This is a genomic window from Pseudoalteromonas sp. OANN1 (assembly GCF_024124685.1).
Taxonomy (GTDB): domain Bacteria; phylum Pseudomonadota; class Gammaproteobacteria; order Enterobacterales; family Alteromonadaceae; genus Pseudoalteromonas; species Pseudoalteromonas piscicida.
Genome location: NZ_JAMXSE010000008.1, coordinates 115,343 through 173,013, shown reverse-complemented (window position 1 = coordinate 173,013; position 57,671 = coordinate 115,343). Strand labels below are relative to the sequence as shown.

Annotated in this window: 53 protein-coding genes (1 of these 53 cut by a window edge); 28 read left to right on the top strand and 25 right to left on the bottom strand. The window is 44.1% G+C overall.

Going from position 1 to position 57,671, the window contains the following annotated elements:
• The first annotated feature begins 6 nt into the window (after nt 1-6).
• The 3 genes from NH462_RS09555 (at nt 7) to NH462_RS09545 (ending at nt 1,267) form a co-directional block, all read left to right on the top strand.
• The gene (locus tag NH462_RS09555) at nt 7-645 is read left to right on the top strand and encodes a DUF4178 domain-containing protein (RefSeq protein WP_253105520.1); all 639 of its coding nucleotides are present in this window, start codon (nt 7-9) and stop codon (nt 643-645) included.
• Complete coding sequence (locus NH462_RS09550; RefSeq protein WP_010372000.1) at nt 642-968, top strand: hypothetical protein; 327 nt, start codon at nt 642-644, stop codon at nt 966-968. The genes NH462_RS09555 and NH462_RS09550 overlap by 4 nt, the downstream gene beginning before the upstream one ends.
• 68 nt (nt 969-1,036) lie before the next feature.
• The gene (locus NH462_RS09545) at nt 1,037-1,267 is read left to right on the top strand and encodes a hypothetical protein (RefSeq protein ID WP_010372003.1); all 231 of its coding nucleotides are present in this window, start codon (nt 1,037-1,039) and stop codon (nt 1,265-1,267) included.
• Between the two features lie 115 nt (nt 1,268-1,382).
• Here NH462_RS09545 and NH462_RS09540 read toward each other — a convergent pair whose 3' ends face one another.
• The 5 genes from NH462_RS09540 to NH462_RS09520 all read right to left on the bottom strand — a co-directional run bounded on the left by NH462_RS09540 (nt 1,383) and on the right by NH462_RS09520 (nt 8,335).
• Entirely contained in the window at nt 1,383-1,862 is a 480-nt protein-coding gene (locus NH462_RS09540; protein ID WP_010372006.1) for an FKBP-type peptidyl-prolyl cis-trans isomerase, read from the bottom strand.
• The gene (locus NH462_RS09535; RefSeq protein ID WP_010372009.1) at nt 1,849-4,278 is read right to left on the bottom strand and encodes an AAA family ATPase; all 2,430 of its coding nucleotides are present in this window, start codon (nt 4,276-4,278) and stop codon (nt 1,849-1,851) included. The genes NH462_RS09540 and NH462_RS09535 overlap by 14 nt, the downstream gene beginning before the upstream one ends.
• 71 nt (nt 4,279-4,349) lie before the next feature.
• On the bottom strand, nt 4,350-4,808 hold the full coding sequence (locus tag NH462_RS09530; protein WP_010372012.1) for a hypothetical protein: 459 nt from the start codon (nt 4,806-4,808) through the stop codon (nt 4,350-4,352).
• A 134-nt stretch (nt 4,809-4,942) separates the two neighbouring features.
• A complete protein-coding gene (locus NH462_RS09525; RefSeq protein WP_253105519.1) occupies nt 4,943-7,078 on the bottom strand; it encodes a TonB-dependent receptor in 2,136 nt (711 codons plus the stop codon).
• A gap of 180 nt (nt 7,079-7,258) precedes the next feature.
• Nucleotides 7,259-8,335: a PepSY-associated TM helix domain-containing protein gene (locus NH462_RS09520; protein ID WP_366033619.1), complete on the bottom strand. Its 1,077-nt coding sequence runs from the start codon at nt 8,333-8,335 to the stop codon at nt 7,259-7,261.
• Nucleotides 8,336-8,583: 248 nt separating this feature from the next.
• Here NH462_RS09520 and leuS point away from each other — a divergent pair, with 248 nt between their 5' ends.
• From leuS to NH462_RS09445, 15 genes are all read left to right on the top strand, one after another.
• The gene (leuS, locus tag NH462_RS09515; protein ID WP_253105517.1) at nt 8,584-11,172 is read left to right on the top strand and encodes a leucine--tRNA ligase; all 2,589 of its coding nucleotides are present in this window, start codon (nt 8,584-8,586) and stop codon (nt 11,170-11,172) included.
• Nucleotides 11,156-11,668 carry an LPS assembly lipoprotein LptE gene (gene lptE / locus NH462_RS09510; RefSeq protein ID WP_017216350.1) on the top strand — a complete coding sequence of 171 codons (513 nt, stop codon included), beginning with the start codon at nt 11,156-11,158 and terminating at the stop codon, nt 11,666-11,668. Before leuS ends, lptE begins: the two co-directional genes overlap by 17 nt.
• Nucleotides 11,668-12,711 (top strand): DNA polymerase III subunit delta, encoded by a 1,044-nt coding sequence (holA, locus tag NH462_RS09505; protein ID WP_253105516.1) that lies wholly within the window; start codon nt 11,668-11,670, stop codon nt 12,709-12,711. Before lptE ends, holA begins: the two co-directional genes overlap by 1 nt.
• The gene (gene nadD / locus NH462_RS09500) at nt 12,708-13,343 is read left to right on the top strand and encodes a nicotinate-nucleotide adenylyltransferase (RefSeq protein ID WP_253105515.1); all 636 of its coding nucleotides are present in this window, start codon (nt 12,708-12,710) and stop codon (nt 13,341-13,343) included. Before holA ends, nadD begins: the two co-directional genes overlap by 4 nt.
• A gap of 52 nt (nt 13,344-13,395) precedes the next feature.
• Nucleotides 13,396-13,713: a ribosome silencing factor gene (gene rsfS, locus NH462_RS09495; protein WP_010372036.1), complete on the top strand. Its 318-nt coding sequence runs from the start codon at nt 13,396-13,398 to the stop codon at nt 13,711-13,713.
• Nucleotide 13,714: 1 nt separating this feature from the next.
• Nucleotides 13,715-14,185: a 23S rRNA (pseudouridine(1915)-N(3))-methyltransferase RlmH gene (gene rlmH / locus NH462_RS09490; protein WP_010372039.1), complete on the top strand. Its 471-nt coding sequence runs from the start codon at nt 13,715-13,717 to the stop codon at nt 14,183-14,185.
• Between the two features lie 2 nt (nt 14,186-14,187).
• Nucleotides 14,188-16,056 carry a penicillin-binding protein 2 gene (mrdA, locus tag NH462_RS09485; protein ID WP_017216355.1) on the top strand — a complete coding sequence of 623 codons (1,869 nt, stop codon included), beginning with the start codon at nt 14,188-14,190 and terminating at the stop codon, nt 16,054-16,056.
• Entirely contained in the window at nt 16,053-17,159 is a 1,107-nt protein-coding gene (rodA, locus tag NH462_RS09480; protein ID WP_017216356.1) for a rod shape-determining protein RodA, read from the top strand. Before mrdA ends, rodA begins: the two co-directional genes overlap by 4 nt.
• The gene (locus tag NH462_RS09475) at nt 17,159-17,932 is read left to right on the top strand and encodes a septal ring lytic transglycosylase RlpA family protein (protein ID WP_253105514.1); all 774 of its coding nucleotides are present in this window, start codon (nt 17,159-17,161) and stop codon (nt 17,930-17,932) included. The genes rodA and NH462_RS09475 overlap by 1 nt, the downstream gene beginning before the upstream one ends.
• Nucleotides 17,933-17,973: 41 nt before the next feature.
• On the top strand, nt 17,974-19,137 hold the full coding sequence (locus NH462_RS09470; RefSeq protein ID WP_010372052.1) for a serine hydrolase: 1,164 nt from the start codon (nt 17,974-17,976) through the stop codon (nt 19,135-19,137).
• Between the two features lie 164 nt (nt 19,138-19,301).
• Entirely contained in the window at nt 19,302-19,580 is a 279-nt protein-coding gene (gene ybeD / locus NH462_RS09465; RefSeq protein ID WP_010372058.1) for a DUF493 family protein YbeD, read from the top strand.
• Between the two features lie 19 nt (nt 19,581-19,599).
• Complete coding sequence (gene lipB, locus NH462_RS09460) at nt 19,600-20,253, top strand: lipoyl(octanoyl) transferase LipB (protein ID WP_239357100.1); 654 nt, start codon at nt 19,600-19,602, stop codon at nt 20,251-20,253.
• Nucleotides 20,250-21,215, top strand: a complete 966-nt coding sequence (gene lipA / locus NH462_RS09455) for a lipoyl synthase (RefSeq protein ID WP_010372064.1) — start codon at nt 20,250-20,252, stop codon at nt 21,213-21,215. Before lipB ends, lipA begins: the two co-directional genes overlap by 4 nt.
• A 216-nt stretch (nt 21,216-21,431) precedes the next feature.
• Nucleotides 21,432-22,508: a tetratricopeptide repeat protein gene (locus NH462_RS09450; protein ID WP_010372068.1), complete on the top strand. Its 1,077-nt coding sequence runs from the start codon at nt 21,432-21,434 to the stop codon at nt 22,506-22,508.
• A 253-nt stretch (nt 22,509-22,761) separates the two neighbouring features.
• Nucleotides 22,762-23,964 (top strand): aromatic amino acid transport family protein, encoded by a 1,203-nt coding sequence (locus NH462_RS09445; protein ID WP_253105513.1) that lies wholly within the window; start codon nt 22,762-22,764, stop codon nt 23,962-23,964.
• A 60-nt stretch (nt 23,965-24,024) separates the two neighbouring features.
• On the opposite strand, the gene NH462_RS09440 is transcribed toward NH462_RS09445, so the two are convergent.
• The 3 genes from NH462_RS09440 to pomA all read right to left on the bottom strand — a co-directional run bounded on the left by NH462_RS09440 (nt 24,025) and on the right by pomA (nt 26,417).
• The gene (locus NH462_RS09440) at nt 24,025-24,546 is read right to left on the bottom strand and encodes a hypothetical protein (RefSeq protein ID WP_045964626.1); all 522 of its coding nucleotides are present in this window, start codon (nt 24,544-24,546) and stop codon (nt 24,025-24,027) included.
• 171 nt (nt 24,547-24,717) lie between these two features.
• Nucleotides 24,718-25,647, bottom strand: a complete 930-nt coding sequence (locus tag NH462_RS09435; RefSeq protein WP_017216362.1) for a flagellar motor protein MotB — start codon at nt 25,645-25,647, stop codon at nt 24,718-24,720.
• A gap of 2 nt (nt 25,648-25,649) precedes the next feature.
• On the bottom strand, nt 25,650-26,417 hold the full coding sequence (gene pomA / locus NH462_RS09430) for a flagellar motor protein PomA (RefSeq protein ID WP_010372079.1): 768 nt from the start codon (nt 26,415-26,417) through the stop codon (nt 25,650-25,652).
• 234 nt (nt 26,418-26,651) lie between these two features.
• Between pomA and xseB the strand changes: the two genes are divergently transcribed.
• The 3 genes from xseB to dxs all read left to right on the top strand — a co-directional run bounded on the left by xseB (nt 26,652) and on the right by dxs (nt 29,822).
• Entirely contained in the window at nt 26,652-26,891 is a 240-nt protein-coding gene (gene xseB, locus NH462_RS09425) for an exodeoxyribonuclease VII small subunit (RefSeq protein WP_010372081.1), read from the top strand.
• Complete coding sequence (gene ispA / locus NH462_RS09420; RefSeq protein ID WP_253105512.1) at nt 26,891-27,790, top strand: (2E,6E)-farnesyl diphosphate synthase; 900 nt, start codon at nt 26,891-26,893, stop codon at nt 27,788-27,790. Before xseB ends, ispA begins: the two co-directional genes overlap by 1 nt.
• Nucleotides 27,791-27,956: 166 nt before the next feature.
• The gene (gene dxs, locus NH462_RS09415; RefSeq protein WP_253105511.1) at nt 27,957-29,822 is read left to right on the top strand and encodes a 1-deoxy-D-xylulose-5-phosphate synthase; all 1,866 of its coding nucleotides are present in this window, start codon (nt 27,957-27,959) and stop codon (nt 29,820-29,822) included.
• A gap of 104 nt (nt 29,823-29,926) precedes the next feature.
• On the opposite strand, the gene NH462_RS09410 is transcribed toward dxs, so the two are convergent.
• From NH462_RS09410 to NH462_RS09345, 14 genes are all read right to left on the bottom strand, one after another.
• The gene (locus tag NH462_RS09410; RefSeq protein ID WP_253105509.1) at nt 29,927-33,007 is read right to left on the bottom strand and encodes a ligand-binding sensor domain-containing diguanylate cyclase; all 3,081 of its coding nucleotides are present in this window, start codon (nt 33,005-33,007) and stop codon (nt 29,927-29,929) included.
• A gap of 24 nt (nt 33,008-33,031) precedes the next feature.
• Nucleotides 33,032-33,514: a phosphatidylglycerophosphatase A gene (locus NH462_RS09405; RefSeq protein WP_253105507.1), complete on the bottom strand. Its 483-nt coding sequence runs from the start codon at nt 33,512-33,514 to the stop codon at nt 33,032-33,034.
• An 8-nt stretch (nt 33,515-33,522) separates the two neighbouring features.
• Nucleotides 33,523-34,485, bottom strand: a complete 963-nt coding sequence (gene thiL, locus NH462_RS09400; RefSeq protein WP_010372092.1) for a thiamine-phosphate kinase — start codon at nt 34,483-34,485, stop codon at nt 33,523-33,525.
• 43 nt (nt 34,486-34,528) lie between these two features.
• Nucleotides 34,529-34,939, bottom strand: a complete 411-nt coding sequence (nusB, locus tag NH462_RS09395) for a transcription antitermination factor NusB (protein ID WP_010372094.1) — start codon at nt 34,937-34,939, stop codon at nt 34,529-34,531.
• Between the two features lie 11 nt (nt 34,940-34,950).
• Nucleotides 34,951-35,415: a 6,7-dimethyl-8-ribityllumazine synthase gene (gene ribE / locus NH462_RS09390; RefSeq protein ID WP_010372096.1), complete on the bottom strand. Its 465-nt coding sequence runs from the start codon at nt 35,413-35,415 to the stop codon at nt 34,951-34,953.
• 116 nt (nt 35,416-35,531) lie between these two features.
• On the bottom strand, nt 35,532-36,644 hold the full coding sequence (gene ribBA / locus NH462_RS09385; protein ID WP_010372099.1) for a bifunctional 3,4-dihydroxy-2-butanone-4-phosphate synthase/GTP cyclohydrolase II: 1,113 nt from the start codon (nt 36,642-36,644) through the stop codon (nt 35,532-35,534).
• Nucleotides 36,645-36,672: 28 nt separating this feature from the next.
• Nucleotides 36,673-37,329, bottom strand: coding sequence for a riboflavin synthase (locus tag NH462_RS09380; RefSeq protein ID WP_010372102.1), 657 nt, complete (start codon nt 37,327-37,329; stop codon nt 36,673-36,675).
• 1 nt (nt 37,330) lies between these two features.
• Nucleotides 37,331-38,443 (bottom strand): bifunctional diaminohydroxyphosphoribosylaminopyrimidine deaminase/5-amino-6-(5-phosphoribosylamino)uracil reductase RibD, encoded by a 1,113-nt coding sequence (gene ribD / locus NH462_RS09375; RefSeq protein WP_253105505.1) that lies wholly within the window; start codon nt 38,441-38,443, stop codon nt 37,331-37,333.
• A complete protein-coding gene (gene nrdR, locus NH462_RS09370; RefSeq protein WP_010372109.1) occupies nt 38,440-38,889 on the bottom strand; it encodes a transcriptional regulator NrdR in 450 nt (149 codons plus the stop codon). The genes ribD and nrdR overlap by 4 nt, the downstream gene beginning before the upstream one ends.
• An 85-nt stretch (nt 38,890-38,974) precedes the next feature.
• Entirely contained in the window at nt 38,975-40,231 is a 1,257-nt protein-coding gene (gene glyA, locus NH462_RS09365) for a serine hydroxymethyltransferase (protein WP_010372111.1), read from the bottom strand.
• Between the two features lie 257 nt (nt 40,232-40,488).
• Nucleotides 40,489-41,772 carry a threonine synthase gene (gene thrC / locus NH462_RS09360; RefSeq protein WP_010372117.1) on the bottom strand — a complete coding sequence of 428 codons (1,284 nt, stop codon included), beginning with the start codon at nt 41,770-41,772 and terminating at the stop codon, nt 40,489-40,491.
• Nucleotides 41,772-42,710, bottom strand: coding sequence for a homoserine kinase (gene thrB / locus NH462_RS09355; RefSeq protein ID WP_010372120.1), 939 nt, complete (start codon nt 42,708-42,710; stop codon nt 41,772-41,774). Before thrB ends, thrC begins: the two co-directional genes overlap by 1 nt.
• Nucleotides 42,711-42,715: 5 nt before the next feature.
• The gene (gene thrA / locus NH462_RS09350; protein ID WP_253105551.1) at nt 42,716-45,130 is read right to left on the bottom strand and encodes a bifunctional aspartate kinase/homoserine dehydrogenase I; all 2,415 of its coding nucleotides are present in this window, start codon (nt 45,128-45,130) and stop codon (nt 42,716-42,718) included.
• A 240-nt stretch (nt 45,131-45,370) separates the two neighbouring features.
• A complete protein-coding gene (locus NH462_RS09345) occupies nt 45,371-45,736 on the bottom strand; it encodes a response regulator (protein WP_253105503.1) in 366 nt (121 codons plus the stop codon).
• 198 nt (nt 45,737-45,934) lie between these two features.
• On the opposite strand from NH462_RS09345, the gene NH462_RS09340 reads away from it, so the two are divergent.
• The 4 genes from NH462_RS09340 to NH462_RS09325 all read left to right on the top strand — a co-directional run bounded on the left by NH462_RS09340 (nt 45,935) and on the right by NH462_RS09325 (nt 50,005).
• Complete coding sequence (locus NH462_RS09340; RefSeq protein WP_010372128.1) at nt 45,935-47,695, top strand: HAMP domain-containing sensor histidine kinase; 1,761 nt, start codon at nt 45,935-45,937, stop codon at nt 47,693-47,695.
• A gap of 155 nt (nt 47,696-47,850) precedes the next feature.
• A complete protein-coding gene (gene rdgC / locus NH462_RS09335; RefSeq protein WP_253105501.1) occupies nt 47,851-48,765 on the top strand; it encodes a recombination-associated protein RdgC in 915 nt (304 codons plus the stop codon).
• A gap of 368 nt (nt 48,766-49,133) precedes the next feature.
• Nucleotides 49,134-49,436, top strand: a complete 303-nt coding sequence (locus NH462_RS09330) for an EamA family transporter (protein WP_253105499.1) — start codon at nt 49,134-49,136, stop codon at nt 49,434-49,436.
• 8 nt (nt 49,437-49,444) lie between these two features.
• Nucleotides 49,445-50,005, top strand: coding sequence for an EamA family transporter (locus NH462_RS09325; RefSeq protein ID WP_253105497.1), 561 nt, complete (start codon nt 49,445-49,447; stop codon nt 50,003-50,005).
• 76 nt (nt 50,006-50,081) lie between these two features.
• Here NH462_RS09325 and NH462_RS09320 read toward each other — a convergent pair whose 3' ends face one another.
• On the bottom strand, nt 50,082-50,921 hold the full coding sequence (locus NH462_RS09320) for an HDOD domain-containing protein (protein WP_010606124.1): 840 nt from the start codon (nt 50,919-50,921) through the stop codon (nt 50,082-50,084).
• 399 nt (nt 50,922-51,320) lie between these two features.
• Here NH462_RS09320 and NH462_RS09315 point away from each other — a divergent pair, with 399 nt between their 5' ends.
• Nucleotides 51,321-53,021, top strand: a complete 1,701-nt coding sequence (locus NH462_RS09315; protein ID WP_253105495.1) for a Zn-dependent hydrolase — start codon at nt 51,321-51,323, stop codon at nt 53,019-53,021.
• Between the two features lie 47 nt (nt 53,022-53,068).
• Here NH462_RS09315 and NH462_RS09310 read toward each other — a convergent pair whose 3' ends face one another.
• Both NH462_RS09310 and NH462_RS09305 read right to left on the bottom strand, forming a co-directional pair.
• Complete coding sequence (locus tag NH462_RS09310; protein WP_017216377.1) at nt 53,069-53,350, bottom strand: hypothetical protein; 282 nt, start codon at nt 53,348-53,350, stop codon at nt 53,069-53,071.
• A 136-nt stretch (nt 53,351-53,486) separates the two neighbouring features.
• A complete protein-coding gene (locus NH462_RS09305) occupies nt 53,487-53,879 on the bottom strand; it encodes an HIT domain-containing protein (protein ID WP_253105493.1) in 393 nt (130 codons plus the stop codon).
• A gap of 112 nt (nt 53,880-53,991) precedes the next feature.
• Between NH462_RS09305 and NH462_RS09300 the strand changes: the two genes are divergently transcribed.
• Nucleotides 53,992-56,223 carry a S9 family peptidase gene (locus NH462_RS09300; protein WP_211858347.1) on the top strand — a complete coding sequence of 744 codons (2,232 nt, stop codon included), beginning with the start codon at nt 53,992-53,994 and terminating at the stop codon, nt 56,221-56,223.
• A 376-nt stretch (nt 56,224-56,599) separates the two neighbouring features.
• Nucleotides 56,600-57,671, top strand: partial view of a methyl-accepting chemotaxis protein gene (locus NH462_RS09295; protein WP_253105492.1) — the 5' portion only. Its footprint extends 569 nt past the window's final position; the window shows 1,072 of its 1,641 coding nt (coding positions 1-1,072); it begins with the start codon at nt 56,600-56,602; its stop codon lies beyond the right edge, outside the window.

The following is a 57,671-nucleotide window of genomic DNA, read 5'->3' as shown; positions in this document are numbered from 1 at the left end:
TGCATTATGTTTGGCTTTTTTAAATCAAAAAAAACTCCTGAGCGACAACTTACTCATGCAAAAGATCTGAAAGTTGGGGACATGCTCACCATCATCGATTCGTTCGCTTACCCAAGCTGGCTCAAGGGACAAACCCTAAAAGTTGTTGGCGTACAAACTTACCAATTTGAGCGCAGCGCTGCATATGAATTTGTTCTCGAAAGTGATTCAGGTAACATTACTTTCTTGCAAATTGAACAAAGTGACGGTGAGGAATACGCGAATTTCTCTATCAAAATCCAAAGAGAAGATGTCGATGCTATTTTTACGCTTGATGAATTTGCGCGTATTTTCGATGAAGAAGCACTGACCCACATCAACACCCACACCACTCCAGAGATTTTCGAGCGATTTTTAGGCAAAAGCTATCAACAAAGTGAAGCGCCATACGTTTGCTATTTTTACGATAGTGATTATCGCGGTCGCACCTTGCCACGCTATCAAGATGAAAGTGGCGAAGTATGTGAAGTTATCGAGTTACTGAGTCCTGACGAAAAGTTCGCTATCAACATCGAGATCTGGGATGGGGGGGAAACTGACGTGTCACTAACTATGTGCCGCCCACTGAGCGATATTGTCGACTTATTTCCTGGAGCTAACTCGTGACCACAAGAGAAGACAAGTGGAAACGTCAAGAAGTCGCATTGAGGGCCACACAAATGGCCTTCGATTTAACCACGGAAGTACAAAAAAGTATTAAAAAACAGGCAATAGACGAAGAGCTAACGCCATCCGATATGATCAGAAAGATCCTTGATTTAGAAGTTAAATCGAAGAAAACTCGGCAACGCTTATCCTTCAATTTAACCGATGATGAAATCGCACTACTGGCAGAACGTTTTGGCGTTGCTCCCAACGACAAACGGGCTGTAAAGCAACAAGTCGCCAATATGCTACTCAGTCGCTACTCAGATAAAAGAAACAAGTGAGCAGTAATACTAGTCCATTAATTTTCCAACTATTTTAAATAGTTAAAGCTACAACCTAAGAGGGAACGATGACAGAAGCAGAGATTAAGAAAAGTATTGATAAACATAGTGTGAAACCACTTATTTTCGTAGTCATCATGATGTTACTAATAGCATTATTGAATAACTACTTATTGGAAGATGACCCATTATCTTCCAACCTATTAATTTTAGGAGCATTAGCTGCTGGCATACACATCTTCAAAAATGTCCTCTGTGACGTCCTTGTCACAAAATCAGCACAGGATGGCTCTAAATAACCTGAGCTTAAATAACATCATTTCTCTCTAGCAGTCCACCTTAACAATTGTAGCGACGGTTAATCACGCTTGGGCAAATAAAAATAGCTGCTAGAGCCTCATCGCTTTGAGATCATCACTCTACCGCGAGCAGCTCAACTTCAAACACTAACAACGAACCCGGTTCGATTTTACCTGCTGCGCGGTCACCATAGCCTAAGTCTGGACCAATCCAAAAGCGGTATTTATCCCCTTCGCTCATCAACTGCACACCTTCGGTCCAACCCGGGATCACTTGATTAAGTCCAAAGCTAATGGGTTGGTCACGCAGTACCGAGCTGTCGAATACGGAGCCATCAAGTAAAGTGCCATGATAATGCACTCTAACTTTGCTCGTTGCATTTGGCTGCTTGCCACCGTCAGTTTGAGTGATTATTTCGTACTGAAGACCTGAGTCAGTTTTATGTACCTCTGCGCGCTTTTCGTTTTCTTTCAAAAAGTCTGCCGCTTGAATTCGATTAAACTGCGCAAGCTGCTTTTGTTTCTGACCACCTCGAAAAAACACCACTGCAATCACCAGTGCAACGATAACGAGGATAATGTTAGTTGTCGTCATGGCTTTCTTCTCCTTTGTCGTCATCGCCGTTTACTACTTTTGCAATACGTTCAAGTTTCGCCATTGCAACTGCATTGATACTGTTTTCGGGATAGCCTTCATCACTTAGCGCCCCTGCTGGTCTATCCATTAACAAGCTAAGCGCTTCATCTACTGTGGCAACGGCGTAGACATGGAATAAGCCTTTTTCAACAGCCGCAATCACTTCATCATCTAAAACTAAGTTGACCTTGTTAGATTCAGGGACAATCACCCCTTGCTTACCTGTGAGGCCTCGCATTTTGCAGAGTTTAAAGAAGCCTTCGATTTTTTCGTTTACACCACCAATGGCTTGTACTTCACCGTGTTGGTTTATTGAGCCTGTGAGCGCTAAAGATTGATCTACGGGTAGTTGCGTCACCGCCGATAGCAGCGCACAAAGTTCTGCAAGTGATGCGCTATCACCGTCAATAAAACCATAATTTTGTTCAATGGCGATATTTGCGCTAAGTGTCAGGCTAAAGTCTTGCGCATACTTATTACCTAGGTAACCCGTAAGCAGCATCACGCCTTTTGAGTGAATTGACTTACCTAAATCTACCTCACGTTCAACGTCAATCACCCCGTCAGCACCCGCGTATACCGTAGAGGTAATACGCGCAGGCGTACCAAATGCGGTGTCACCAATATGCAGTACCGTCAGGCCATTTACCTTACCAATTGCGGTGCCTTCAGTTGCAATCAAAGTATGCCCTTCTTGAATATCGCTGAGCATGTTTTCACTCAACTGCCCAGTCCGATATTCTTTTCCAGCTATCGCTTCATCGATGTGATTAGCGGCTATTTGGTTTACGCCATCTTGCTTGGCATAAAAACTGGCTTCTGCCACCAGCTCCAAAACATCAGCAAAGCGCGCCGAAAGCTTACTGTGGTGCTCCGCTTGGCGATAGCTAAATTTAAGCATACGCGCCAGCGCCGCTGAGCTAAGCTCAATCTTCAAGGTATCATTACAGTATTCCATCACCTTAGTGATAAATTGATACTGCATTTTGTCCGAGCTTGGTAAATAGTAATCAAAATCGGCCAGCACTCTAAATAGTTCTGCAAACTCTTCATCGTACTCACCTATGGTGTAATATAGATCTCTCGAACCCAAAAGAATAATTTTGACATCCAATGGAATTAACTGCGGCTTTAAGGTAAAGCTGCTGCCCACCGAATTGTCTTGATACGGTAGGTCATTTTTAATTTGGTGGGTTTTTAACGACAGTTTAAGGCCATCCCACACTTGCGCGTTAGCCATGACCTTTTCAGCATCCATGATCAGATAACCGCCATTGGCGCGGTGCAATGCACCGGCTTGAATAGAGCGATAGCTGGTGATCAAATTACCTTGAGAGGTTGCATATTCCACCTTACCAAAAATATTACCAAAGGTCGGATTTGGCTCATACACCACAGGCGCAGGGTCGTCCTCTTTAAACTCAACCAGAATATTGGGCGCAAAAAAGTCCGTGAGCATTCCCTTTGAGTCAAAGTCATCTTTGTTTTCGTCGCTGTTGCTACTATCGTCGTCTAGCCAATCTAATACCGCATCGACAATTTCAACCTTCAGATCTTTAAGATAACGCAGCACGCCAATGTGTGCGGCATACTTATGCTCAAGTGCTTTTAATAGCGGTTTGGTCGCCACTTCGATGGTAGTTTTTTTAAGATTACGTAAGCGCTCAGAAGATTCACGCTTCCATCTTGGCAGCTCAATAAGCGATTCGATTAGGGCATCTTCTAATGTTTCTATTGCGGTTAAAAAGTGTGCCTGAACATGCTCGTCCAGAGCCGAAAACTCCGTATCACTGAGCTGCTTACCATCGACCACAGGAGCAAAGCCAACAGTCCCCGTATCTTCTATCAGTGCAACGCTCATATTCATAGCTTGCTGCTCAACAGCGGTGATCGCAGCATCGTATTTTTGTTCGAATTCTTTATCTAGCGACTTTTTCTTGCGTTGATAACCCGGATTGTCAAAAGCTGCAGGAAAAGTATCTAAGATCTCATCAATAAAGGCGTCAATATCGGCCTCAAGCTGCTTACTTTCACCCGCCTGCATAAATAGCGCGATAGGCTCGCGGTGGTCGTCGTAGTTGTTGACGTACAACCATTCTTTAGGCGTTGGCTTAGTTTTACTGTGTGCCTCAAGCTTGTCTTTTACCATGGTAAAACGACCCAGCGCCGCTTCTCCCATGACATACACATTATAACCAGGAAGCTCCATTCCCAAAGCAAAGTCTAGCGCGGTTTGAGCGCGCTGCTGGCCAATAAACGGTAGTGCTTCTGGATAAGGGTTTTGGATACAATTTTCTATGTGAGTCAACGAAACTGATGGCGCGAGCTGACTCGCAGGCAGTGCTTTTTCACACGACAATTTAGATTTGGTCATTCTAACTTCTTTGTATTATTCGCATACGTTAGTCTACTCAGCTTGGTGCTTCCAAGCTGAGCGCCCACACTTTAGGGCGCTAATGCTTTTCTAGTATATTCCCCATGCCCGCACTCGCTGCAAGCTGGGATCTTGATGGCATAATAAACATCTAATTTATAGCCACAATTCTTACACACTAATTGTCCCAAAGCTATCCATTCACCTTCTTTATAAATGCCTTGGTGTTCAAAATCTTTTAAAAGTGCGGACCACTCAAGTTGAGTTCTATCTTCTAATTGGGATATTTCGAATAAGATGTTGGCTTTGAGTTCACTCCAAGCCGCTTCATCGTAGAAGGTTTTGTTTTCGAGAAGATGTTCCAAGTCACGTTTTAGATAGTAACTATAATCATCATAGGTTTGTTTGGTGTAGTCTTTCAGTGCGCTCTGCGCTTCCCAGAATCGCTTAGATAAATCGTCAATTTCATGTTCTTTGACGTCTTTGAGCCAATCGGAAAATTGATCCAGCCATTTTTGATAATCCGCCATTGCTACACTCCTGTTTCGCCAATAGATTAAGTGTAGACCAGATATACCATTCATTGTATTAGGGTTTGCTGAACTTGGTGCTCAGCAAACCCATTTGACTTCAGATTATGAAGCCAAAAGTCATTGCTATTAGCTTAGAAACGATACTTCACGCCAACCGTTGCTGTTGTACCAAGGCCTTTAATATTGTAGCCACCGTACGTATAGGCTTGTGCGCGAGCTGGGAAGTAGTCTGAGTTAAATAGGTTCTCAATACCAACAAATGCTTGCCAACTTTGGTCGAATTGATATTGACCACTAAAGTTAACCACGTTGTAGCTGTCAATTGGACCTTGATCGCCAACATAGTTGCCTTTATCGTTCCGCTCAAAACGTTTACGGTCGCCCACATGTAACCAGCTTAACGTCATCGATAGCGCATCAACTGGCTGCCAGTTTAGGTTTGCCGTAAGCTTTGGTGGGCTAATTTGTCTAGAGCCAAGATAAGTATCGGCTTCGGTATCTTTACCCTCTACATAGCTATATGTCGCAATGAGTTTTAGCGAGTCGTTGATCTTGTAATCGACAAGTGCCTCATAGCCCCATATTTTTTGTGGTGCTCGAACAGGCTCATAAACTCCGGTTACTTCATTGAATTTATTCGTTGTGCCAAACTCAGACGTACTTCTATATGCCGCAAATTCAAATCGTAACGTCTCAAATTGAGAGTTAAAACCGATTTCGTAGTTATCAACAATCGATGCTTCTGTTTGAATTTGACCTATGTCTTCTACCGTTGCACTGCGCAGCAGACGGCCAATATCGGAGATATCAGAGCCCTGCGAGTAACTGGCGAATGGGCTGAACTTTTCATTCGCGTTATATTTAATACCCACATTGTAAGTTGTGGCATCATAGTCAATGGTGTCGCCTTTCACGTTAAGTGGCACAGAGCACTGATCCGCTGAACGGCAAAGTTTTAGTGTTTGGTAATCAGCTACCGCAAGATCAATGCTTTCTTGTCTCACTCCCGCTTTTAACACTAGGTCATCCGCAACAATCCACTTGGTCTGTAGGTAACCTGCGATGCTTTCCATGTCCATTTCTGGCACCCAAATACGACCATCGACAAGTGGCTGTGAGGTCACATCATTCAACGCATCGATACCATAAATGAAGGTAGCTTGGACATTGTCAAAATCAACCAAGGTATTAAATGTCGCACGCGCGCCCTTTTTTTCAGAGCGGATGATAGATTGACCGCCAGTGTATCCTTCATCAGGGTTTGCTAAGCTTGGAGAGAAGAAGAACACGTTCTCAATGTCTTGCATATACGCATCAAGCGTCATTTGTGTATTAGCAAAAACTTCTATATCGGTGTATTTCAAAGTAATGTTTTCATTACCTTCTGGCCCTTGAGGCTTACCTTGTTTTTGCTGAGCTGGTGGCACGTGAATAGCGTAAGATTTTTCACCTAAATTGATGTTACCAAACACATCACCTAGGTCAGTTTTTTGCTGAGAACTGTAGAAGTTGTAGCTAAATTGCAGTTGCTTGTCTTCATCAAAGTCATAGCCAAGCTTAGTAAAATAGTTTTCTGTCACAGTATCCGACAGACCATACTGTAAACCCAGAATATCACCTTCAGCATCACGCTGAACACCATTTTCTTCATAGCTTGCCGTGACTAAATAACTAAATTGGTCAACGCGGCCATTAACCGCGCCCGCAATTCGAGCACCGGCGCTCTCTGCAAGCTTTACTGCGCTAAAGCGGCTAGATAGGCTAATTTCACCTTCTGGTTTGCCATCGCTTTTGGCCTGCTTGGTGATGTAGTTAATGATCCCGCCTGAAGCACCATTGCCATAAATTGAGGTTGCCCCTTTGATCACTTCTATACGGGCGATGGCACTTGGATCGAGTGTTTTTACACCTAAAGAACCATTTCGTAGTGGTGTAGACTGAGGTACACCATCAATCATCACCAGTGGTGCACGTCCACGCAACGATTGCCCAGTATTACTTGAACTACCCGTATCCGGAGCAAGACCAGGAACAATTTGAGATAACAAACTTTGTAGTTCTGGATTTACTTTTAAATGATCTTCGATTTGTTTTTGATTAATAATCGTAATAGAGGCAGGCACTTCATCGATGCTTTCAAACACACGACTGCCCGAGACCACGATATGCTCCATATCTGCAGCTTGAAGATCTTTAACATTGGTATCGTCTGCAATGGCTGCTGCGCTAACAGCCAACGCTACCATACTGAGAGTAGTTTTTAACATGGTTATCCTTGCTGGATTTAGAATAATAATGATGTAAAAAGCGGCAATATAATATTGGCAAACCTCAGTAAAAACAAGGCAAATGTGAATAATTTGCATTACCCTTTACTGAAAAATTATCCTACTCTGCACCACTTTTTGCAATTATATCTACATAACAGTAACTTAGAGTGAAGTTAATTACCTCTTCCTGCGATGGCGTTGTAACCAAAAATACAGGCCGGATACCGTGAAAAAGGTCGGAGCTAAGGCAAGTATTAACCAGACAAATTGCACGATGGGTCCTGCAAAATCACCAATATGAAACTTGTACTTAAAGTTCCAAACTTGCGTAGCGACTCCCGCTTTTGACGCATCATATTGCGCTACAACCTCACTATTATAAGGGTTTACCCAAACCCAGCTATAGGCATGACTTTCGCCTGGATTTTGAACTCTGAAAGCGATGCTGTCGGACGCTTTGTCAGGCATATAAATACGGAACAGCTGACTGTCTGGGAAGGTGGTTTTTGCGCGTGTTGTAGCGCTATTTAAATCATAGGGTAAGCCGTGAAAATTAACCGCAATAGTGGGCGGTTTTGGTCTTGCTTCGACCTCATCAAAGCTTAACCACTCAACCACAGCCTTAGTTTGCGGCTGCCAGTTAAACGCCATACCACTGAAGGCAATGAGCAGGATAGGTAAAAGCAAATATACACCCAATACGGTGTGTAACTGATAAAGCAGGATCCTTAGTTTAGCCTTTGGTTTTATCACTAGCCGTTTCAAACGATTTTTAGGCTTTACCCAAAGATAAAAACCCAGCACTAGCTCAATAATAAGTACAAGTGCACAAATAGATACCCAATCTCTAAGCGGCTTTTTGTTGTCAGCATCTTCAAACAACAACCAACGATGTAGCGCCATCGTATAACCGTATAGCGTAGAGTAATACTCGTAGCGATGAAGGATCTTGCCACTGTAGGGGTTAACGCTGACATAATCACCGCTAGACAACTTCAGTTGCCACGCCAAATCCGGTTGCTGCTCAGGCATAAACAGTGAAACTTTTTCAGCGGTTGTAGATTCAACTGAGGTGACTATTTGCTCTACCCCAAGAGGCTTAGACTGCGGCTCAACTCGCCACAACTGAGGCTGGGTAAGGTATTGAATATCTTTGGCGTATATAAGCAGTGCCCCAGTTAAGCTTAAGCAAATAATAAATGCACCAACCACTAGCGCCATTACTAGGTGAGCACGGCGTAACCACAATTTTATCAAGGGAATTCTCAAACTTCTTTCGATATTTAGCAATAGTAAGTGATAATAACTCTTACTTGCAACAGCACAAAATTTACGCTTTTACCGCTGCTGGTCTTCGCGTAGTTTATCTCCACTTCAACACGCTCTTTCGTCCGCGACAATCGACTAAAATAATTCCACTCTAGGTGCTGTGATTGCTGGCCAATTTCGGGTATGCTATCGAGCAATTTTCTATTAATTTTGCCAGATGTTTGGAAACCTAGATGCAAGAGCAATATAACCCGCAAGATATCGAAGCCAAAGTACAGTCGTACTGGGAAGAAAACAATACCTTCAAAGTTGTCGAAGACGAAAGTAAAGAGAAGTACTACTGTCTCTCAATGTTCCCATATCCAAGTGGTCGCCTCCACATGGGTCACGTACGTAACTACACCATTGGTGATGTGGTTTCTCGTTTCCAACGCCTACAAGGCAAAAACGTTATGCAACCTATGGGTTGGGATGCGTTTGGTCTTCCAGCTGAAAACGCAGCAATTAAAAATAATACTGCACCGGCGAAATGGACCTACGAAAATATCGACTACATGCGCAACCAGCTTAAGTTACTTGGTTTTGGTTACGACTGGGATCGTGAAATCGCGACTTGTCACCCTGAATATTACAAGTGGGAACAGTGGTTCTTCACTAAGCTTTACGAAAAAGGCTTAGTATACAAAAAGATGTCAACGGTAAACTGGGATCCAGTTGACCAAACGGTACTGGCAAATGAACAGGTAATTGACGGCCGTGGTTGGCGCTCTGGTGCCATTGTCGAACAAAAAGAAATTCCACAATGGTTCATTAAGATCACTGATTATGCCCAAGAGTTACTGGATGACTTAGACAAGCTTGACCACTGGCCTGAGCAAGTTAAAACCATGCAGCGTAACTGGATTGGTCGCTCAGAAGGCGTTGAAATCGATTTTAAACGTGCCGACAACGACGAAAGTTTCACCGTATACACCACCCGCCCAGATACCTTTATGGGTGTGACTTATGTAGCGGTTGCGGCAGGCCACCCGATCGCTCAGGAAGCGGCGAAAAACAGCGATGCAATCTCTCGCTTTGTTGAAGAGTGCAAAAACACCAAAGTTGCCGAAGCGGATATGGCAACAATGGAGAAAAAAGGCATCGCAACTGGCTTTACAGCTATCCACCCACTCACAGGACAAGAAGTGCCAATTTGGGTGGCTAACTTTGTACTAATGGATTACGGCTCAGGTGCCGTGATGGCAGTACCGGGTCACGACCAACGTGACTATGAGTTTGCAACCGCTTATGGTCTTGAGATCAAACAAGTTATTCAACCTCTAGCCGGCGCAGAAGTAGAAGCTAATCTGGCTGAAGCGGCATTTACCGAAAAAGGTACGCTTATAAACTCTGGCGAGTTCGATGGCCTAGACTTTGAAGGCGCATTTAACGCCATCGCGACTAAACTAGAATCACTTGGCGTAGGTAAACGTAAAGTAAACTTCCGTCTTCGCGATTGGGGTGTAAGCCGCCAGCGTTACTGGGGTTCGCCAATCCCAATGTTAAACAAAGAAGATGGTTCTGAGCTTGCTGCACCTGAAGACATGCTCCCTGTTCGTCTACCTGAAGACGTAGTCATGAATGGAGTAACTTCACCGATTAAAGCAGATCCAGAATGGGCAAAAGCAACAATGAATGGTGAAGCGGTATTCCACGAAACCGATACATTCGACACCTTTATGGAATCATCTTGGTACTATGCACGTTACTGTAGCCCACGCTACGATGAAGGTATGCTTGAACCAGGTGCTGCAAACTACTGGCTACCAGTAAACCAATATATTGGTGGTATTGAGCACGCTATCTTGCACTTGTTGTACTCGCGCTTCTTCCACAAGTTGCTACGTGATTTCGGTTTAGTAAACTCTGATGAGCCATTTGAGCGTCTACTGTGTCAAGGCATGGTACTTGCGGACACTTACTACCGCAAAGACGAGAAAGGCGGCGATATTTGGATCGCACCAACTGACGTATTAACAGAGACTGACGACAAAGGCCGCATCACTAAAGCGTGGCATAAAGAAGACGGCGAGCCGGTATTCTCTGCAGGCATGAGCAAAATGTCTAAGTCGAAGAACAATGGTATTGACCCGCAAACGGTTATCAAGCAATACGGCGCTGACACGGTTCGCTTATTCATGATGTTTACGGCTCCACCAGAGCAAACGCTTGAATGGTCTGACTCAGGCGTTGAAGGTGCGCACCGTTTCCTTCGTCGTATTTGGAAATACGCGGTTGACGTAAAGCAAGCAGGCACTGCCGAGCTTGATTTAAGCAAACTAAATGCAGCGCAAAAGACACTACGTCGCGATATCCACAAAGCCATTGCAAAAGTGACAGACGATATCGAACGCCGTCAAACGTTCAACACGGCAATTGCGGCGGTGATGGAGCTTTCAAACAAGCTTATCAAAGCGCCACTGAGCGATGAGCAGGACATTGCACTAGCAAACGAAGCGCTAGAAGCCATGGTGATCATGCTGGCGCCTATCACACCGCACATGTGTCACGAATTATGGGCTGAGCTAGGCAAAGCTGGCGATATCCTTGATGCGGCATGGCCTGTTGTTGACCAAAGTGCGCTCGTTGAAGATGAAAAGCTTATCGTTGTACAAGTCAACGGTAAACTGCGCTCTAAAATCACCGTGGCGGCAGATGCAACGCAAGAACAAGTTGAAGCGATTGCATTTAGCGAAGAAAACGTCACTAAGTTTACTGACGGCAAGACCATCCGTAAGGTGATCTATGTTCCTGGTAAGCTACTTAATGTGGTTGCAAACTAAGATGCGTAGCCTATTTTGGCACACCAGCAAGCTAGCAGTTTTGCTAGCTTGCTTGTTCGTGGCGAGCTGTGGTTTTCACCTCAAGCAAGCCTCTTATCTGCCTGACGATCTAAAAGAAATCACCTTAAGCGGTGACGACAAGCGTTCAGCCTTGTTTGAACAGCTACAGTCCGATCTTCAGCGCGCTCAGGTATCCCTTACGCCAAAAAATACCAAACAAGCCGCTGAGTTGTACTTGTACAATGACTCACTAGAACGTCAAACACTCAGTTTGTTCAAAAATGGTCAAGTTGCTCAGTATGAACTGGCATATCGCGTGTCATACCGTTTGAGTCGTCCGGGCCAAGAACCCGTTAAACAAATGTTCGAGCTGTATCGCAACTATCAGGACGACCCAGACAATGCATTAGCAAAAGCAAAAGAGCTTGAGCTGATCCTAACCGAGATGCGTCGTCTTGCAAGCCAACGTATTATTCGAGAGTTGTCGCAACTGTAATGCGTTGTTATGCCAATCAACTCTCCAATTACCTAAATAAAGGGCTTGCGCCTTTTTATCTGGTCTTTGGTGAAGAACCCTTTCAGCAAGGCGAATGTGCACTTGCCATACGAACCGCAGCTAAGCAACAAGGCTTTGACGAAGTCATTAAATTTGCTCTACTTCCGGGATTTGACTGGCAAGAGCTCAGTGCGCAGTACAACAGTATGTCTTTGTTCAGTGCGCGTACGCTCATCGAGTTCGACTTTAACGAGCAAAAAGTTCCTACCCAAGGTGTTGCAGTTTTGAAGTCTTTGGCCGAACAGGTCAATCCAGATGTCGTTGTTATTTTTAAAGGGCTGGGCGCAGGTCAAGACATTCAACGCACTGCTTGGTTCAAAGCATTAGAGCCTAAAGGCCTGTTTGTCCCTAGCTATGCGTTAGCGGGCCGTCATCTTGAACGTTGGTTTGATGATGAATGTAAGCGGCTGAAGCTGTCGGTGTCTCCACAAGGCAAGCGCGCCCTCCTCGTCGCCACAGAAGGCAACTTGCTTGCAACGCATCAGGAGCTCGAAAAGCTCTCCTTACTATTTGGTAAAAACCCGGTTGATGAACAGCAATTGCTGAGCGGCTTATTAAATCAATCTAAGTTCGATATCTTTGATTTAAATACCGGATTGCTAAGTGGCAACCCTAAACAAATCATCAAAGTATTGAATAAGCTCGCAAGCGATAATGTAGAGCCCGCGAGTATTCTCTGGACCTTGCAAAACCAAGCTCGCACCCTACTAGGTGTTAAAACCTTGTGGCAAACCGGCACTACCCTTGCGGATGCCTATAAAAAGCATAATGTCTGGAAAAATCAGCAAACCATCACGCAGCAAGCGTTAGATAGATTAACGCTAGAGCAGATGAAACAGTTGCTTTGTATGATGGCAGACTTTGATACCGCATATAAAGAAGCCAGGCTCACTGCGCCATATCAAGCTCTAGCACACATCGCGCTGGCCTTTGCTACACCTATCACGATGCCGCTACCAATTAGCCAGAGTGAGCATGTATGATAGCTTTGTTTGGTGGTACTTTTGATCCTCCACATTTAGGTCATTTAAATATGGCGATGCGCTGCGTCGACGAGTTAAGTCTGGCTGAGTTAAAGTTTTTACCTTGTGCCATACCGGTTCATAAGCAAAAGCCCAGCATCAGTGACGAGCATCGCCTAGCGATGGTTGCAAATTTGCTATCAGGGCAACAAAAACTGGTTATTGATAGACGTGAGCTTGACCGACAAGGACCCTCTTACAGCCTGCTAACCCTGCAAGAACTACGTAACGAATATCAGGACCAGCCGATTTTATTTTTAATGGGTATGGACTCATTTAATAGTCTGCACACTTGGTATCAATGGCAAGAAATCACAAAGCTGTGCCATCTTGTGGTGTATCAACGCCCAAAAGAACATTGCTCACCAGATGCTAAAGTCTCGGCTTATTTAGCCAAAGCACGCACAGATAACTTAAATAAGCTCCAAACCACCAAGGCTGGACATTGCTATTTCCTTCACGGTGAGCAAAAAGACATTGCATCGAGTACAATAAGAGCTGCAATTGCACAGCATGACAAAGAATATTTGGAACATTGGCTGCCTGCTTCTGTCATAGATTATATAAATAGCCATGGCTTGTATGCTGATTAACCCTATAAAGCATGTTAAAATCGCCGATTATTTGAAATACAGAGACAAAAACTTGGATTCACAACAGTTATTAGATTTCGCGCTAGACAAAGTAGATGATATGAAAGCGCGTGATATTGTTAAGCTCGACGTTCGCGAAACTTCTTCAATCACCGATTACTTAGTGATCTGTACAGGCACCTCAAAACGCCATGTACAATCGATTGCCGATCATGTCGCAAAAGAAGCACGTCATGCTGGAGAAACACCAATTGGCCAAGAAGGTCAAGACGTTGGTGAGTGGGTATTGGTTGATTTGGGTGACGTTGTTGTACACGTAATGCAAGACCAAACCCGTGATTTTTATGACCTAGAAAAGCTGTGGGGCTAATGTGAAGATCCAACTCATTGCAGTAGGTACCAAAATGCCGAAGTGGGTTGAAACTGGCTTCACCGAATATCAAAGACGCTTTCCCAAAGATATGCCCCTGGAGTTAATTGAAATTAGCGCTGGCAAACGGGGGAAAAACGCAGATATTAAACGCATTTTGCAACAAGAAGGTGAAAAAACCTTAGCCGCTATTCCAAAAGGCAATCGCATCGTAACCTTAGAAGTGACTGGCAAGCCATGGGATACACACCAACTTGCGAGCAATATGGAAAAGTGGCAGTTGGACGGTCGTGATGTTAGCTTACTGATTGGCGGCCCTGAAGGGCTTGCACCAGAATGTATTGCTGCGGCTGAACAAAAATGGTCATTATCAAACTTAACCCTACCCCACCCTTTGGTGCGTATAGTGGTTGCCGAGAGCTTGTATCGCGGCTGGAGTTTAAATAACAATCACCCTTACCACAGAGAATAATAATGATAAAAAAACGGCCGACGATTAGGGATCATTCTGCCGAGGCTAACCTCTTTGCGAGACGGGCCTTTGTCGGCTTTGTTTTTGTCGTTATTATTGTTGGGATCTTGTTTCACAATGTCTACAAGCTTCAGGTAACCGAGCACGAGACCTATCGCACCCGCTCCAACGATAACCGTATTAAAGTCATTCCGGTCGCCCCTAATCGTGGTCTGATTTACGACCGCAATGGTGTCTTGCTCGCCGAAAACCGCCCTGTTTACAACCTTGAAGTGATCCCAGAAGATGTCGAAGATCTCGAAGCATCATTAGCTTCTGTACGTCAACTCATCGAAATTTCTGAGCAAGAAGTAGAAGATTTCAAAAAGGAAATCAAGCATAACCGTCGCTTCAAAAGCCAAGTATTAAAGGGTCGTCTGAATGAAGAAGAAGTTGCGATCCTTTCGGTTAACCAACACCGCCTGCCAGGCTTTAGTGTTGAAGCGCGCTTATCCCGTTATTATCCTTATGGCGATACCCTCACACACGCCCTTGGCTATGTCGCAAAGCTCAATAAAGAGGAACTCTTTGACCTCGAACTAGCAGGCAAAGACACTAACTATCGTGCCACCCATGATATCGGTAAGCTCGGCGTCGAGAAGTTTTATGAAGAACAGCTACACGGTATTGTGGGCTCTCGCCGCGTCGAGGTGAATAATCGCGGCCGTATCATTCGCACGCTAAGCATGGAAACGCCACAACCAGGTAAAGACTTGGTACTAACGCTTGATATCGGCTTGCAGCAAATCGTCCAACATGTACTAAAAGACACCCGAGGCGCGATCATCGTTATGGATCCACGCGATGGCGGAATTTTAGCGCTCTATTCTAACCCAAGTTACGACCCGAATCTGTTCGTTCACGGGATCAGCGGCAAAGATTACCGAGCCTTACTCAACCCAGACAGACCACTTATCAACCGTGCAACTCAAGGCCGTTATGCACCGGCTTCCACAGTGAAACCTCATCTCGCTGTGCTTGCGCTGGAAGAAGGTGTTGTCACCGAAACAACCAAAATTTGGGATCCCGGTTTTTTTCAAATTCCCAATGTAAAACATAAATGGCGTGACTGGCGTCCTTGGGGTCATGAGCATGTTGATGTGTATAAGGCTATTGAGCAGTCTTGTGATACCTATTTTTACGAAACCGCATATAAACTCGGCATAACCAAAATTAGCGACTTTATGAACCAGTTTGGCTTTGGTGAACTTTCGGGTATCGATATTCATGAAGAAACCTCCGCCATTTTGCCATCCGTTGAATGGAAAAGAGAACGTTTTAAAGAGTCGTGGTACCCGGGAGATACGATTTCTGTTGGGATAGGACAAGGCTACTGGACTGCCACGCCAATGCAAATAGCGAACTCACTGAGCATTTTGGTCAATAAAGGTATTCACCGCCAGCCGCACTTAGTACAAATTTCTAAGCAAGACACTGAAGTAGAACAATTATTTACGGAAGAAAAACCACCCGTTGTGTTGAAAAACCCTTATCACTGGGATATTGCATTAAAAGCCATGCACAACACAGTAAAAATAGGTACCGCAAAAAGCGCATTTAAGGGCGTGACCTATGACCACGCAGGTAAAACAGGTACCGCGCAAGTTGTCAGCATTGCTCAGGGCGAAAGATACGATGCCAAAAAGCTAAAAGAAAAACACAGAGACAATGGTATCTACGTAGGTTTTGCACCTTTTGATGACCCTCAAATTGTTATCACTGTGGTTGTCGAAAACCAAGGTGGAGGTAGTGCTATCGCAGCGCCAATGGCACGACAAGTGATGGATTATTACTTTTCAGCCTACCCGCTTGAGAAGGAGCAACAGCAATGAGCCCGCTGAATAAGCCGCGTTCGCTATTTGAAAAAGTTCATATCGACCTACCGTTATTTGCCGCCTTGATCACTATGATGATTGGTAGTCTCGCGATTGTGTATAGTGCTAGTGGACAAGATATGGGCATGATGATGCGCCACGGCACACGCATGTTTGGTGCATTAGTTGCCATGCTATTTATGGCGCAGTTTTCTCCCAATACACTTAAGCGTGTGGCAATTCCGGTTTACCTCTTAGGTCTTGGCATGCTCGTCGCCGTGCTGTTTTTTGGAGTCAGTAGTAAAGGGGCTCAGCGCTGGCTCGACTTAGGTGTTACCCGCTTTCAACCTTCTGAAATAATGAAGCTAGCAGTACCCATGACAGTCGCTTGGTTTATTGGCCGCTCTCACTTACCTCCTAGTATTTTGAATTTAACAATCGGCTTTGTGATTGTGTTAGTGCCAACTATCCTGATCAAAGAGCAACCCGACTTGGGTACTTCTATCTTAATCGCCAGCTCTGGTATTTTTGCGCTCTTTTTAGCTGGGTTAAGTTGGCGTTTAATCGGTTCTGGTTTGTTACTCGCGGTCCCCGGTGGCTATGCGTTTTGGCATTACGGAATGCATGCCTATCAAAAGCAGCGTGTACTAACCTTTTTAGATCCAGAAAGCGACCCGCTGGGCTCTGGTTACCATATTATCCAATCGAAAATTGCGATAGGTTCCGGTGGCGTTGAAGGCAAAGGCTGGCTGCATGGAACGCAATCTCAATTAGAATTTTTACCCGAGCGCCATACCGACTTTATCTTCTCGGTGCTGAGCGAAGAATTTGGCTTGTTGGGTGTCACTATTTTACTCAGCTTGTATCTTTTTATAATTGGTCGTGGATTGTATATCGCAGTGCAAGCACAAGACGCTTTCAGTAAACTGCTTGCGGGAGCACTGACGTTGACCTTCTTTGTCTATGTCTTTGTAAATATTGGAATGGTTTCTGGTCTTTTGCCAGTAGTAGGTGTACCACTGCCCCTAATTAGCTATGGTGGCACATCGATGGTGACCTTAATGGCCGGTTTTGGCATTATTATGGCAATCGCAACAGATAAGAGGATGTTGTTAAAATAATGACAGTTCGTATTACCCTAATTTCAAAACTGGTTTTAGTATTGGCCCTGTTAAGCGTGCTCAGCGCTTGTGGTAGCCGTTATCATATTCGTCATGATAAAGCGCCACTGCGCGAACCTACCGAACTGGAAATGCAAGATGCCATTGTCACCAACGAGAAAAAGAGCGTGAGTGCCAATCGCCCTTACACAGTTCTTGGGAAACGTTACACACCAATCTCAGACGAACATGGGTATCAACAACAAGGCATTGCCTCGTGGTATGGCCGTAAATTCCACGGCTACCACACCTCCAATGGTGAAATTTTTAATATGTTCGATATGACAGCGGCACATAAAACGCTGCCACTCCCTAGCTTCGCTAAAGTAACAAACTTAGACAACGGACGCTCTGCCATCGTTAGGATTAACGACCGAGGTCCATTCCACGACGATAGATTAATCGACCTATCTTACGCAGCAGCCTATAAACTAGGCTATCACCTTCAGGGTACAGCGCGCGTTAAGGTCGAAGCCATTACTCTATCGCGCGAGTCTCCAAGGCTAACCTATGTACAAGTTGCTGCTGGCAGTAAACTTGAGAACATACAGTTATTAGCAGGTCAGTTAAAACAAGAATTCGGGTTAGGTACACCCATCACGTTTGAAAACAACCTGTACAAGCTTAGAGTCGGCCCAATTACCGACGACAATCAAGCACAATCTTTACTAAAAACCTTACAACAAGGTCAATTTAGTCGTGCTTTCTTGCTTTACAGTGAGCAGGAACTTTAGAATAACCGCAATGAATGCCGATAAACAAAAAAGCGAGCATAATGACTTCTATCAAACCAAAAATCGTTAAAAAAGTCCTTGGACTGGTGTGCACTTTCTCTATTATGAGTGCCAGCGCACAAATTATTCCTTCGCCGCCGCAGATCAATGCAAAAGGCTATTTCCTTGTAGATTTCACAACTGGAAAGGTGATTGCAGAAGGTGAAGCCGATACTAAGCTAGCGCCAGCAAGTTTAACCAAAATGATGACCAGTTATGTTATTGGTACTGAAATCGCGGCAGGTAACATTAGTCCATCTGATCAGGTCACCATTAGCGAAAAAGCGTGGGCTAAGAATTTTCCTGGTTCATCGGTGATGTTTATCGAAGTGGGTAAGCAGGTCAGTGTTGATGATTTAAACCACGGGATCATTATTCAATCAGGTAATGATGCTTGTGTTGCAATGGCCGAGCATATTGCTGGTAGTGAAAGTGCGTTTGCCGATCTGATGAATGCGCATGCTGAAAAACTGGGGATGACTAATACCCACTTTATTAACAGCCATGGTTTAGATACTGATGAGCATTACACCACCCCAAGAGACATGGCAACACTCGGGGCGGCGCTTATTCGTGATGTACCTGATGAATACGCTTTATACAAGAAAAAGTCTTTCTCATACAACGGCATAAAGCAATATAACCGTAACTCATTACTTTGGGATGCAAGCCTTGAAGTGGATGGCATAAAAACCGGCCACACCTCAGATGCAGGCTATAGCCTTGTTACTTCAGCGGTTAAAGATGATATGCGTCTTGTTGCAGTAGTCATGGGCACAGAAAGTGAGCGTGCACGTAAAGTTGAAAGCAAAAAATTGCTTAACTACGGCTTTCGTTTCTTTGAAACCATCACCCCTTACCAAGCTGGTGACGCTTTTGCCGATCAGCGCGTATGGATGGGTAACAAAGAAACCGTATCGCTTGGCATTATGGAAGACACGCCAATTACTATCCCACGTGGTCAAAGCAAGAATTTAAAGGCTAACTTTGAGCTAGATAAGACGCTCGAAGCGCCGCTAGCAAAAGGCACTAAAGTTGGCACTTTGTTCCTACAACTTGAGGGTGAAGACGTAGCACAATACCCACTGGTTACGCTTGAAGAGATCCAAGAAGGTGGATTCTTTAGCAAGATCTACGACTACCTACGTTTACAGATCTCGCAATAACCCTATTTTATGTAAGTGAACGCCTCATCATGAGGCGTTTTTTTTTGCGCCAAAAATGATAGAATGCGGCCAATAAATGACGACCTTGGCAGCTCTAGGCTTGAAAGAGCATCTAAGTGGCCAAATAAGGGCGTCAGCAAGTAGTTCGTTGTGAGGATACCGTCGTGGTAAAACCAGTTAAAAATACTAAGTTTGATGAATACTTAGAATTTCCTTGCCCATTTACATTCAAGATTATGGGCCTTGCAAATGTCGATTTGACGGATCAGATCCTAGCTAAACTGCAGGTTATTGCACCGGGTGATTATGCACCAAAGGTTAAACCAAGCAGTAAAGGCACCTATGAAGCCGTATCTCTTGTCGTTACCGTAACCAGCAAAGAGCATATCGAGCAGATTTATACCGAGATCGGTGGCATCGAAGACGTCCGTTACATCCTGTAGTTGGTAAGGACCCCTAGTTATGGAATCTCGTAAGTTAATTGTGCGCCAACTCGGCCTTTGTAGTTACGAGCCAATTTGGCACAAAATGCAATCTTTTACCGATGAGCGTGATGACAACACAGCGGATGAAATCTGGCTGGTGGAGCATGAGCCTGTTTTTACACAGGGTCAAGCCGGTAAAGAAGAGCATGTCTTGGCGCCGGGTGATATTCCTGTCGTAAAAGTGGATCGCGGCGGTCAAGTTACCTACCACGGTCCTGGGCAACAAATGCTTTATGTACTGCTCAACTTACGACGATTAAAAATAGGAGTACGTGAACTTGTCACTTGGCTAGAAGAAAGCATTATCGACTCCCTAAAAGAATATGGGATAGAGGCTTACGCTAAAGCCGATGCACCAGGTGTATACGTCAACGATAGCAAGATAGCATCTCTTGGACTTAGAGTCCGCCGTGGCTGCTCGTTTCATGGACTCGCACTCAACGTCAATATGGATCTTGGTCCATTTTTACGAATCAACCCTTGTGGTTATGCGGGCATGAATATGGTGCAAAGTAGCGAAATTAATGGACCTCAAACCGTCGCTGATGCGGGGGCTGGTCTGGTAAAACACATGCTAAAACGCATTAATGCTGAGCATGTCGAATACACTGAAGGGTTTGAAAACGTATGAGTAAACCAGTCAAAATGGAGCCAGGGGTAAAGCTCCGCGATGCTGAAAAAATGGCATTGATCCCAGTTAAAGTCATGCCAACAGAACGCGAAGAAATGCTGAGAAAGCCTGAGTGGTTAAAGATCCGTTTGCCAAAATCAAGTGAGCGTATCGATGGCATTAAACAAGCAATGCGTAAGCACGGCTTGCACTCTGTTTGTGAAGAAGCGTCTTGCCCTAACCTTTCTGAGTGCTTTAATCACGGTACAGCAACCTTTATGATTTTAGGTGCAATTTGTACTCGCCGCTGTCCATTCTGCGATGTGGCCCACGGTCGTCCATTAAAACCTGACGCCCAAGAGCCGGAAAAGCTTGCACTTACCATCAAAGACATGAAGTTAAGCTACGTTGTTATTACCTCTGTTGACCGTGATGATTTGCGCGACGGTGGTGCGCAGCACTTTGCCGACTGTATTCGTGAGATCCGTAAGCACAACCCAGGTATTACAATCGAAATTCTCGTGCCTGATTTCCGTGGCCGTATGGATAGAGCGCTTGAAATCTTGAGTGAAACACCACCAGATGTATTCAACCACAACCTTGAAACTGCACCGAGACTATACAAGCTAGCGCGTCCAGGTGCCGATTATAAGTGGTCACTCGAATTACTACGCCGCTTTAAAGAAATGCACCCAGAGGTAAGAACAAAGTCAGGCTTAATGGTTGGACTAGGCGAAGAAATCTCTGAAATTGAAGAGGTCTTAAGAGACTTGCGCGAGCATAATGTAGATATGCTCACCGTAGGCCAGTATCTGCAACCTTCAAAGCACCACTTGCCAGTAAAACGCTACGTGCCACCGGTTGAATTTGATGGGCTAAAAGAATATGCCGACGAGATAGGCTTTAGCCACGCAGCTTGCGGACCATTTGTACGCTCTAGCTACCATGCAGATCAGCAAGCCGCCGGTAAAGAAGTAAAATAGCTTCTGCTCCGAACTTAAGTTCAAGTAACACGGATATTGCTCCTAGTCGTCAGTAGGAGCAATATCCATACAATTACCGACTTCCCCTCTACGCATTTATGTAAATTCAATGTAAAATAGCCAAAATTCCCTTAATTTACACCCTTGTCTAGCCAGAGAGTTTTAGTGGTAACAAGGCATTAATTATCCCCAGCTCAAGTTACTTAGAATAATAATATGGAATACGGACCAATCAGCTTTTACGCTATTTTTATTGCCGTTGTGGTACTTGGAGGCTCCTTAGGCGGGCTCCTACAAGCGATGCGTTCAACGTCGTCATATAAATTTCGCAAACCTAAGTTTAAGAGTGCGAATAGCGCCGCCCCAGAGTATTGGGACTTAGGTGGATTCGGTGTCATTCTAGCCGGTGTGATCTCAGCATTTATGGCAATCGGTGTGCTCACCATGGCGGGCGCTGCTGACTTCAGCCCAGTCAGTAAGTATGCATTTAAATCATATCAAAATGGGGAGCACGACTCCCACCATCAAAACAATGATGAGATACTCATTCCCGTGGCGATGTTTTCATCTGCGCATAACGATAATGCCGTTGAGATCAACCGTATAATCAAAGTGGTCGTTGAGCACAACTTGAAGCGGGAAAACGACTCAATTACCGGTTCTGATAAAGCATTTTGGACTTGGATTAAAATCTTTTCATTCTCTATTTTAAGCGGTTTTGGTGGTGTAGGACTCGTTTCTAGCGCCTACAAGCGCTACGTTGGCGAAGATGAATTCAATGACATCCAACAAAAGGTTAAAGAAGAGTATGAAATAGCACGTAAGAATACCGTAGAAATCGCACTCCAACGCGCTAGGGAATTGATTGCAAACACACAATACGATGAAGCAATTAAGGTTTGTGATGACATTCTTACCAACATTCATCCAAACCATGCAAGAGCAATTGGCATAAAAGCCAGAGCACTCAGCCGAGATGGTAAGCTCGCAGAAGCCATCAAGCTGCTAGAAAGCGCACTTTCCATCTCAGATATGAGTGAGTCCGTCAGAGCTCGTATGCATTGGAATATCGCCTGTTACCAGACTCGTATAGATTTTAGCGAAGGCTTACCTGAGGAGCTAGATTGTATGGTCCGGACGCTGGGTGAGATCCGCAGCCATTTAGAGCGTGCAATTGCGCTTGATGAGCATTTAAGATTGAAGCTACCCGACGGTGAGAGTGACCTTATTGTGCTAAAGTCGCTCAGTTCGAGAGGTCAAGATTGGTTTGACAATTTAGTACGAGCGCAATAGACTCTTAGGTAAGTTAGCTTGATACGGTGCAGTTTCATGAGAGATGAAGACTTTATTTAAAAGTTAAAGGTACAAGCACAAACTCACTGGATGAAAATACCAGTGAGTAGAATAAGCCGCATATTGATATGCGGCTTTTTTGTTTTTAACGCATAAATTTTATACGCGAATTGGTATTAGCAGCAAAACGGTTTCATTTCCTCGCTATTCGTTATATCTTGCCTCACCAGATAATAATAATCAGGGGCAAAACGTGCTTAAGAATAAAACTTTGGGCAGCATGCTGATTGTAGCAGGTACTACAATTGGCGCGGGTATGCTCGCCCTCCCTATTGCATCAGCAGGACTCGGCTTTTCTACCGCTATCGCATTATTAGCAATCACATGGTTGTTAATGACCTATACCGCTTTGCTTATGTTGGAAGTACATCAATACGCAGATCAAGACGCAACGCTAAATACACTGGCGAAAAACTTGCTCGGTAAAACGGGCCAATATGTCGCTAACTTTTCTATGGTATTTTTATTCTATGCACTGTGCGCAGCTTATATCGCGGGAGGTGGAGCACAACTTCAAAGCAAACTGGTTAGTATACTAGGTGATGGGATCACTCCCCAACTCGGTTCAGTATTGCTTGCTGTTATCATAGCAACCATAGTGACATTAGGCACAAGTACCGTCGATAAGCTTAACCAATTACTATTTACCATTAAAGTTATCGTGCTCGCGAGTTTGTTTTTTATCCTGACTCCCTATGTCCATGGCCAACACCTTATCGATATGCCAGTGGAGCAAGGACTTGTTATTGCAGCAATTCCTGTAATTTTCACTTCATTTGGGTTTCATGGATCAATCCCGTCAATCGTTAAGTACGTGGGCGTAGATATCCGTCAATTACGTAAAGTAATGATGTTTGGTGCTTCCCTCCCGCTTATCATCTATGTATTTTGGCAACTACTAAGCCAAGGTGTTATGGGGCAAGAGAGCTTAATGGCAAGTGAGGGACTGCCAGGTTTTGTCACCAGTATTTCGTCTATCGCACACAACGACAACGTACAATTATTTGTGACGGTTTTTGCAGATCTTGCTCTGGCGACTTCATTCTTAGGTGTTAGTCTCGGTTTATTCGACTTTTTTGCTGATGCCTTTAAAAAGCAAGATACCAAGAAAGACCGTATAAAAACGGCGTTCATTACCTTTTTACCACCGCTAGGGTTTGCCCTTTTTTATCCCAAAGGTTTTATCATGGCACTGGGATATGCGGCGATTGCATTGGTGGTATTGGCAGTGTTTCTGCCAGTTGCTATGGTATGGAAACAGAGAAAAGCTAGAGGCAATGATGGATATCAGGTTAAAGGTGGTACGCTTGGACTAGGACTTGCCGCCATTTTCGGTGTGATGATCATCACCTCTCAGCTAATGCAAATGGCTGGCCTTATTCCTAGTTTAGGGTAAGCAAAACAACTGCAAATTAATCTGAGCCTTGGGTAAGGCGTTAATTATCCGGGGCTCAGATTAACTAGTAGTTTCTGCTAGACTATTTTCCCTAGCCAGTCTCGCTTCTTTTCTATCTTGCATTACTTTCCAAAAGGTAAACACTGGCACAAATGCTAAACACAGAGTAGCCACATTAACCATAGGAATAATTGTAGGGTACAGGTAAGTTGAATAAGAGAGATCCATAAAATGTCTGTCGACAAGTCTAAAAAACTGTAACAGCGGAGCTGGAATAATGATTATTTGGGCAAGAATACTTTGCCAAAGATACATCTTATCTTTAACAGCCCAGTAAGCAATAATTGCCATGAAGACAATGTCTGAAAGGGCCCAATATATGTATCGAAACACCTTAACATCATCGAATTGCATAACCCAATCGTAGGTTAGCCATCCTAATATATAAAACATTGCAACCAAAGACGAATATCGCAGTGCTTGTTTATCTCGCACTACGATACACATTACTACCGCTAAAAAAGAAACCCAAATACTGTATTCCTGAAAAAACAGTCTAATGGGTTCCCATTCAGGCCACATGTACCTTAACGTCCTGCGTCTGGTTTCTGCTCTTCATCACCGTTATCACCACCACCGCCGTTGTTTCCAGGCAATCTATAATTTTTAATGTCCATCATTTTATCCTTATCGAGAGTTTGTAGAGCAGCTAGAACTTTAGCGAATTCCCTGTAACTTGGCAATAAACTGTAATTAATTTTGCCTCACTTCAATAGGGTCTGACTCTTTAGGTTTACCCTGTAAAATTGAGATTTCAACGCGCCGATTGCGGCGTCTATCAGCATCGCTGTCATTGGGAACAAGTGGTCTGGTGTCTGCGTGACCAACCACGACCATTCTATTCTTATCAAAACCACGGACGCGCTCCATCACAGTCGCAACAGCGACCGCTCTCGTCGCCGATAAATCCCAGTTATTAGAGTAAAGTTCGTTTGTGACTCTAAAATCGTCTGTGTGACCTGATACAGTAATTTCACCGGGTACATCTTTAAGTAGCTCTGCAATTTCGGCAATCACAGGTTCAAACTTAGGTTGCAAAAACGCACTACCTGCAGGGAAAGAACCATTCTCTTGGATACGAATAATGATTTGCTGCCCTAGAGACTCAAGCTCAATCGCACCATCCATTATTTGCTTTTCTAGCTGCTGCGCAATCTTTTTAACAAGCTCATTAACTTGTTCTTGATCTGCGGATGCGATTGCTTGCGTTGACGCCATTTCTTGAGCTGTACTGGCTGACTCACCACCACGCTTATTGCCCCGCTGCTCTTGCCGACCACCCGCAGACGATTCATCACCAGCCTGAAACTCAAGCATCTGTTGCGTCATTTCTACGGTTTGCTGTTGGATAGTTTCAATTGGTGTTGGCTCTGGCTTACCAGGAGTAAATTCCATCGCGATAACACTGGTACCTTTTGGGATATCCTTCACTTCAATTTTGTTTTGCACACCAAAAGCAAATTTCATCGACCCGGCAATTTGCTTAAACTTCAGCACATCCATTTCAGAAAATGCCAGTAGCAGTACAAAGAAGCACATCAGTAATGACATCAGATCAGCAAATGTCCCCATCCAGGCGGGAAGACCTGGAGGAGGACATTTACATTCTTTCTCATCTGACATGGTTATTCCTCAGCCTCAGCGCCACGTTTAGATTCAGGCAAATAATTTTTCAAAATGCCTTCAATAACTTTCGGGTTTTGGCCATCCTGAATGCCTAAAATAGCATCTAAGATGAGCCGCTGATTTCGCTCTTCTTCATCTTTACGAAGCTCAAGCTTAACCTGAATAGGGATCGCAACCACGTTAGCTAAAAACGCACCATACAAAGTTGTTAAAAGTGCAACAGCCATGGCTGGCCCGATTGCTTTTGGGTCATCCATGTTAGATAGCATAGCCACCAAGCCGATGAGTGTTCCGATCATGCCCATCGCAGGCGCAATATCGGCGAGGGATTTAAATAAACCCGCGCCTAGTTCATGTCTTGAAGACGTTAGGGAAATGTCTTTTTGCAGTGTGGCACGTACAACATCAGCGTCATGGCCGTCGACTAACATATCAACGCCTTTACGCATAAATTGGTTGGGAATTTCAGCTTCTTCTAACGCTAAGAAACCACCTTTACGCGCAGAATCAGCAAGCTCAACGGCTTTTTCAATCAGCTCTTCAGGGGTTTCAATCTTAAACATGAAGGCCTTGCCGGCCACTTTACCAATGCCGAAAAATTGTCCAAGCGTAAAGTTAGACAATACGATAAAAATTGAACCACCAAATACGATAACGACGGAAGGCGTGTTATAGAACATAGCGATCTGGCCATCACTACTCAGTACCATCGACATTACAATCAAACCTATGGCACCCAGGATCCCTATTACCGTTGCTAAATCCACATGTCCTCCGAGGGAAGTTATTTGTGATAAATCACGCAGTTATTATTGTTTGAGTTATCGGCAAGTTTCTCTACAACTTAACACTATTATATTAAAAAGTGTTTAAAATGCGAGTTTATAGCAGATCTTGTAATGCCGATACTCCGTCAGATCAAAAAGTCTCTGGTTTTTTTGACCTTGGCGCGCAATCCCCCTAAAATTGCCACACTTTTACTTTACGGGTCAGTGTGACATATGGCGGTAAAAAAACCTGATAATTTGAGCTTTGAAGAGGCCATGCAAGAGTTGGAACAAATCGTTGCAGACATGGAAAACGGTAGCTTACCTCTGGATCAAGCACTTAAACAATTTGAGCGTGGGATAAAGCTCGCAAAAGCTTCAAACCAAAAACTTCAGCAAGCTGAGCAGCAGGTCGCTATTTTAATGGGCGAAGATGAGCAAGCGCAATTACAGCCATTTGAAAACGAAGCCTAATGTCAGCAAAATTACAAGAAAAACTCCTGTCAGCTAAGACGCGTGTAGAAACCACCGTTTTACACTATTTTGATAATGTGATTGATACTGAAGAAAATATCAAAGCCGCAACGCGCTACAGTATAGAAAATGGTGGTAAACGCTTGCGACCATTCTTGGTGTACTGCACTGGTGAATTGTTTGGTGCGGCTCCAGAAGACTTAGACAAGGCCGCTGCAGCAATAGAATGCGTGCATAGCTATTCGTTGGTGCACGATGATTTACCCGCGATGGATGATGATGAACTTAGGCGCGGCCGTCCAACCTGCCATATTCAATTTGATGAAGCGACAGCTATCTTAGCTGGTGATGCCTTACAAACTCTGGCTTTTGAGCTATTAAGTGAACATCAATTCGCAGTAAACCACCATGCACAAATAAAAATGATTTCCGCGCTAGCTAAAGCATCGGGTCTACAAGGCATGGTTGGTGGCCAAGCACTTGATATAGCTGCTACTGATCGTTCAATTACCATAGACGAACTTGAACGTATTCATAAGCTAAAAACAGGTGCACTGCTAAGCTGTGCTGTGGAGCTTGGGATCTTATGCGGCAACCCAGAGCAAGTTACCGAGCAAGCATGTAGTGCAATACGCACTTATGGTCGTGCAATAGGCCTTGCATTCCAAGTCAGAGATGACATTCTTGATGTAGAAGGTGACACGGCAGTGCTTGGTAAGCCACAAGGCTCTGACATAGAACATAATAAGTCTACCTACCCTGCATTGTTAGGCTTAGAACAAGCAAAAGAAAAAGCCGAACAGTTGATAGATGAAGCACTGGATGCGCTTACGAAAATAGATGGTGACACAGAAATACTTGCAGATTTAGCGAAATACATCATAGATCGAGAATATTAAGCTGGCGTATAAAATAACTACGTCAAGCTAAGAAAATATTCACAAGTACTTTGTAAATACTGGCTAACATAATATTATGGCCAGTTGGTGACGAATTTTAATAATTATGAAGTGAGCTGCGCGGGTAAGTACTCAGCAAAGACTCACTAGGACTCTGATAAATACCATGAAACTTGATAGTAGCAAGTATCCTTTACTCGCGTTAATTGACGACCCAAGTCAACTTCGTCAATTACCCCAGCATAAGTTATCTGTGTTAAGTGATGAATTACGAGAGTATTTGCTAAACTCAGTCTCTCAAAGCAGCGGTCACTTAGCTTCAGGTCTTGGCACGGTCGAACTGACCGTTGCATTGCATTACGTCTACAACACACCACTGGATAGATTGGTGTGGGACGTAGGTCATCAGGCTTATCCCCATAAGATCCTTACAGGCCGCCGTGACCAGATGCATACAATTCGCCAGAAAGATGGGCTACACCCTTTCCCATATCGAGAGGAAAGTGAATACGATACCTTTAGTGTTGGTCACTCAAGCACCTCAATTTCTGCAGCGCTCGCAATGGCTATTGCCGCTGAAAGAGAAGCAATTGGCCGTAAAACTGTTGCTATTATTGGTGATGGCGCAATGACTGCTGGTATGGCGTTTGAAGCCATGAACCACGCGGGAGATGTTAATCCGGACATGCTCGTGATCTTGAACGACAATGAAATGTCTATCTCAGAAAACGTTGGCGCACTTACAAACCATTTCGCAAAGATCCTCTCTGGTAGCTTCTATACCAATATTCGTGAAGGCAGTAAAAAGCTGTTAGCTGGTGTACCGCCAGTTAAAGAACTTGCTGGCCGAATGGAAGAACACTTAAAAGGGATGATAATCCCAGGTACTTTCTTTGAAGAGCTTGGCTTTAACTATATTGGCCCAATCGATGGACATGATGTTGGCACCCTAGTTGATACGCTGCGTAATATGCGTAACCTTAAGGGGCCACAGTTATTGCATGTTAAAACGCAAAAAGGGAAAGGCTATAAGCCTGCAGAAGCGGATCCTATTGGCTACCATGGCGTACCAAAGTTTGATCCAACCGTGCACAGCTTACCCAAATCAAAACCCAGCGCACCGACCTTTTCAAAAGTATTTGGTGACTGGCTCTGTGATATGGCCGCACAAGATAATAAGCTGATGGCTATTACACCTGCAATGCGTGAAGGTTCTGGCATGGTGCGCTTCTCTAAAGAGTACCCGGCTCAGTATTTTGATGTTGCGATTGCTGAGCAACATGCTGTTACGCTTGGTGCTGGCTTTGCCTGTGAGGGCTTGAATCCTATTGTTGCTATTTATTCTAGCTTTTTACAACGTGCTTATGACCAATTAATTCATGATGTTGCACTACAAAACCTGCCAGTACTTTTTGCCATTGACCGCGCAGGTGTCGTTGGTGCGGATGGTGAAACACACCAAGGGGCTTATGATCTAAGCTTTTTGCGCTGCATTCCTAATATGGTGATCATGGCACCAAGCGACCTCAATGAGTGTCGCCAAATGCTCTATACCGGTCACCGCCTAGATAGGCCAGCTGCGGTAAGATACCCTAGGGGCAGTGCGGGAAGCGCAGAGATTAGTGCAGAAATGAGCGAACTGGAAATTGGTAAGGGCAAGGTAGTAAGAGAAGGTGAAAAGCTGGCTATTTTAAGCTTTGGTACATTGCTTGAAAACGCTCAAGCCGTAGCCGAAGAGCTAAATGCGACACTAGTTGATATGCGCTTTGTAAAACCTTTAGATACCGCACTTATCGAAGAGTTAGTGGTAACTCACGAGCGCTTTGTAACACTTGAAGACAATGCGATTGCTGGTGGTGCAGGTTCAGCTGTGAGCGAATATCTATTAGCCCAAGGCCATCTAAAGCCAATCAAACTACTCGGCCTACCTGATGAGTTTATTAAGCATGGTTCACAAACTGAGATCCACGCCGAACTGGGTTTAAACAGCGAAGGAATAAGCCAGCAAATTAAGGCCTGGCTAAATCCATAGTCTTGACTTTGAGCTGTTCTAAAAAAGGCTTCCATTTGGAAGCCTTTTTTATGCTCTTGTCCCATCCTAAACAAGGTTGACAGTTTAAGCGCTAGTGATGAGTATTACCTCATCCACACTCTCACTTCCGCAAGTCCATTGCTTTGCAAAAGTTGTAACTGAGACTCTATGTTTGCGCTTTGCTCAAATTCGAATGCATCCAATTGATCGTCAAAGATGATTGTCGCAGCACCATCACCGCCACGTTGTTTGACCTGATGCAATGCGATATCAGCTAAGTTCACAGATGATTCCCAGCCAATGACCTTACCACCTAGTAGTGGCAATGGATAATATGACCATCCCATCGACACCGTTAATTTAGTCGTTTTACCATTCGGTAAGCGGTAATCCGTTTCAGCAATCGCCTTACATAAGTCGCTGACGTACTCTTCGATATAGTCTCTGCTAAAGTCACGTAGCAGTAATAGGAATTCATCACCGCTCCAACGGACGACATAATCAGAACCTTGCGTTCGTGTATTGAGTAACGTCGCTAATTGCTGCAAACAGCTATCACCGCCAATTGGACCATAAGAATCATTAATTTTGCTAAAATCATCAATGTTCATGATCATCAATACCAAACTCTTATTTTGAGCCTGTAGTGACTGCGCATTGCGCTGATAATGCTCGACATCTTTTGGTAACTGATCAAAGAGGAAGCGACGACTACGTAGCCCCGTCAATTCATCTGAGTGACTTACAAGCTTAAGCTGAGTATTGACCTGATTGAGCTTTTCATTGGCTTTTCTGAGCTCTGTCGTACGCTCTGCTATCAACGCTTCTAGTGCGGCTTGCTTCCTTCTTTCTTGTGCTCTAAATACCCAGAAAATGAGATAGAACATAAATATAAATGCACAAGTGATAAACAGTCTAAAGTAAATCGTTTCATCAAAACGGCGCGGTAACGTAATGGATAAGTTAAGCACCTTCGCCTGCTCCCAATCTTGCCCTTGGCGCTTAACTTCTAAAACAAAGGTGAAGTTGCCTGGTGGTAAATTGGTATAAATTGCTTCGCGGCGAGATTGAGCATCACGCCATTGCGTATCGTGCCCTTTTAGCTTGTATCTAAATTCAATACTATGCGGCGCGTAAAAATCGATTGCAGTATAATTAATGGTTAGATCACGCTCAGATGTATCAAGCTGGATCACTTGATTTAAGGATTCTGTACTAAATACTCTATCGTGGGTAGACAATGACTCTAGCCTTGGCAATAAATCCCCACCACCAAAAAGCTGGACATTTTTAGGGATCTCAACGACACCTTGTAAGCTGGGGTAAAAAATAGCAGACTCGGTTTCAACCACTGCATCATGCCCAAGCCCCGAACAACATTGGCTTGGTCTGCCATCAAGCTGCCTATCGAATGGGCTTATTACTTGTTCAACTTGCAAACTCTCTATAACGTGACCAAATTGCGCAACGGGCATGCGATATACCCCTTTCATTGTGCTCACCCAGATGAGCTGATTGCTCTTGTCATAATGCAGCGAAAATATCGATCCGTAAGGCAATCCATTTGAAGCATCAAGCTGATACCAATCACCCTCTGAGGTACGATAGAATAACCCATCGTTGAGTGAGCCAACTAAAGTCGTCACGGTATCCAAATGCAAAATACTGGTGATATAAGCGGTATCCAATGACGTTTGAGAACCGATTTTTTCGATCCCCTTATCATTGTAACGATAAGCCCCTTTGTTTGTACCAATGAAGCCGTATCTAGGGAAGTCTTCAACAAAAGTGACGAATTGGCTACCGAGAAAGGCATTATAGGCAAACGGCGTTATCCCCTTGTAATCAAGGCGATACAAGCCCCTGCCAGTACCAAACCACATCCCCCCACGATTTGAAGGGCTGAGAGAAAATACCGGATTTTGCCTGAGCTCTCGCTCATTTAACTTTTGCAGTGTGCCATCTTCGTAAATAAGCGCACCACGGTCAGTACCAAGAATGAGCTTTTCACCGATAAATTCTAAGTCATGTATTACAGAGCGATTTAACTGAGCACTTGTGAGCACGGGTTGATAACTATCATTTAACCCAATAATTCCAAGACCTTCTCTGCTAGCTACCCACAATTGACCATTGGGGCCTTGAGTAATTGCTGAGATAGCTTGATTTGTCCGTTGGCCGATATGATGACGCTCAACCTTACCTGAGTGAGCAAGCCAAAGTCCCTCATTTAAACTAGCAAGCCAGATATTATTATCGTTATCCATAAAAATATCGGCAAACCAGATGCTCTGATCTAGTTGAATTGGCTCAACAGCTTGCCAAATGCCATTATTTTGTCGGTATAACAATCGCCCATAAGTGGAAACCCACAGGCCACCTTCCTTATCGTTAAGAAACTTATATACCGCATTGTTACCCACTTCTTGGTAACGACGTAGTACTTCATCAATATCTAGAAAATAGGCGCCCAGCTCTGATGCTAAGAACAACTTGCCATCGACCCAAGCTAAGTCATGTATGATGGTTTGCGCTAACTGTTCAGGTAATGACACTTTACTTGCCAATTCAAGCCGAACCCCATCGCCAGTGCGATTGCTGGATTCGCTGATTTTAAGTAAGTGACGTTCATTTACCAACCAGATGCCATCTGGCACCAGCGCCATTTTAGTCACGGAACCTACAATTTGATTGATTTGGGTAACATCTAACGTACTTTGTTCGATGTTATTGGCGGCTAACGTCAGCTTTTTCGCAGAAACATAATACAGACCATTTGCAGCAATCCAGATCCCGCCATCTTCATCTTGCAAGATATCCCGTACGGGCCCCTGCAGATCGAAACGCCGAGCTTCTAAGGTTTGGGGATTAAGTCTTAGCAATCCTCGACGCGTGCCAACCCAGAGCATGCCAAATCGGTCTACCACCAATTTATTAATGGCATTGCTATTTAAAAATTCGGTATTTTGGGTGTTGAAGTTTTGGAATTGATGACCATCAAACCGACTTAAGCCAAACTGAGTTCCGAGCCAAATGTAGCCCTGATTGTCTTGAACGACACTCTTAACGCTTTGTGACGGTAATCCACTTTGGATATTCCACTGTTTAACTACGTAATCATCTATCGCCGCAAAACTCGTAATTGGTAGCAGCAAAGTGAAAATGAAAAACAATAGCCTTGTCATCTCGATTCCATCACATCAGCACAGTTAGACTAAAATGCCAGTTTTAAACAAAGCTTGCACGCAAATCAATGAAAAAATGCCAGCTAATACATCATCTAGCATAATCCCCGAGCCACCGTGCAAACGTTTATCGAGCCATCTAATCGGACCCGGTTTCAAAATATCGAAAAAGCGGAACAAAATAAAGCCAACGATTAATGACTGCCAGCTAAGTGCCGCCCCTATCATGGTAATATAAAAGCCTGCCACTTCATCCCAGACAATGGCTGGATGGTCATGAACATTAACATCGTCTGCTGTTTTACCACACACCCAGATCCCAAATAACGTCATGACAATCGCAACAAGACATTGCAGCCACATTGGTGCACCTTGGGTTGCAAAAATAAACGGTAATGCAGCGAAGGTACCAAAAGTACCAGGTGCTTTTTTCGCTAAACCAAGACCAAACCCGAGTGCAAAGAGTTGATGCGGCTTCTTTAAATTAAATACATACTGCTTAGCCAAACCAACTCCTAGCTAAAATGCTCAAAACCAAGCCCTGCGAGCTGGTAAGGTTGACCTTTTTTGAGCAATTGAATTTCGCCATTATTAGCCGTAATTTGGCCAATGCAAACTGGCTCAACACCATACTGCTTCAATCTGGTTTCCACGGCATTTTTGTTATTATCATTGACCGTGAAGAGTAACTCGTAGTCATCACCAAAACCGAGCGCGAGCCGCATACGTGCATCTTCATCAAGACTTGAGCGCAGCGCATCAGATTGTGGGACTTTATCGGCATTTATCTTAGCGCCAACTAACGAGCTACGTAAAATATGCTTAAGATCCGCCAGTAAACCGTCTGAGATATCGATTGCTGAGGTAGCAAGGCCTCTGAGTACTTGACCCGCAGCAACTCGTGGCGCTGGATAGTGAAACTTTTCAAGCGCTGCTTTGTAGTGTTTTGGCTCAAGCGTCCAGCCTTGCTTTCGCGCTTCAATAGCGAGCCCTGCGTCACCAAGCGGACCTGTTACATAAATCCAATCACCCACTCGCGCACCTGAGCGCTTGAGTGCTTTACCAGTTGGTACAATACCTTTTGCACATACAGTGATAGTCAATGGACCTTGCGTTGTATCGCCACCTATTACTTGTACGTTATAGTACTCAGCGATTTCATGCATGCCTTCGGTGAAGGCCTCTAACCACTCTAAATCAGCGCTAGGTAACGTTAAACCAAGCGACACCCAAGTAGGTTCCGCCCCCATTGCAGCTAAGTCGCTAAGGTTTACCGCGATCACACGGTGACCAAGTGCCCGAGGTGGAATATCTTCAAAAAAATGCACACCCGCAACTAGCGTATCCGTTGTTACCGCAAGCTGATTGCCAGCAGGAACTGAAACTAAGGCGCAGTCATCACCGATCCCAAGCTCTACATCTCGACGAATAATGCCACGGCCTTTAAAGTAGTGATTGATTAGCTCAAATTCTTTCATACACAAAAAAGCCGGCCAAGGCCGGCTATTCCTATAGTAAAGCTTATTTGCGAATAAACTTAACCGCTTTGTCTAGTACACCGTTAACGAATTTGTGGCTTTCTTCAGCGCCAAACATTTTCGCTAACTCAATACCTTCGTTGATAGCCACTTTGTATGGCACATCTTCACGGAATTTAAGCTCATAAGCACTAACACGTAACACGGCAAGCTCAACCATATCCAATTCTTCAAGTGGACGAGCTAAATGCGGACGAATTGCTTCGTCTAGCTGCTTTTGGTTAACAACAACACCACGCGCTAAGTCTTTGAAGTATTCCACATCGACTTTCGTTACGTCGTTTTCGATCAGCATTTGCTGTTCGATATCGGCAATTGGGTTACCACTTAGCTGCCAAGAATAAATAGCTTGTAAAGCAAGTACACGTGCTTTGCGTCTAGCTGCTGGTTTCACTGAGATTCCTCTTAAATTTGCTCTAGCACGTTCACCATTTCTAGAGCTCCAAGGGCGGCTTCTCCCCCTTTGTTGCCCATTTTAGTGCCCGCGCGCTCGATAGCTTGCTCAATGCTTTCAGTAGTAAGTACACCAAAAGCAACAGGGATGTCATAATCTAATGAAACGCTAGCTAAGCCTTTGTTAGACTCGTTAGCAACTAAATCGAAGTGTGGTGTACCACCACGAATAATCACACCTAGCGCAATAATCGCGTCGTGCTCTTTTTTCATCGCAACGCGTTTTGCTGCTAGTGGTAGTTCAACCGCTCCCGGTACATATACAACCGTGATGTCTTCATCGCTAACACCACCGGTACGTTTTAATTCATCTACAGCGCCTTCAAGTAAGCTGCTACCGATAAAATCGTTAAAACGTGAAATGACAATGGCAAATTTTTTGCCAGGAGCGTATTTATTACCTTCGATTACTTTCATTAGATGTTCCTAATCTGTATGAGCAATTGCCAAATTGAGGCGCATGATAGCACAGTAATGTGGCAATCGCCTACTATCAGAATATAGGCGATTGCGATCAATTTGGCATTTTGGAATTATTTTGGTTCGACGTATTCAACCACTTCTAAGTGGAAACCAGACAGTGCATGATATTTTTTCGGTAGACTCATTAGGCGCATTTTCTGAATGCCTAAATCAGCCAAAATTTGCGACCCCACACCTACGGTGCGCGAAGTACCTTGGAATTTACGGTAGTTCACCTGTTCGCCCGCATCTTCCGCAGCAAACGCCTTAACTAGCGCTTCCATTTCTTCGCTGTGTTCTTGCTTACCAAGAATGACTAATACACCTTCGTTGTCAGCGATGTGCTTCATGGCACTTTGCAGCGTCCAGCTTCTATCCGCACTGCGATCTGAATGAAGAATATCGTTAAACGTGCTTTGCAAATGCACGCGCACTAAATTGGCTTCTTCCGATTTTATCTCGCCCTTTACCATCGCATAGTGAAGTTGATTATCAATGGTGTCTTTGTACGTTACCAGATTAAACTCACCGAACTCAGTAGGCAGTTTACACTCTGCTACTTTTTCGATAGTGGTTTCGTTTAAGTTACGATACTCAATTAAATCAGCGATGGTGCCAATTTTAATATCGTGCTCTTTTGCAAATACTTCTAGTTGGGGGCGACGTGCCATAGTGCCATCTGGATTGAGAATTTCAACAATCACAGATGCAGGTTCCAATCCCGCCAAACGTGCTAAATCACATCCAGCTTCAGTATGGCCTGCGCGCGTTAAAACGCCGCCTGGTTGCGCCATGATTGGGAAGATATGACCAGGTTGTACAATATCTTCAGGCACTGCACCTTTGGCAACTGCAGCTTGCACTGTACGAGCACGATCTGCCGCTGAAATCCCAGTAGTTACGCCTTTCGCAGCTTCAATAGACAAAGTAAAGTTGGTAGAGAACTGAGCGCCATTGGTTTTCACCATTAGTGGCAAGTTCAGCTGCTCACAGCGCTCCTGTGTCATGGTTAAACAGATTAACCCGCGACCATATGTTGCCATGAAATTAATTGCATCTGGTGTAATGTGCTCTGCTGCAATGATCAGATCACCTTCATTTTCTCGGTCTTCATCATCCATCAAAATAACCATTTTACCGGCTTTAATATCCGCGATGATTTCCTCAGCACTATTTAAACTCATAGTTTTCCCATTTTTACTTTGTCTGTGGCTACTTTATAAAGCCAGCTTTCGCCAATAGACTGGTTGTGAGAGTGGACTCGCTGGCAGCGCTTGGCTCACCCTGAATTAGTCTTTCGAGGTAGCGGGCGATTTGATCAACCTCTAAGTTTAGTTTTGACCCGACTTGAAAACCTGCAATCGTCGTTTCTTGCGCCGTGTGAGGCACTATGGTCAGTTTAAAGCGATTTTGTTCCACGGCATTGACCGTCAAACTGATACCATCAATGGCAACCGAGCCTTTATACGGAATATACTTCATTAGCGATGATGGCGCGGCTAACCAATAGTCAGTCGCTCTGGCATTAGCGGTTATCTCAACCACTTCAGCAATACCATCCACATGACCTGACACCAAATGACCACCTAGGCGTGAAATCGGCTGCAGTGCCTTTTCAAGATTTACCTTTTGGCCTTGTTGGTACTCGGCAAAACGCGTCAAACTTAAGGTTTCGTTAGAAACATCGGCTTTGAAGCCATCATGAAACTTCTCAGTTACGGTCAGGCAGACCCCGTTAGTGGCAATGCTATCACCCAAGTTTACATCGCTCATATCAAGAGATGTCGTGGTCACACGAACAATTAAATCGCCGCCCTTGAGCTGCAATTGAGTTAATGTTCCTGTTGCTTCGATAATACCTGTAAACATTTTACTTCTCTTTAGTCGCGATAAGTTTGAGATCAGGCCCCACTTGGCAAACGTCGCCAAACACTAACTCTGGTATTTGCGACATGGCACTCAGTGGTGTGGTGTTAAACAGCCCTTTTCCAGCGCCAATTATTTTCGGTGCCAAATAGATGATATATTCATCAATTAGCCCTTGTTCATGCATTACCCCTGCAAGGGTGGCGCCAGCCTCAAGCCAAACATAATTACAGTGCTTTTCAGCCAGCTTGTTGAGCACGGCTTTTAGGTCGAGCTTACCGTTGATTTCAGGCACGACAATTTGCTCTACGAAATGAGGCCATTGCGCTGAATTATCAATAGTACGGCGAAAAATAATCACTGGAGATGCAATTTTAAATAGCGCAAGATCTGGTGTCAGACGATTTTGTGAGTCAATAATCGCACGTATCGGCTGGCGTAGCTCAGGTTGAGGATAATCGGTGTCTTGCAAAAACTCTTCACGAACATTGAGTCTGGCATTGTCTACCATAACCGTATCCGCTCCGGTCAAGACCACGCAGCTTTGCGCGCGGTGGCGCTGTACGTCTAAGCGCGCTGCCGCTGAGGTAATCCACTTGCTCTGGCCATTGGTTAATGCAGTTTTGCCATCAAGAGAAGCGGCAAGCTTACAGGTCACGAACGGCAACCCATACTCCATTCGCTTCAAGAAACCAGTATTTAGCGCCCTTGCTTGTGGCTCTAGCAAACCATAAGCCGTTTCAATTCCCGCGGCCTCTAACATTGCCAATCCACGCCCAGCAACTTGTGGGTTTGGATCAACCATAGCTGCAACCACTCTGCTGACGCCTGCGTCAATCAGACCTTTAGCACACGGCGGTGTTCTGCCATAGTGACTACATGGCTCAAGCGTTACATAGGCAGTTGCACCAGCGGCTTTAGCTCCAGCTTGCTTAAGCGCATGTACTTCAGCATGGCCTTCACCTGCTTTTAAGTGTGCGCCTTCGCCGACTATTTCACCGTCTTTTACGATCACACAGCCGACGTTTGGATTGGGTGTTGTGGTGTATTTACCGCGCTTTGCAAGCGTGATGGCGCGGCTCATGTAATCATGATCTTGCGCTGTGAACTGGCTCAATCCCCCAACCTCGCAATTTCCTCACCAAACTCACGAATATCTTCGAAAGAGCGATATACTGAAGCAAATCGCACATAAGCCACTTTATCGAGCTTTTTGAGGGCTTCCATAATACATTCGCCAATCATGTCGCTTGGTACTTCACGTTCGCCCGTACCACGAATTTGAGATTTAATCTGGTGTACCACTTCTTCTATTTGTTCTGTGCTGACGGGGCGCTTTTCCAGCGCTCGGTGCATGCCATTGAGTAACTTATCTTCATTGAAAGGCTCTCTGGTTCCATCTTGCTTTATTACGCGCGGCATTAAGAGCTCTGCACCTTCAAAAGTGGTAAAGCGTTCGTGGCATAAAATACACTCACGACGGCGACGGACTTGGTGGCCGGAAGCAACCAAACGTGAATCTATCACTTTGGTATCTTTGGCTGTACAGAATGGACAATGCATAGACGCTCTCGTTGACTCAAAAACAAAAAAGGCCGCTTGAATGCGGCCTTAATCATAACAAAAAACTGCTTTTTTGTGAGCGAAATTATGCGTAAACAGGTAATTTAGCGCAAATTGCTTTTACTTTTTCTTTCACTTGTGCCTGTACAGACTCATCATTGATGTTGTCTAGTACGTCACAGATCCAGCCAGCAAGCTCTTTCGACTCAGCCTCTTTAAAGCCACGGCGAGTGATCGCAGGAGAACCGATACGTAGACCAGAAGTAACGAACGGTGAACGTGGATCGTTTGGTACAGAGTTTTTGTTTACTGTGATATTTGCACGGCCAAGCGCTGCATCCGCATCTTTACCTGTGATGTCTTTATCAATCAGGTCAAGTAGGAATAGGTGGTTTTCAGTTTTGCCAGAAACCACTTTATAACCACGCTCCTGAAGTACCGCAACCATAGCTTGTGCATTTTTAACCACTTGCTCTTGGTATGACTTGAACTCTGGTTGTAGTGCTTCTTTGAAGGCAACCGCTTTCGCAGCGATAACGTGACATAGAGGACCACCTTGGCCACCAGGGAATACAGCAGAGTTTAGCTTTTTGTAGATTTCTTCATCATCACAAGCAGAGATGATAAGACCACCACGAGGACCCGCTAGCGTTTTGTGCGTTGTTGTTGTTACAACGTGTGCATGAGGCACTGGGCTTGGGTAAATACCAGCAGCAACTAGACCGGCAACGTGCGCCATATCTACAAGTAGGTAAGCACCTACTTTATCAGCGATTTCGCGGAACTTAGCCCAGTCAACGATACCTGAATACGCAGAGAAACCACCGATGATCATTTTTGGCTTGTGCTCAAGTGCTAACGCTTCAACTTGCGCGTAATCGATTTCACCAGTTTCTTCGTTTAGACCGTACTGAATAGCATTGTACGTTTTACCAGAGAAGTTTACGTGTGAACCGTGCGTTAAGTGACCACCGTGAGCAAGGCTCATACCTAGCACAGTGTCATGTGGCTGAAGTAGCGCTTGGAATACCGCCGCGTTTGCTTGTGAGCCAGCGTGAGGCTGAACGTTTGCGTAAGTCGAACCAAATAGCGCATTGGCACGGTCAATCGCGAGTTGCTCAACCACATCAACGTGCTCACAACCACCGTAATAACGCTTACCTGGGTAACCTTCAGCATACTTGTTTGTGAGCTGAGAACCCTGCGCTTCAAGTACACGTGGGCTACAGTAGTTCTCAGAAGCGATAAGCTCGATGTGCTCTTCTTGACGTGAAGTTTCTGCTTCAATCGCTGCAAATAGTTCTGGGTCAAAATCTGCAATATTCATGTTACGTTCTAACATGGTTTCTCCTAGGTAAACGTAAGGGTATTTTTAAAGACAATCTAGCATCACAAGATAACCAGTTTGCCTATGAAATCAGCATGGGCATATTTAAGCAGGGATTGAATTTATTTCACACCCCTATCGCGATGATATTTTTTTATTTAAACATTAATATTTTAAATAAGACAACCTAAGTTGTATTTGAAAAGCTAATATAGTCTTGAAATTGACCTTATCTGAGTGGGCGTTCTACCCACTCAGACAGGCTCTCTGATTTAGTTGAGTTTTGCTAACATTGCTGCCTTCAAAGCATCATAATCTGCACTAAGCGGCTCTGCCAAACATGGTTTTTGCAATGCATCGACCAACGGTTTTGGCATGTCAAGCTTCTGATTTAAAACACCTTCTACAGATTCCTTAAACTTCGCAGGATGCGCAGTGGCAAGGAAAATTCCGGTTTCATCCGCTTGAGAGTCCAGCGCTAATCCTTCGTAGGCTATCGCAGTATGTGGCTCAGCCAAGTAACCTTTATCATGTAATTCTTGCATTACTGTCTGAGTTCGCGCTTCCGTCACCGAACGTGAATAAAAGTCATGTTTGTTAAAATCCCCTCTTTCTAGCATGATTTCAACTCGAGGCCAGTTATTAGGTTTACTCACGTCCATCGCATTAGAGAGTGACTCCAAAGTGTCGTTTGGTTGCCACTCACCCGAGGCAATATAACGGGGTACAGTATCATTTTGGTTTGTCGTGGCACTTAACTTGGCAATCGGCAGTCCAATCGCGGCCGCAATCATCGCCGCACAGACATTACCGAAGTTACCACTTGGCACTGAAACATGCACTTTATCACGCTGCGACTTAGGTAATTGCGCTAGCGCTTCAAAGTAATAACACACTTGCGCCACTAAACGACTGATGTTGATGGAGTTTGCCGAATTAAGACCAAGCTTTTGCTTTACTTCGTCATCAAGGAATGCAGACTTTACCATCGCTTGGCAGTCATCAAAGCTGCCATCTACAGCATAACAATGAATGTTTTTCCCAAGTGTTGTAAACAGCTTTTGTTGGGCAAGCGAAATTTTGCCATGAGGGTAAAGGATCACCACATCGACATTTTCTTTTTCGTAAAAGGCATGGGCAACGGCGGCGCCAGTATCGCCACTTGTTGCCGTGAGGATAGTCACGCGCTCACCTTGATTAAACATGCTAATGCATTCAGCCATAAAGCGGCCGCCAAAGTCCTTAAACGCCAGTGTTGGTCCATGAAAAAGCTCTAAACAATGCTGATTTTTAGCAACTTCGACTAACTTAGCTGGGAAATTAAAGGCGCGTTTTACCATTGCATCGAGCGTATCTTGTGGTAGTTCATCACCAATAAGGTGATGTAATACCTTGGCACTACGCTCAGCAAAAGGTAATTCAAGTAGTGCATCAACATCCGCAATACGCTCAAATGTAGGAGGAAAAAAAACCCCTTGGTTACGACCTAAACCGATTTTTACCGCTTCAACGAATGAGACTATCTGCTGTTCGTCTTTTAAATTCACTAATTTCATTACTTTTGATCCTTTAATTCTCTTGTGCCAAGCATATCTAATCGGCAAACATGGCTAAACCCTGCTTCATTAATGTAATTTTGTTGCAACCATTGCTGCACTGCATTTGCCTGTTGCTCTGACTTACAAATAGCAAATAATGTGGGCCCTGCCCCTGAAATACTCACCAGCTCAGCACCTAGGGCTGGTAGCGCGTCTTTTGCCTCACTAAAGCCGGCAATGAGTGGCGCTCTCGCTTCCTCGGCAATGCTGTCTTTCATCATCGACAGTGCTTTGTCAAATTGACCTGACTGCATCAATAAACAAAAGCCCGACAATCGCTGGGCAAATTCCACCGTATCATGCAAAGAAAATTGCTGTGGTAGTGCTTGCCTTGCTTTCGCTGTATTCAAGGCAAAGCCAGGATATGCAATAACATAAAACCAGCTCTCATCATGCGCAACACTGATTGCTTTACTTGGAATGCAGTCTGCCGTCAGTTGTAGTCCACCAAGGTAGCATGGCGTGATGTTGTCATAGTGACGACCGCCACTGACCTTTGCTTCAAAGTCGGCCATCAATTCAATGAGCGCCTCTTGGCTCAATTGCGTATTGGCAAAATCATTAAGTGCAGCAAAAGCGGCAACCACAGAGCATGCACTTGAACCTAAACCTGAACCAACAGGAAGGCCCTTATATAAGGTCATAGCAACTGCTGGCATGTTTGGTGCCACATGCAGTTTGAAGTGCTGTAAACACTGAAACGCCAAATTGTCTTTAGGATCGGCGGAGAGCTTTTCTGCATATGGACCAATACAATTGAACGTATCACGCTCTGCGGCTTCAACACTGACCTGATCGCCCAATAAACTGCCATCAATAGGCTGGATTGCGGCGCCAAGGGCGTCAAAGCCAACACAAAAATTGCCCATTGACGCTGGTGCATAAAACGTTTTCATAACTCCTACCTCGACAGCGTTTTTAGGATATCAGCAAATACGCCTGCAGAGGTTACTTCAGCGCCCGCGCCATAACCTCTGATCACAAAAGGCTTTGGTTGATAATACTGACTTAAAATAGCCAGTGCGTTTTCACCATCACGAATATCGTACAGAGCGTGCTCTTTATCTACCGCTTCAATGCCAACGCGGCATTTACCGTCAACGATTGAACCGACATAGCGTAGCACTTGCCCTTGTGCTTTTGCCGCAGCAATACGCGCTGCGAAAGCATCATCTAATTGCGGTAATTGCGCCATAAATTCATCAACACTGGCGCCCTCAGCAAACCCTTCAGGTAATACAGATTCAACTTCAATATCACTGAGCTCCAACGGCAGTCCCGATTCACGGGCAATGATAAGCAGCTTACGCGCGACATCCGTACCAGATAAGTCATCGCGCGGATCTGGCTCTGTAAAACCACTTTGTTTGGCTTTCTCTGTCGCTTCCGATAGCGATAAACCATCCGACAATACGCCAAAGATATACGATAGCGAGCCAGACAAAATACCACTGAATGACAGTAATTCATCTCCTGCGCCAAACAGCAATTTAAGGTTGTCTAATACAGGGAGTCCGGCGCCAACGTTGGTTTCGTATAGAAAGTGGCGGCGCTTAGCAAGTGCAGCCTGCTGCAGTGACTGATAATACTCATAGCTGCCAGTATTGGCTTTTTTGTTGGCCGCAACGACATGAAAGCCCGCATTAAGAAAATCTAAATAGCCATCGGCAACAAACTGAGCCGCACTACAATCGACAATCACAGGGTTAATTAAATGATTTTGTCTAACAAACTGGCTCACCTGTTGTAAATCAAAGCCCGACTCAGCTTTCTCAAGCGCCAGCTCCCAGTTATCAAACGGTACGCCTTCTGGGTCTAAGTAACACTTACTTGAGTTTGCAATGCCATAGAGATTCAAACGGATATTGCGTTTTTCAAGCCATGCTTGCTGCTTATGAAACTGCTTCATTAATTCTTGACCCACTAGACCGCAGCCAATCAAGAAAACATCGATGGATGGCACGTGCGTGAAGAAGTTTTCGTGACACACTTTTACTGCATCTTGGCAAAGTTCACCGTCAACCACCGCCGAAATAGAACTCTCCGTTGAGTCCTGCGCGATGGCAACAATATTCACCTGAGCCTGTGCAAGTGACGCAAAGAATTTGGCCGCAAGACCTTTGTGCGCTTTCATGTTATCGCCAACCAAAGTAACGATAGCAAGGTTACGTTGCACTTCAATTGGGTCAATTAATCCTGCTTGCGTTTCAAGCTCAAATGCCTGTTCAAGCGCAACCAGCGCAAGTGTTAAGTCTTGCTCATGGACACAGAAACTGATGCTGAATTCACAAGAAGATTGCGTAATAAGTACGATGGATACATTATCTGCTGCCAGTGCGGAAAAGACCCGAGCAGCCATGCCAACCTTGCCTTTCATCCCAGGTCCTGCCACGGTCAACATAGCCAGTTTATCAAGACTCGAAAGCGCTTTTACTGGAGCCTCGCCACCGCCTTGAGCACAAATCAGTGAACCCGGCACTTCTGGATCATGAGTATTTTTAATTTCACAAGGCACATCTGCTTTGGCGCAAGGTAAAATGGTTTTTGGGTGCAGCACTTTAGCGCCAAAATAAGATAGCTCCATGGCTTCTTTATAAGATAGCACGTCAACCTTAGTCGCTTTCTTTATCAGGCGAGGATCTGCACTGTAGACACCATCAACGTCAGTCCAGATTTGGCAGATTTCGGCTTCAAGACACGCAGCAGCGACTGCCGCAGAGTAGTCAGAACCATTGCGACCAAGTGTTGTTAGCTCGCCCGCTTCATTGCTTCCCGTAAATCCTGCCATGATATAAAAACGCGACGCTTGGGCACGCACCAACTCTGCAAAACATAATTTACTTAGCTTAAGGTCAACCTCGGCATCAAGATACCCGCCCTGCGTTTTTACACAAGCGTCAGCACTGAGCGCTACTGAATCTGATTGCAGCATAGTGTCCATCAGCGCAACGCTAATGCGTTCACCAAAACTAATGACATAGGCTCTTGCTTGATCTGGGCAATGTCCCAGTAACTTGGCCCCATCTAATTTATTCTTAAGTAATTCAAAGTCAGGCCAGCCTACAACACCACCGTACACCGCTTGTACTTCATCGTATAAGCCTTGGCTGCGGGAAGTAAATGACTGCCACTGGGAGTCAAACGCTTCCCCTCGTCCAGCCAAATCAGCAAGCTCAACAAGCTGATCTGTCATGCCACCGGGAGCCGACAGCACGACAAGCGCTTGCTGCTGGCCGTGGTCTTTAACTAGCTCACTGACTCTTTGTAAACAGGCAAAATCTTTGAGGGAAGACCCTCCAAACTTTAGTACTCGCATCATTTTTCCTCATTCCAAAAACAAAAAAGGCCTGTGTTCTTAGTGAACACAGGCCTTTTTCAAACTCGCACTGACCTATGCCACTATCCCGTTAGGATGGTGGTTGTAATAATGGTCGTAGTGATAATATTCGTTTTCATAATTTTAGAGTGCCTGAAGTTTAGCCGCGCTGTCAATACGAAAGAGCAAAATAGATTATGCAAATTTTTAATAGTGACATTTGTAATTTGCATATATAAGTTATCGGATACCAAACTGGTGCAGTAATCCTAATAACTGCTCTGCTTTAACCGGTTTTTCTAAAAACCCTAACGCTCCCAAATTCGCTACCCTTTCTTTCATCTTGGCCTGAACATCTGCCGAAATAACCACCACGAAACATTCAATTCGGTGTGCTTTTATTGCCTCTAACACAGCAACCCCATCAAGTATTGGCATGGTTAAATCCAGACACAATAAATCTATTTGCTGAGTTTTCAGTAAATCAATCGCCTGCTGGCCATTCTGTGCTTGGTGCAAGGTCAGGTCTAATTTGCTCTGTAAGTTTTTAATGACTTGTTTACGGGCGACAGCCGAATCATCGCAAACTAAGACGGAATAACTCATAAAGTGGTCAGTCTTGTACTATCGTTAATAAAACGGTCACTGGATATCGCTATCTTATAACACATTAAACTTTCCTAGGTAAGGCGCTAAAAAGCATAATTAATGAAGATAATTATTTATTTTTAACCATTTATTGGCTAACTTTAAGAACAGATTATACAAAGGCGATGAACTTACCGTAGGAGCTCAGCTTAATTCATGCTGCAAAAAAGCCTCTCAAAAAAATTGCTCACCAATGTGCTGTCGGTTTACTTCCTTCTAACCTTTGTCGTCACATGTGGTCAAATCGTTGCTGAATACGTCAATACCAAAGACTATATTCGCAATGAACTTACCATGCTGCAAAAAACCTTTAGCCGCAGTTTGACCCGTGCCATTTGGGAACTCAATACGAAGCAGACCGTTACTACGGCTGAGGGGCTACTTGCGATCCCCATGATCGAAGGAATTATTGTACGTGATGACAGCGGTGAGATTATTTCGCAGCTTGGCCGCTCACTAGATATTCACGAGCTGTATAGCCAACAGCTTGTTCAAGAAGAAGCAATAATCGAAGATACGCCATCCGGTTTATTTGGTTATACATTTCCATTAATTTTTGAATTTTCGGGACGTGCAACGCAAGTCGGCGACGTAACATTATTTTCTAGCCGAGAAGTCGTCTTTAGCCGCATCATGATTTCTATCTACTTTTTGATAGGTAATGCGATGATCAAGACAACATTCTTGATTATTCTGTTTTTAATTGCCTTCAGAAAGCTACTTACCGAGCCATTAAGCGACCTCACCGAGCAAATTGAAGACTTTGAGGTCGACAACGTTGATGGCCATAAAATAGATATCGGCGCAAAAGAGCGCAATGAACTAAAGATCATGGAAGAGGCATTCAATAAGCTAATTGATAAGGTCTCTGAATATCGTAAAAAACTCGACCAAACTCAAAAAGAGCTGCTGATCAGCAATGAAAAACTCGACCAACATAATATTCAGTTGGAACAAGAAGTCGCACGTAAGACTTCGAACCTTAGCCAAGCGATGATGGATCTCCAGCAACAAAAGTATGAATTAGAAAAGCAGAAGTTAACGCTCACAGAAGAGATTGATTTAAGAAAACAAACAGAAGAAGAACTACTAACTAAACAAAAAGAGCTTGAGAAATACGTAGACGAGCTAAATATGGCTCAAGAGCGCTTAGTGGGCTCTGAAAAAATGGCGGCACTTGGTGGTCTCGTTGCCGGTATTACGCACGATATTAATACGCCCGTTGGTATCGGCGTGACTGCGACGTCGTTTTTACAGGAACGTTTAGATCAGCTTGAGGCGGCGTACAACGGAAAAACCTTATCACCAAAAGCGTTAGAAGAATTTATTAGTGAAGCAAAGCAAAGTGCTAGCCTACTTACCACTAATTTAGACCGTGCATCGGAGCTTGTCGCAAGCTTTAAACAAATTGCAGTCGATCAGGCCAGTGAAGCGGTTCGTACTATTAACCTGAAGCAATACCTTGGTGAAGTGATCCGCTCATTACATCCAAAATTGAAGAAAACTCATCATCAAGTGAATGTTGAATGCCCTGAAGACATGACGCTAAATTTACCAGCTGGGGCAATTAGCCAAATATTCACTAACCTTATCATGAACTCTTTGATCCATGGTTTTGAAAATCAAGACCAAGGACAAATAGATATTAAAATCAAAGAAGACAATGGTATGGTTAATATCGTCTACAAAGACAACGGCAAGGGCGTAAGTAAAGCCCAACTAGACCGGTTGTTTGATCCCTTCTTTACGACCAAACGCGATCAAGGTGGCAGTGGGCTTGGTACCCATATTACCCTAAACCTCGTAAAACAAACTTTGAATGGGGATATCGAAGTAAATAGTGAAGAAGGCAAAGGCCTCACCTACTACATCAGCTTCCCAAAAGACTTACAAAAACCAATGGCGATGTTTAGCTAACCAAGTTTAGAACACGACAACCGTCCAATACGCCATACTGCAAAGTGGCGTATTGGAGCAAGTACCCCCCCACCATCAAACATCATCTAGTGGAATACAAGCTGTGACCTTTTTGCTATGATGACCGCAATTTTATTCCAGACGGGCATATTTCTATGTGGTTCAGTAACTTAATCTGCTACAAATTCAAACAAGATGTAACTTACGCACAAGAAGATTTCGAAAAAGCACTCGAGCAGGATATTTTTCGTCCTTGTGGTAGCCAAGACATGACCACTTTTGGCTGGACTAAAGCTTTTGGCAAACATGGCCAGATGCTTTCTCATTTTTCTCAAGACAGTATCTTAGTTTGTGCTAAGCGCGAAGAAAAGGTGCTTCCTGCAGCCGTAGTCAATGAAATGGTCGCCGAAAAAATTGAGCAAATAGAGCAGCAAGAAAATCGTCCAGTAAAGAAAAAAGAAAAAGACGATATTAAAGAAAATATCCTAGCCACTTTATTGCCTCAGGCGTTCAAAAAATCGAGCCTACAATTTGCTTTTATCGACCAAAAGTCAGGTTGGGTGATTGTAAATAGCGCCAGCTTCAATAAAGCGGAAGAACTACTTGCACTACTGCGTAAGTCTCTGGGCACGCTTCCTGTTGTACCTGCGTTTGCAAACTATGATTTAGACTTACAGCTAACACACTGGCTCACCGAGTTTAGTGCACCTGAAGGCTTTGCAATAGGCACCGACGCTGAGTTGCAAGAGCCAGACGACAACGGCGCTCAGGTAAAGTTAAAACAACATGACCTTTCATCAGACGAAATCAAAACGCACCTAGAAAACGGTAAACGTGTGACTAAACTCGCGTTAGATTGGCGAGAGCGCGTGAAGTTCGTTTTACAAAACGATGGCACATTAAAACGTTTAAGCTATGCAGAAGCACTTAAAGACCAAAATGCAGATATTCCAAAAGAAGATCTAGCCGTTAAACTTGATGCTGACTTTATTTTGGTATCGGAAGAAATCAAAGAATTGTTAGAAGATCTAACCAAAGGTCTTGGTGACGACGAAGGCTTAGCGTCTTAATTTTACCATCTAGAATCTGTTGAGCTTTGAGTACGAAAAATTGATAGCAGATATGGCTATCAATTTTTCTTTATCCAGTTCAATACTCTATCTTCACAAGGTCACTTTGCGCCAATAGCGAGCGGACTGCACGCACTCAAGTGCGAGCGTTTAGTTACTGACTCGCCACTTTATTTGCGCTAACCAACGTATTTGTCGCGCTTTATTTACTCTACAATGGCATGATAGGAATTCGGCTTTGGCAGTAACGCTTTGCTAACCTGAATTTCAGGCATCGGAGACAATTTACGCCAGTAGTCTGATACCCAACAACGGTAACTCGTACAATTAAACGGAGTTTGACGTGCGTGAATGTAAAAAGCATTTCATTGGCTTTAATAGTAGTGATAATTTGGGGGCTTAACTTTTCGGTCATTAAATTTGGCCTAGCAGAATTGCCTCCTATTTTATTCTCAGGCTTGCGTTTTTTGGTAGTCGCGATCCCCGCAGTATTCTTCATTCCTTTTCCTAAAACGTCGGTATGGAACGTACTCGGTGTTGGGCTGTTTTTAGGTGTGCTTAAGTTTAGCTTGCTGTTTATTGCGATGGAGTCAAATGCATCAGCCGGCATTGCTTCTTTGCTGCTACAAGCCCAAGTCATTTTCACGATTTTGCTAAGTGTTTTGTGTTAAAGGAAACCATGGATCGCTTTCAGGTGGTGGGGATTAGCATTGCAACGTTTGGCTTTAGTTTGTTTTTTATCAACTCCTCTGGGTCAACGACAATATTGGGCACGGTGTTCATTCTATTCGCTGCATTATTTTGGTCGTTTTCAAATCTCATTATGAAGCGCCTGCAAGACGTTAATTTACTCCATTTTATTGTTTGGGTAAGCCTAGTGCCGCCATTGCCACTTTTTACACTGTCTTATCTTATTGAAACTGACGCCCCATTGACCTTACTACTGAACACCACAACACAGTCTTGGTTATCCATTGCCTATGTGGGTTATATCTCGACGCTGATAGCTTTCGCAGTATGGGGTTGGCTACTTAAAAATTATAAGGCCGCAGCAGTGACGCCTTTTGCTTTATTAATCCCGATTGTCGGCATTTTAGGTTCAGCGTTATTACTTAATGAGCAGTTGATGCTAATGGAAGCTATTGGGGGTGGTTTTATTTTATGTGGCTTAACGATTTCAGTTACAGGTGCTCGGATAAGCAAAATATTTAGAAAGCCTCGGGCCGAGGCTATACCCTAAACGATAAAGACCTCAACAGAGGTCTTTATATTCACGGCAAACAAAGGCGCTGAAACTGCGCATTAAGTTACAAGGATTAGGCAAACATTGTTTTAACGTCTTCGAGTACATGCAAATAAGTGTCATCAGCAAACATATTCACTTCTCTTATTACCCCCTTTTCTTCATATTGCTTTAGCGCTGCAGACTTATCCGACACCTGCAAAATACCTTCTACAATCGCACCAACACGAATAAAGTCGACATAACAAACATGTTCAGGCCGATAATTAGGATTTGCCCAGCTTTCTGCGACTTCAACAAACTCATCGGTGAATTCCCACTCTCGCATTATTGCCCCTCCAATTTTGCCGCCTAATTTCTGGATGGCATGGGCCAAAAAGCTCGGATTAGCAAACACTTCAGGATGGCGTTCGGCCTCCGTCAAAATAGGCAAAACACCGATATTAAACACCAAAGAAGCCAACGTGATTGTATCTTTGTTAAGCGAAGTGTGCTTATTGACGCGAAGATAAAAATCCATCGTTGTTATCGCTTGGCAAGCGACTTTTAGCGTTTTCTGCCAAGCTTTGTCCATGTATGTCTTGATGAGTTTGTTATTAGAAACAAATAACTGCTCCATTGCCATTGCAGTCGCTATATTCTTGATTTGTCTGAGACCGATACGAGTTACTGCTTGGTTTAAGGTGTTTACCTTCACCGAACGGCCCATAAAAGCGCTGTTGGCAACTTTGATCATACGTGCTGCAAGGGCCGGGTCGTGAGAAATTACGTCTGCCATCTGCATCAAGTTAATTTCAGGGTCATCTGCCGCTTGCCTAACCCGCACTGCGATTTCAGGTAATGTCGGCAATACCAAGGTGTCGTTATTAATTCTGTCAGTTAGAATTGTGAGCAAAGCATTTTCTGTAGACATGAAACCAAATCCCTTAATAACTGAATAAAAGACCCAACTACAAGCGTAAGCTTATGGCAAAAGTAAGCACTTGCTTGCTAGAGGTCACACTGCTGATTTTTAGTATCTATGACGTAAGTATTGTCTAACTTTCGGATAAAGTTAAGAAAATCTAAAAAAATAATATTTTATTTATATACCCTCAATAATTAGCAAGTTAGAATTCATGGCATATAGTGCTTTGTGGCAAACTTTGCCGCAAAAATACTGAAAATGACCTATAGCTGGACACAAATGATGACCTTTCACGTTAACATCGGCTTGCGTATCACACGCTAACCTAAGTTAACTAAGTATTGTGATACAAAATCGTGTAAGGTGATCGCCACATAAATAGAACACAGACAACAAGGGAGCATTATGAAACACTCTATGATTTCGGTTGCAATCGCGCTTGCAACAGGTCTCACCCTAACTGGCTGCTCTGAGCCTTCAACCTCTTCAGAGAAACCTAATGCACAAACTGAGCAAGCACAAGCTAATACTGAACAATCAGGCTATAAGCTAGTTAATGCATCTCAAGACCGGCTAGATATTTATACCCCAGTAACGCTAAAAACAGACTTAAGTCATTTAAACGATAACCAGAAAAAGATGTTAGCTTTACTCATCGACGCTTCGGTTATTATGGATGATTTATTTTGGCAGCAAGCGTTCGGCGAAGACAAAGCAACATTCCTAAGCAAAATCTCAGACGAAAAAGTACGCCAATTCGCAGATATTAACTACGGGCCTTGGGATCGTTTAAATGGCGACCAAGTTTTTCTTTCTGGCTTTGAAGAAAAAGCACTGGGTGCAGAATTTTATCCAAGCGACATCACCAAAGACGAGCTAAATAACGCCGATGTAAAAGATAAAACAGGACTGTATTCTGTTATTCGCCGCGATGAAAACGGCAAGTTATACAGCACTTCTTACTCATCCGCGTATAAAGCAGAATTGGATAAAGCCGCAGCGCTTTTACGCCAAGCGAGTAAACTGGCACAAGACAAAGAGTTTGCAAACTACTTAAACTTGCGCGCAGATGCATTAGTCAATAATAGCTATCAAGCGTCTGATTTTGCTTGGATGGACATGAAGAATAACCCGATTGATGTGGTGATTGGCCCAATTGAAACCTATGAAGACCAGCTATTTGGCTATCGCGCCGCTTTTGAGTCTTATGTTTTGGTTAAAGACTTGGCGTGGAGTGAGCGTCTCGCTAAATTTGCCGCTTTTTTACCTGAGCTACAAACCGGCTTGCCAGTTGATGATAAATACAAGCAAGAAGTACCAGGCTCTGATGCTGACTTAAACGCATATGACGTCATTTATTATGCAGGCCATTCAAACGCGGGTAGCAAAACCATTGCGATTAACCTACCAAATGACGAAGAAGTGCAGCTCCAAAAAGGCACGCGCCGCCTACAGCTTAAAAACGCTATGCGCGCAAAATTCGATAAGATCTTAGTACCGATCGCCGATCAACTTATCGTCCCTGAGCAACGTAAGCACATCACCTTTGATGCTTTCTTTGCTAATACCATGTTCCATGAGGTGGCCCATGGTCTAGGCATTAAAAATACCATTACAGGTAAAGGCACCGTGCGCCAATCACTGCAAGAACACGCCAGTGCACTTGAAGAAGGTAAAGCCGATATCCTAGGTCTATACATGGTCGAGCAATTACTTAAAAAAGGCGAGATCACCGAAGGTACGCTTGAGGATTACTACATCACCTTTATGGCAGGTATCTTCCGCTCAGTACGTTTTGGCGCATCCAGTGCACATGGTAAAGCGAACATGATCCGCTTTAACTTCTTTAAAGAAGAAGGCGCGTTTTCAAAGAACACGGATGGTTTATATCAAGTGAATATGGAAAAGATGGGCGCAGCGATGGAGAAACTGTCTAACCTTATCCTAACGCTACAAGGTGACGGCGACTATCAAAAAGTAGATCAACTGATCGCCACACACGGCGACATCAAAGCGGAGCTACAAAAAGACCTAGATAAGCTTTCCAAAGCGAACATTCCTGTTGACGTTACCTTTAAGCAAGGTAAGCAGGTGCTAGGACTGTAATTACCGAGCACACCATGGTAGTGCTTACTACCATGGTGTAATTAATCCTAGATACAATAATCTTTGATTTCTTTTTGGTGTTTTTTGATGGCTTTTGTGGCTTTGTCAGATTTAGCAATCGCTAGATTTACTTTCGCATCATTGCATTTGTCTTGTAGCTCTTTGCGCATCAGATAATTTTGATCTTGCTGTTGCTGCGCCAACCCTTCCACACCACTATATTCAGTTCTGGATTCTGGTTCACGATCTTTTTGATAAGGCTCTGGCACAGTCGCCTTACAGGCGGATAATAATGATACTGTCAAAATAACAACTAAACTTTTATTCATATCGCGTACTCCTTGATTTAAAACGGCAAAAGTCAATTTCAGTTATAACAGTTCCAGATATAAACACAAAACACGTAGCGCTTAAAAGTTCGTAAAGCGCTTGATGTGTTTACAGTCTCATTGCCTTTTTGAGGCTTTAAGCAAAACTCGCCTTTCGCTGCTCAATTTCCTCATCACTGTAGGGTTTTGCTGGATAGAGCCCCCAAACCGGTTTTGGCCATGCAATATCGGTTTTAAATCGTGCAATGTGGTGCACATGTAGCTGTGGCACCATATTACCAAGCGCAGCCACGTTTAATTTATCTGGGGTAAAGGTGTCTTGTAACAAACGACTGAGCTTGGCCGATTCTTGCCAAAATTGAACTTGCTGCGACTCAGGTAAATCAATAATTTCTTTTGCTCCTGCTACTCTTGGCACTAAGATAAACCAAGGGTACTGAGCATCATTCATTAACAATACGCTACACAGCGGCCACTCGGTTATTAAGATACAGTCTCGTTGTAATTCTTGAGCTAATTCAAATGACATAGTGAAATTCTATAAATCCTATTTACTCGGCACTCTATCCGAATTTGTTGCTATTGCAAAGCGGCTTCATTACCATCCGATCAGACTTTAAAAATATAACAAGGTGGCTACCGTGCACTCTCGCATTAAACACTACACCATCGCCCTTCCGTTAGCACTTGCCTCTGTCACCGCTAGCGCAGAGCAACTAACGCTAGAGCGACTTTTTGACGACCCATCTCTTTCAGGTAAAGCGCCTGTAAAACTGCAATTTTCTCCTGACGGTTCTCGTGTTACTTATCTTCAAGGTAAAAAAGAAGACTATAACCGTTACGACCTTTGGGAATACAATCTAAAAGACAATACCAACCGCTTGTTGGTAGATTCTGCGGCGCTATTTTCTGGCCCAGAGAACCTCTCAGATGAAGAAAAAGCACGTCGTGAGCGTCAACGTATTTTTGGCCGTGGTATTTTAGAATACAAATGGTCAAAAGATGGCAAAGCGCTACTTTTCCCACTCAATGGCGACTTGTACTACTATGAAATCGCTTCAGGTAAGAGTAAGAAACTAACGGAAACGGAAGCATTCGAAACCGACGCTCGCTTCTCGCCAAAAGGCAATTTTGTTTCTTTTATTCGTGAGCAAAACCTCTATGCCATTGATCTTAAATCGGGTAAAGAAACGCAATTAACTAAAGACGGCGGTGGCGTAATTAAAAACGGCATGGCTGAGTTCGTTGCTCAAGAAGAAATGAGCCGTATGACAGGCTATTGGTGGTCGGGTGATGAGCAACAAATTGCTTTTACTCGCATTGATGAAAGCCCAGTTCAGGAAGCCATTCGTAACGAAATCTATGCCGAAGAGGTCAAGCTATTCAACCAACGATACCCATACACCGGGACTGCTAACGTTGAGATTGAATTAGGTGTTGTAAAGATCAATGACCAAAAGGTGGATTGGATTGATTTAGGCGAAGATAAAGACATTTACATCGCCCGTGCAAACTGGTTGAAAGACAACAAAACATTGTCCTACCAGTGGCAAAATCGCTCACAGCAAAAACTGGAACTGCGCTTTTACGATACTAAAAGCAAAAAGCAGCAGGTTGCCCTGACCGAAACCAGTGATACTTGGATTAACCTACACTTTGACCTTGAATTCTTAAAGGACAAAAAGCATTTCGTTTGGGCATCTGAGCGCGATGGCTTTAAACACCTTTACCTGTACAGAACCAACGGCCAGCTTGTGCGCCAAATCACTAAAGGCGATTGGATTGTTGAAAGCCTTCAGGGCATTGATGAGAAAAAAGGTATCGTATACTTCTCTGGCCGCAAAGACACGCCGCTCGAAAGCCACCTATACAGCGTACCACTTTTTAAAGACGGCGATGCAAAACGTATTACCGAAAAAGGCAGCTATCACAGTGTTGTACTGGCGAAAGATAACCGTACCTTTATCGATAAAAGCTCTTCTGTAAACCGTCCACCAGCCGTTGCGCTACGCAAAGTGAATGGTGACTTTGTTACTTGGCTTGAAGAAAATGCGCTGAATAACGAACATCCGTTAACGCCTTATTTGAGCAATCTAGCTACGCCAGAATATGGCACCCTTAAAGCGGAAGATGGTCAAACCATGTATTACCGCTTATTTAAGCCCGCAAAGCTTGAAAACGGTAAGAAATATCCGGTTATTGTGAATGTGTATGGCGGACCTCATGCACAACGCGTGACCAACAGCTGGCGTAGCAAAAACCTGTATTTCCAGTATCTTGCCCAGCAAGGCTATGTGATTTTCCAATTAGATAACCGAGGTTCATACAACCGTGGTAAAAAGTTTGAAGATCCAATCTACAAGCACTTAGGTGTAGTGGAAGTGGCTGACCAAATTAAAGGCGTTGAGTTCTTACGTACGCTAGAGTACGTCGACCCTGAACGTATTGGTATTTATGGTCACAGCTATGGTGGTTACATGGCGCTGATGACAATGTTTAAAGCAGGCGACTACTTTAAAGCTGGTGTCTCTGGTGCGCCAGTAACCGATTGGGCTCTATATGACACGCATTATACTGAGCGTTACTTAGGTCACCCAGATACAAATGCTAAGGGCTATGAGCAAAGCGCGGTATTCCCTTATGCTGATGGACTAAAAGGCCCGCTGATGATTTATCACGGTATGGCGGACGATAACGTACTATTTACCCATGCAACGAAACTATTTAAGCAGTTGCAGGACGAGGTTAAGCCATTTGAAATGATGACTTATCCAGGCTCGAAGCACAGCTTACGTGGCAAAAAAGTACAAACCCACTTGCATCAAACTATTACTGACTTCTTTAATCGTCATTTTGACGTTGAAGCTAAGTAAGCACTTAATAGCGCCCAGCTTCCTATGAGCTGGGCGCTTCTTCTTTTCTCTACATTTTGTTCTAGTCCATTGGTCTAATTGTTTATTCTTCATGACTAAGAAAAACTGAAATTATTGTTCTATCCAAGTTATATATCAATTGCATTAAGTAAATGAGCTATTTGAAGCGGAGAAATAGCTTTAGTAGCAAGGCAAAAATTTTGCTATTTAGTTGTTCTAAATGAGAAATTTTTAACGAAGCTAATATGGTATTTCACCCTTCAAATTGGTTGGAGAATTAACGTAATTGGTATTACTACTAAGATTAATTAGTATAAATTGATGAGGCGTTCGCGCTTGCTACTTTCAATAATAAAAACGACATAAGGATTGCGTTATGTCCAAACAGTTTTTTCGAAATCTCACCATTTTCCAGCGCCTCGCGTTACTTATCATTGTCGTTATTATCGGCGTTATCCTTCAAAGCGCAGTAAGCTTATCGCAACAGTATGATGCTCTCGAAAAGCAGCAATATCATAAAACTCAAAACCTTGTTGAAAATACCTATAGTTTAGTGGCTTACTTTCATCAACAATATGTATCTGGGAAACTCCCAGAGGCGCAAGCGAAATCCGCAGCCCTTGATGCCGTTGCCGCTTTACGATACGAAGGTAATAATTACTTTTGGATCAACGACTATCACCCAAAAATGGTGATGCACCCATTTAAAAGCGAGCTCAACGGCAAAGATCTCAGCCAATCAAAAGATCCCACCGGCAAGCGCTTATTCGTTGAAATGGTACAAGTGGCAGAAAAAAGTGGTGCGGGATTTGTTCCCTACCTGTGGCCAAAGCCCGGTAAAGAAGCTCCTGTCGAAAAAATATCTTACGTCAAAGCGTTTACACCTTGGGGTTGGATCATCGGCTCCGGTGTGTACCTCGACACTATCGAAGCTGAGTTTGCGCACATTCGAAATTTGCTATTAATTGAGATGGCGGTGCTTATTATTTTGCTATTCCCATTTAGTGCAATCATAGGTAAGAGCATCATCACCCCCATTCAACAAGCCAAAGATATGATGAAAGATATTGCTCAAGGCGAAGGCGATTTGACTCGACAACTCGACGAAAGCGGTAAAGATGAGATAACCGCGCTTGCCAAATACTTTAACTTGTATACTGAGAAGATGCGTCATTCCATCGCGACAGTGGCCCATAACGCTAAAGAAGTTGAAACACTGGCCAATCAGGTAAAAGCGGCTGGCGAAGAAAACTTGGCATTTATTGAGTCGCAAAATGACAATAGCCGCCAAGTCGCCACGGCTGCCGAACAAATGACCATGCAAGTTCGTGAGATCAGTAGCAATGCAGATACTGCCGAGCATTCCGCCGCAGACGCACGCAATTACAGTGAAAAAGGCAAACAAACTATTTCTCAAACCATTGCCGCCATTAAAAAGCTGTCGGAGC

What these genes read in the sequence shown, in the direction of transcription:
- NH462_RS09555 (WP_253105520.1), top strand. Translation starts at nt 7, where the DNA reads ATGTTTGGCTTTTTTAAATCAAAAAAAACTCCTGAGCGACAACTTACT.
- NH462_RS09545 (WP_010372003.1), top strand. Translation starts at nt 1,037, where the DNA reads ATGACAGAAGCAGAGATTAAGAAAAGTATTGATAAACATAGTGTGAAA.
- NH462_RS09540 (WP_010372006.1), bottom strand. Translation starts at nt 1,862, where the DNA reads ATGACGACAACTAACATTATCCTCGTTATCGTTGCACTGGTGATTGCA.
- NH462_RS09535 (WP_010372009.1), bottom strand. Translation starts at nt 4,278, where the DNA reads ATGACCAAATCTAAATTGTCGTGTGAAAAAGCACTGCCTGCGAGTCAG.
- NH462_RS09530 (WP_010372012.1), bottom strand. Translation starts at nt 4,808, where the DNA reads ATGGCGGATTATCAAAAATGGCTGGATCAATTTTCCGATTGGCTCAAA.
- NH462_RS09525 (WP_253105519.1), bottom strand. Translation starts at nt 7,078, where the DNA reads ATGTTAAAAACTACTCTCAGTATGGTAGCGTTGGCTGTTAGCGCAGCA.
- leuS (WP_253105517.1), top strand. Translation starts at nt 8,584, where the DNA reads ATGCAAGAGCAATATAACCCGCAAGATATCGAAGCCAAAGTACAGTCG.
- lptE (WP_017216350.1), top strand. Translation starts at nt 11,156, where the DNA reads ATGTGGTTGCAAACTAAGATGCGTAGCCTATTTTGGCACACCAGCAAG.
- holA (WP_253105516.1), top strand. Translation starts at nt 11,668, where the DNA reads ATGCGTTGTTATGCCAATCAACTCTCCAATTACCTAAATAAAGGGCTT.
- nadD (WP_253105515.1), top strand. Translation starts at nt 12,708, where the DNA reads ATGATAGCTTTGTTTGGTGGTACTTTTGATCCTCCACATTTAGGTCAT.
- mrdA (WP_017216355.1), top strand. Translation starts at nt 14,188, where the DNA reads ATGATAAAAAAACGGCCGACGATTAGGGATCATTCTGCCGAGGCTAAC.
- rodA (WP_017216356.1), top strand. Translation starts at nt 16,053, where the DNA reads ATGAGCCCGCTGAATAAGCCGCGTTCGCTATTTGAAAAAGTTCATATC.
- NH462_RS09475 (WP_253105514.1), top strand. Translation starts at nt 17,159, where the DNA reads ATGACAGTTCGTATTACCCTAATTTCAAAACTGGTTTTAGTATTGGCC.
- NH462_RS09470 (WP_010372052.1), top strand. Translation starts at nt 17,974, where the DNA reads ATGACTTCTATCAAACCAAAAATCGTTAAAAAAGTCCTTGGACTGGTG.
- lipB (WP_239357100.1), top strand. Translation starts at nt 19,600, where the DNA reads ATGGAATCTCGTAAGTTAATTGTGCGCCAACTCGGCCTTTGTAGTTAC.
- lipA (WP_010372064.1), top strand. Translation starts at nt 20,250, where the DNA reads ATGAGTAAACCAGTCAAAATGGAGCCAGGGGTAAAGCTCCGCGATGCT.
- NH462_RS09450 (WP_010372068.1), top strand. Translation starts at nt 21,432, where the DNA reads ATGGAATACGGACCAATCAGCTTTTACGCTATTTTTATTGCCGTTGTG.
- NH462_RS09440 (WP_045964626.1), bottom strand. Translation starts at nt 24,546, where the DNA reads ATGTGGCCTGAATGGGAACCCATTAGACTGTTTTTTCAGGAATACAGT.
- NH462_RS09435 (WP_017216362.1), bottom strand. Translation starts at nt 25,647, where the DNA reads ATGTCAGATGAGAAAGAATGTAAATGTCCTCCTCCAGGTCTTCCCGCC.
- xseB (WP_010372081.1), top strand. Translation starts at nt 26,652, where the DNA reads ATGGCGGTAAAAAAACCTGATAATTTGAGCTTTGAAGAGGCCATGCAA.
- ispA (WP_253105512.1), top strand. Translation starts at nt 26,891, where the DNA reads ATGTCAGCAAAATTACAAGAAAAACTCCTGTCAGCTAAGACGCGTGTA.
- dxs (WP_253105511.1), top strand. Translation starts at nt 27,957, where the DNA reads ATGAAACTTGATAGTAGCAAGTATCCTTTACTCGCGTTAATTGACGAC.
- NH462_RS09410 (WP_253105509.1), bottom strand. Translation starts at nt 33,007, where the DNA reads ATGACAAGGCTATTGTTTTTCATTTTCACTTTGCTGCTACCAATTACG.
- thiL (WP_010372092.1), bottom strand. Translation starts at nt 34,485, where the DNA reads ATGAAAGAATTTGAGCTAATCAATCACTACTTTAAAGGCCGTGGCATT.
- ribE (WP_010372096.1), bottom strand. Translation starts at nt 35,415, where the DNA reads ATGAAAGTAATCGAAGGTAATAAATACGCTCCTGGCAAAAAATTTGCC.
- ribBA (WP_010372099.1), bottom strand. Translation starts at nt 36,644, where the DNA reads ATGAGTTTAAATAGTGCTGAGGAAATCATCGCGGATATTAAAGCCGGT.
- NH462_RS09380 (WP_010372102.1), bottom strand. Translation starts at nt 37,329, where the DNA reads ATGTTTACAGGTATTATCGAAGCAACAGGAACATTAACTCAATTGCAG.
- nrdR (WP_010372109.1), bottom strand. Translation starts at nt 38,889, where the DNA reads ATGCATTGTCCATTCTGTACAGCCAAAGATACCAAAGTGATAGATTCA.
- glyA (WP_010372111.1), bottom strand. Translation starts at nt 40,231, where the DNA reads ATGTTAGAACGTAACATGAATATTGCAGATTTTGACCCAGAACTATTT.
- thrC (WP_010372117.1), bottom strand. Translation starts at nt 41,772, where the DNA reads ATGAAATTAGTGAATTTAAAAGACGAACAGCAGATAGTCTCATTCGTT.
- thrB (WP_010372120.1), bottom strand. Translation starts at nt 42,710, where the DNA reads ATGAAAACGTTTTATGCACCAGCGTCAATGGGCAATTTTTGTGTTGGC.
- thrA (WP_253105551.1), bottom strand. Translation starts at nt 45,130, where the DNA reads ATGCGAGTACTAAAGTTTGGAGGGTCTTCCCTCAAAGATTTTGCCTGT.
- NH462_RS09345 (WP_253105503.1), bottom strand. Translation starts at nt 45,736, where the DNA reads ATGAGTTATTCCGTCTTAGTTTGCGATGATTCGGCTGTCGCCCGTAAA.
- NH462_RS09340 (WP_010372128.1), top strand. Translation starts at nt 45,935, where the DNA reads ATGCTGCAAAAAAGCCTCTCAAAAAAATTGCTCACCAATGTGCTGTCG.
- rdgC (WP_253105501.1), top strand. Translation starts at nt 47,851, where the DNA reads ATGTGGTTCAGTAACTTAATCTGCTACAAATTCAAACAAGATGTAACT.
- NH462_RS09325 (WP_253105497.1), top strand. Translation starts at nt 49,445, where the DNA reads ATGGATCGCTTTCAGGTGGTGGGGATTAGCATTGCAACGTTTGGCTTT.
- NH462_RS09320 (WP_010606124.1), bottom strand. Translation starts at nt 50,921, where the DNA reads ATGTCTACAGAAAATGCTTTGCTCACAATTCTAACTGACAGAATTAAT.
- NH462_RS09315 (WP_253105495.1), top strand. Translation starts at nt 51,321, where the DNA reads ATGAAACACTCTATGATTTCGGTTGCAATCGCGCTTGCAACAGGTCTC.
- NH462_RS09310 (WP_017216377.1), bottom strand. Translation starts at nt 53,350, where the DNA reads ATGAATAAAAGTTTAGTTGTTATTTTGACAGTATCATTATTATCCGCC.
- NH462_RS09305 (WP_253105493.1), bottom strand. Translation starts at nt 53,879, where the DNA reads ATGTCATTTGAATTAGCTCAAGAATTACAACGAGACTGTATCTTAATA.